This window comes from Sphaerisporangium sp. NPDC004334, assembly GCF_053602655.1.
Window position 1 is genome coordinate 57672 of the sequence record NZ_JBSGDZ010000023.1, and the last position, 56342, is coordinate 114013.

At 72.1% G+C, this 56342-nt stretch carries 48 protein-coding genes and 1 riboswitch (1 of these 49 only partly in view); of the genes, 19 read left to right on the forward strand and 29 right to left on the reverse strand.

Annotation, left to right across the window (positions count from 1 at the left end; genetic code table 11):
* A protein-coding gene (locus ACWEN6_RS28260; RefSeq protein WP_452574369.1) for a M12 family metallopeptidase crosses the window boundary here: on the reverse strand, positions 1-159 show its 5' end (the start). 1038 nt of this gene lie to the left of the window's left edge; 159 of the gene's 1197 nt are visible here — the first part of the coding sequence; the start codon lies at positions 157-159; its stop codon lies beyond the left edge, outside the window.
* Between the two features lie 401 nt (positions 160-560).
* Between ACWEN6_RS28260 and ACWEN6_RS28265 the strand changes: the two genes are divergently transcribed.
* Positions 561-1925 (forward strand): S1C family serine protease, encoded by a 1365-nt coding sequence (locus ACWEN6_RS28265; RefSeq protein ID WP_452574371.1) that lies wholly within the window; start codon positions 561-563, stop codon positions 1923-1925.
* Positions 1926-2093: 168 nt separating this feature from the next.
* Here the strand turns inward: ACWEN6_RS28265 and ACWEN6_RS28270 are convergent, their stop codons facing one another.
* From ACWEN6_RS28270 to ACWEN6_RS28310, 9 genes are all read right to left on the reverse strand, one after another.
* Entirely contained in the window at positions 2094-2831 is a 738-nt protein-coding gene (locus ACWEN6_RS28270; protein ID WP_354836192.1) for an ABC transporter permease, read from the reverse strand.
* Between the two features lie 41 nt (positions 2832-2872).
* Positions 2873-3763, reverse strand: coding sequence for an ABC transporter ATP-binding protein (locus ACWEN6_RS28275; RefSeq protein ID WP_452574373.1), 891 nt, complete (start codon positions 3761-3763; stop codon positions 2873-2875).
* A complete protein-coding gene (locus ACWEN6_RS28280; protein ID WP_452574375.1) occupies positions 3760-4179 on the reverse strand; it encodes a winged helix-turn-helix domain-containing protein in 420 nt (139 codons plus the stop codon). Before ACWEN6_RS28280 ends, ACWEN6_RS28275 begins: the two co-directional genes overlap by 4 nt.
* The gene (locus ACWEN6_RS28285) at positions 4176-4838 is read right to left on the reverse strand and encodes a hypothetical protein (RefSeq protein ID WP_452574377.1); all 663 of its coding nucleotides are present in this window, start codon (positions 4836-4838) and stop codon (positions 4176-4178) included. Before ACWEN6_RS28285 ends, ACWEN6_RS28280 begins: the two co-directional genes overlap by 4 nt.
* A gap of 353 nt (positions 4839-5191) precedes the next feature.
* On the reverse strand, positions 5192-5671 hold the full coding sequence (locus tag ACWEN6_RS28290) for a hypothetical protein (RefSeq protein WP_452574379.1): 480 nt from the start codon (positions 5669-5671) through the stop codon (positions 5192-5194).
* A 447-nt stretch (positions 5672-6118) separates the two neighbouring features.
* The gene (gene cydC, locus ACWEN6_RS28295; protein ID WP_452574381.1) at positions 6119-7861 is read right to left on the reverse strand and encodes a thiol reductant ABC exporter subunit CydC; all 1743 of its coding nucleotides are present in this window, start codon (positions 7859-7861) and stop codon (positions 6119-6121) included.
* Positions 7858-9597 carry a thiol reductant ABC exporter subunit CydD gene (gene cydD, locus ACWEN6_RS28300; protein ID WP_452574383.1) on the reverse strand — a complete coding sequence of 580 codons (1740 nt, stop codon included), beginning with the start codon at positions 9595-9597 and terminating at the stop codon, positions 7858-7860. Before cydD ends, cydC begins: the two co-directional genes overlap by 4 nt.
* Positions 9598-9614: 17 nt before the next feature.
* Positions 9615-10418 (reverse strand): cytochrome d ubiquinol oxidase subunit II, encoded by an 804-nt coding sequence (locus ACWEN6_RS28305; RefSeq protein ID WP_452574385.1) that lies wholly within the window; start codon positions 10416-10418, stop codon positions 9615-9617.
* 41 nt (positions 10419-10459) lie between these two features.
* Positions 10460-11644 carry a cytochrome ubiquinol oxidase subunit I gene (locus tag ACWEN6_RS28310; protein ID WP_452574387.1) on the reverse strand — a complete coding sequence of 395 codons (1185 nt, stop codon included), beginning with the start codon at positions 11642-11644 and terminating at the stop codon, positions 10460-10462.
* An 88-nt stretch (positions 11645-11732) separates the two neighbouring features.
* Here ACWEN6_RS28310 and ACWEN6_RS28315 point away from each other — a divergent pair, with 88 nt between their 5' ends.
* The gene (locus tag ACWEN6_RS28315; protein WP_452574389.1) at positions 11733-12083 is read left to right on the forward strand and encodes a PadR family transcriptional regulator; all 351 of its coding nucleotides are present in this window, start codon (positions 11733-11735) and stop codon (positions 12081-12083) included.
* Positions 12084-12183: 100 nt separating this feature from the next.
* On the opposite strand, the gene ACWEN6_RS28320 is transcribed toward ACWEN6_RS28315, so the two are convergent.
* From ACWEN6_RS28320 to ACWEN6_RS28330, 3 genes are all read right to left on the reverse strand, one after another.
* Complete coding sequence (locus ACWEN6_RS28320) at positions 12184-12909, reverse strand: permease prefix domain 1-containing protein (protein WP_452574391.1); 726 nt, start codon at positions 12907-12909, stop codon at positions 12184-12186.
* A gap of 165 nt (positions 12910-13074) precedes the next feature.
* On the reverse strand, positions 13075-14535 hold the full coding sequence (locus ACWEN6_RS28325) for a pentapeptide repeat-containing protein (RefSeq protein ID WP_452574393.1): 1461 nt from the start codon (positions 14533-14535) through the stop codon (positions 13075-13077).
* A 515-nt stretch (positions 14536-15050) separates the two neighbouring features.
* Positions 15051-15302 carry a hypothetical protein gene (locus ACWEN6_RS28330; RefSeq protein WP_452574395.1) on the reverse strand — a complete coding sequence of 84 codons (252 nt, stop codon included), beginning with the start codon at positions 15300-15302 and terminating at the stop codon, positions 15051-15053.
* 146 nt (positions 15303-15448) lie between these two features.
* Here ACWEN6_RS28330 and ACWEN6_RS28335 point away from each other — a divergent pair, with 146 nt between their 5' ends.
* From ACWEN6_RS28335 to ACWEN6_RS28345, 3 genes are all read left to right on the forward strand, one after another.
* Positions 15449-17170, forward strand: coding sequence for an ExeM/NucH family extracellular endonuclease (locus tag ACWEN6_RS28335; protein ID WP_452574397.1), 1722 nt, complete (start codon positions 15449-15451; stop codon positions 17168-17170).
* A gap of 256 nt (positions 17171-17426) precedes the next feature.
* The gene (locus tag ACWEN6_RS28340; RefSeq protein WP_452574399.1) at positions 17427-17810 is read left to right on the forward strand and encodes a hypothetical protein; all 384 of its coding nucleotides are present in this window, start codon (positions 17427-17429) and stop codon (positions 17808-17810) included.
* Between the two features lie 129 nt (positions 17811-17939).
* A complete protein-coding gene (locus tag ACWEN6_RS28345) occupies positions 17940-18461 on the forward strand; it encodes a thioredoxin family protein (protein ID WP_452574400.1) in 522 nt (173 codons plus the stop codon).
* A gap of 155 nt (positions 18462-18616) precedes the next feature.
* Here the strand turns inward: ACWEN6_RS28345 and ACWEN6_RS28350 are convergent, their stop codons facing one another.
* Positions 18617-19957, reverse strand: a complete 1341-nt coding sequence (locus ACWEN6_RS28350) for a class II 3-deoxy-7-phosphoheptulonate synthase (RefSeq protein WP_354836165.1) — start codon at positions 19955-19957, stop codon at positions 18617-18619.
* 164 nt (positions 19958-20121) lie between these two features.
* Entirely contained in the window at positions 20122-21399 is a 1278-nt protein-coding gene (locus ACWEN6_RS28355; RefSeq protein WP_452574402.1) for an FAD-dependent oxidoreductase, read from the reverse strand.
* 249 nt (positions 21400-21648) lie between these two features.
* Here ACWEN6_RS28355 and ACWEN6_RS28360 point away from each other — a divergent pair, with 249 nt between their 5' ends.
* Positions 21649-22209, forward strand: coding sequence for a hypothetical protein (locus ACWEN6_RS28360; RefSeq protein WP_452574404.1), 561 nt, complete (start codon positions 21649-21651; stop codon positions 22207-22209).
* 210 nt (positions 22210-22419) lie between these two features.
* Here ACWEN6_RS28360 and ACWEN6_RS28365 read toward each other — a convergent pair whose 3' ends face one another.
* Together ACWEN6_RS28365 and ACWEN6_RS28370 are read right to left on the reverse strand one after the other, a co-directional pair.
* On the reverse strand, positions 22420-23418 hold the full coding sequence (locus tag ACWEN6_RS28365; protein WP_452574406.1) for a phosphotransferase family protein: 999 nt from the start codon (positions 23416-23418) through the stop codon (positions 22420-22422).
* Positions 23419-23528: 110 nt separating this feature from the next.
* On the reverse strand, positions 23529-24425 hold the full coding sequence (locus tag ACWEN6_RS28370; protein ID WP_452574408.1) for an aldose 1-epimerase family protein: 897 nt from the start codon (positions 24423-24425) through the stop codon (positions 23529-23531).
* A 489-nt stretch (positions 24426-24914) separates the two neighbouring features.
* Here ACWEN6_RS28370 and ACWEN6_RS28375 point away from each other — a divergent pair, with 489 nt between their 5' ends.
* From ACWEN6_RS28375 to ACWEN6_RS28385, 3 genes are all read left to right on the forward strand, one after another.
* Positions 24915-25331 carry a signal peptidase I gene (locus ACWEN6_RS28375; RefSeq protein WP_452574512.1) on the forward strand — a complete coding sequence of 139 codons (417 nt, stop codon included), beginning with the start codon at positions 24915-24917 and terminating at the stop codon, positions 25329-25331.
* Positions 25332-25504: 173 nt separating this feature from the next.
* Complete coding sequence (locus tag ACWEN6_RS28380) at positions 25505-26740, forward strand: acyl-CoA dehydrogenase family protein (RefSeq protein ID WP_452574410.1); 1236 nt, start codon at positions 25505-25507, stop codon at positions 26738-26740.
* The gene (locus tag ACWEN6_RS28385; protein ID WP_452574412.1) at positions 26737-27564 is read left to right on the forward strand and encodes an SDR family oxidoreductase; all 828 of its coding nucleotides are present in this window, start codon (positions 26737-26739) and stop codon (positions 27562-27564) included. The genes ACWEN6_RS28380 and ACWEN6_RS28385 overlap by 4 nt, the downstream gene beginning before the upstream one ends.
* 39 nt (positions 27565-27603) lie before the next feature.
* On the opposite strand, the gene ACWEN6_RS28390 is transcribed toward ACWEN6_RS28385, so the two are convergent.
* The 7 genes from ACWEN6_RS28390 to ACWEN6_RS28420 form a co-directional block, all read right to left on the reverse strand.
* On the reverse strand, positions 27604-28923 hold the full coding sequence (locus ACWEN6_RS28390) for a GH1 family beta-glucosidase (RefSeq protein ID WP_452574414.1): 1320 nt from the start codon (positions 28921-28923) through the stop codon (positions 27604-27606).
* A gap of 81 nt (positions 28924-29004) precedes the next feature.
* Positions 29005-30024, reverse strand: coding sequence for a LacI family DNA-binding transcriptional regulator (locus ACWEN6_RS28395; RefSeq protein ID WP_452574416.1), 1020 nt, complete (start codon positions 30022-30024; stop codon positions 29005-29007).
* A 30-nt stretch (positions 30025-30054) separates the two neighbouring features.
* Positions 30055-31488, reverse strand: a complete 1434-nt coding sequence (locus ACWEN6_RS28400) for a GH1 family beta-glucosidase (protein WP_354836147.1) — start codon at positions 31486-31488, stop codon at positions 30055-30057.
* A complete protein-coding gene (locus ACWEN6_RS28405) occupies positions 31485-32369 on the reverse strand; it encodes a carbohydrate ABC transporter permease (RefSeq protein ID WP_380826662.1) in 885 nt (294 codons plus the stop codon). The genes ACWEN6_RS28400 and ACWEN6_RS28405 overlap by 4 nt, the downstream gene beginning before the upstream one ends.
* The gene (locus tag ACWEN6_RS28410) at positions 32366-33346 is read right to left on the reverse strand and encodes a carbohydrate ABC transporter permease (protein ID WP_354836145.1); all 981 of its coding nucleotides are present in this window, start codon (positions 33344-33346) and stop codon (positions 32366-32368) included. Before ACWEN6_RS28410 ends, ACWEN6_RS28405 begins: the two co-directional genes overlap by 4 nt.
* A 247-nt stretch (positions 33347-33593) precedes the next feature.
* On the reverse strand, positions 33594-34895 hold the full coding sequence (locus ACWEN6_RS28415; protein ID WP_354836143.1) for an ABC transporter substrate-binding protein: 1302 nt from the start codon (positions 34893-34895) through the stop codon (positions 33594-33596).
* A gap of 564 nt (positions 34896-35459) precedes the next feature.
* Positions 35460-36167: a CHAP domain-containing protein gene (locus tag ACWEN6_RS28420; RefSeq protein WP_452574514.1), complete on the reverse strand. Its 708-nt coding sequence runs from the start codon at positions 36165-36167 to the stop codon at positions 35460-35462.
* A 12-nt stretch (positions 36168-36179) separates the two neighbouring features.
* A riboswitch (cyclic di-AMP (ydaO/yuaA leader) is annotated at positions 36180-36329 on the reverse strand.
* Between the two features lie 504 nt (positions 36330-36833).
* Here ACWEN6_RS28420 and ACWEN6_RS28425 point away from each other — a divergent pair.
* From ACWEN6_RS28425 to ACWEN6_RS28435, 3 genes are all read left to right on the forward strand, one after another.
* The gene (locus ACWEN6_RS28425) at positions 36834-37820 is read left to right on the forward strand and encodes a hypothetical protein (RefSeq protein ID WP_452574418.1); all 987 of its coding nucleotides are present in this window, start codon (positions 36834-36836) and stop codon (positions 37818-37820) included.
* Positions 37821-37834: 14 nt separating this feature from the next.
* On the forward strand, positions 37835-39028 hold the full coding sequence (locus ACWEN6_RS28430) for a DUF6716 putative glycosyltransferase (protein WP_452574420.1): 1194 nt from the start codon (positions 37835-37837) through the stop codon (positions 39026-39028).
* A 168-nt stretch (positions 39029-39196) separates the two neighbouring features.
* Positions 39197-40282 (forward strand): endo-1,4-beta-xylanase, encoded by a 1086-nt coding sequence (locus ACWEN6_RS28435; protein WP_452574422.1) that lies wholly within the window; start codon positions 39197-39199, stop codon positions 40280-40282.
* On the opposite strand, the gene ACWEN6_RS28440 is transcribed toward ACWEN6_RS28435, so the two are convergent.
* From ACWEN6_RS28440 to ACWEN6_RS28455, 4 genes are all read right to left on the reverse strand, one after another.
* Positions 40279-41556, reverse strand: coding sequence for a polysialyltransferase family glycosyltransferase (locus tag ACWEN6_RS28440; RefSeq protein ID WP_452574424.1), 1278 nt, complete (start codon positions 41554-41556; stop codon positions 40279-40281). The genes ACWEN6_RS28435 and ACWEN6_RS28440 overlap by 4 nt on opposite strands.
* Complete coding sequence (locus tag ACWEN6_RS28445; RefSeq protein ID WP_452574426.1) at positions 41553-42515, reverse strand: glycosyltransferase family 2 protein; 963 nt, start codon at positions 42513-42515, stop codon at positions 41553-41555. Before ACWEN6_RS28445 ends, ACWEN6_RS28440 begins: the two co-directional genes overlap by 4 nt.
* 88 nt (positions 42516-42603) lie before the next feature.
* A complete protein-coding gene (locus tag ACWEN6_RS28450; RefSeq protein WP_452574428.1) occupies positions 42604-44664 on the reverse strand; it encodes an N-acetylneuraminate synthase family protein in 2061 nt (686 codons plus the stop codon).
* Positions 44665-44950: 286 nt separating this feature from the next.
* Positions 44951-46306, reverse strand: coding sequence for a sensor histidine kinase (locus tag ACWEN6_RS28455; protein ID WP_452574430.1), 1356 nt, complete (start codon positions 46304-46306; stop codon positions 44951-44953).
* 274 nt (positions 46307-46580) lie between these two features.
* Here ACWEN6_RS28455 and ACWEN6_RS28460 point away from each other — a divergent pair, with 274 nt between their 5' ends.
* Both ACWEN6_RS28460 and ACWEN6_RS28465 read left to right on the forward strand, forming a co-directional pair.
* Positions 46581-47891: a hypothetical protein gene (locus ACWEN6_RS28460; RefSeq protein WP_452574432.1), complete on the forward strand. Its 1311-nt coding sequence runs from the start codon at positions 46581-46583 to the stop codon at positions 47889-47891.
* 157 nt (positions 47892-48048) lie between these two features.
* Positions 48049-48660 (forward strand): amino acid-binding protein, encoded by a 612-nt coding sequence (locus tag ACWEN6_RS28465; RefSeq protein ID WP_452574434.1) that lies wholly within the window; start codon positions 48049-48051, stop codon positions 48658-48660.
* 20 nt (positions 48661-48680) lie between these two features.
* Here the strand turns inward: ACWEN6_RS28465 and ACWEN6_RS28470 are convergent, their stop codons facing one another.
* Positions 48681-49982 carry an ABC transporter ATP-binding protein gene (locus ACWEN6_RS28470; protein WP_452574436.1) on the reverse strand — a complete coding sequence of 434 codons (1302 nt, stop codon included), beginning with the start codon at positions 49980-49982 and terminating at the stop codon, positions 48681-48683.
* 415 nt (positions 49983-50397) lie between these two features.
* On the opposite strand from ACWEN6_RS28470, the gene ACWEN6_RS28475 reads away from it, so the two are divergent.
* Genes ACWEN6_RS28475 through ACWEN6_RS28495 form a run of 5 tightly spaced genes read left to right on the forward strand, consistent with a single transcriptional unit; the run spans position 50398 to position 56265 of the window.
* On the forward strand, positions 50398-51696 hold the full coding sequence (locus ACWEN6_RS28475; RefSeq protein ID WP_452574438.1) for an extracellular solute-binding protein: 1299 nt from the start codon (positions 50398-50400) through the stop codon (positions 51694-51696).
* A gap of 3 nt (positions 51697-51699) precedes the next feature.
* Positions 51700-52695, forward strand: coding sequence for a carbohydrate ABC transporter permease (locus ACWEN6_RS28480; protein ID WP_452574440.1), 996 nt, complete (start codon positions 51700-51702; stop codon positions 52693-52695).
* Positions 52689-53564, forward strand: a complete 876-nt coding sequence (locus ACWEN6_RS28485; RefSeq protein WP_452574442.1) for a sugar ABC transporter permease — start codon at positions 52689-52691, stop codon at positions 53562-53564. The genes ACWEN6_RS28480 and ACWEN6_RS28485 overlap by 7 nt, the downstream gene beginning before the upstream one ends.
* A 48-nt stretch (positions 53565-53612) precedes the next feature.
* Positions 53613-55229, forward strand: a complete 1617-nt coding sequence (locus ACWEN6_RS28490; RefSeq protein ID WP_452574444.1) for a glycoside hydrolase family 13 protein — start codon at positions 53613-53615, stop codon at positions 55227-55229.
* A gap of 10 nt (positions 55230-55239) precedes the next feature.
* A complete protein-coding gene (locus tag ACWEN6_RS28495; protein ID WP_354836113.1) occupies positions 55240-56265 on the forward strand; it encodes a LacI family DNA-binding transcriptional regulator in 1026 nt (341 codons plus the stop codon).
* The last annotated feature ends 77 nt before the right edge of the window (positions 56266-56342 follow it).

Consider the following 56342-nt stretch of genomic DNA (forward strand, 5'->3'; position numbering starts at 1 on the left):
CGGAGCGGTGACGAACTGGGACGGGTGCTCGACCTGCTGTTGCCACAGCCAGTCCAGCGCGTCGTCGTCACCGTCACCGTCCCCGTCACCGGCGAAGGCGGGCGCGGCCACCGTCAGCAGCCCGGACATCACCACGGCCAATATCAGTTTATGTCCCATATCGATACCCCCGGAAAGCGTTTCACGACGGTGTGCGAACCGTCGCGGGGGAAACCTACCCGCATGATCACCCGGCACTCGCGGGAAAAGCCGGCGCGGCGGGAGACCTCGTCGGGAGCGCGGCGCCCACGGTAATTCACCGGGTCCCTTTCTCCTTATCCCGGCCTTACATTTCCGCCGCGGTCGGGACGGCGATAATGCAGGTCAGCGCCATTTCCGCAGGTCGCTCCGCCGGTCGGCGACCGCCGTGCCGCCGCCGGTGACAACCTCCAGGCGACGTTCAGCAGACCTTCAGTCAGGGCTTAGGACGTTCTTATCGCCGGTGCGCCATCATTGATTTACCGGTCCTCAACCGGCCGCCGCCGAATAGCGGCGCATGCGGACGACCTTGGGGGAAAGAGATGAGCACCGAAGACCCGCGTGAGCAGACGACCAGCGAGACCACCCCGGTGGAGGCGCCGGGTGCGCGGGGCTGGACGCAGTTCGGCCGGACCGCGCCCCAGACGGGCGGCTTCCGGCACCATTGGAGCGCGCCGGGCGGGCCGGCCGGTGACACCCAGCAGTTGCCGCCCTTCGCGGCGGGCGCCGTGCCGGCCGGTGGCCCGGCGGGCGGGTGGTGGACCTCCGGTCGCAAGGCGGTGGCGGGCCTCGCCCTGGCCGCGGTGGCGATGGGAGGCGGGGCCGCGGGGGCCTTCGTCGCCACGGCCGCCGCCGGGACCCAGCCCGTGATCTCCAGCCCGATCGTCCGTCCGGCGTCCAACACCGCCGCCGCGACGGTCGCCGACGTGGCGCGGGCCGTGCAGCCCTCCGTGGTCTCCATCACCGTGACCAGCGGCGCCGGCCAGGCCGAGGGCTCAGGGGTGGTCCTGTCCGAGGACGGCCTGATCCTCACCAACAACCACGTGGTCGCCGGAGCCGGGCAGGACGCCAAGCTCCAGGTGAAGTTCAGCGACGGCAAGGTCGCCTCGGCCGACGTCGTCGGCACCGACCCGGCCACCGACCTCGCCGTGGTGCGGGCGAAGGACGTGTCCGGGCTGACCAAGGCCACTCTCGGCGACAGCGACAAGCTGAGGGTCGGCGACGCCGTCCTGGCCATCGGCAGCCCGCTGGGCCTGGAGGGCTCGGTGACCGCCGGCATCGTCAGCGCGCTGGACCGCACGCTGACCGTCGGCGGCGAGTCCCAGCAGCAGCGCCCGCAGCTCCCGCCCGGCTGGGGCGACGGCGGGTTCGGCCAGCAGCAACCCGGGCAGCAGCAACCCGGTCAGCCGCAGAGCTCCGGCACGACGATCGGCGGAGCCATCCAGACCGACGCCGCGATCAACCCCGGGAACTCGGGCGGCGCCCTGGTGAACGCCTCCGGCCAGGTGGTCGGCGTCAACAGCGCCATCGCGACCAACGGCGGTGAGGGCAACATCGGCGTGGGCTTCGCCATCCCGATCAACACCGCCCGCCAGGTCGCCGACCAGCTGATCAAGACCGGCAAGGTCAGCCACGCCTACCTCGGGGTCACCCTGGCCGACGCCACCGGCGACACCCCCGGCGCCGTCGTCGGGTCGGTGCAGGAGGGCAGCCCGGCCGAGCGGGCGGGGCTCAAGGCCGGCGACGTGATCACCAAGATCGGCCAGACGCAGGTGTCCGGGGCCGAGACGGTGGTCGGCGCGGTGCGCGGCTTCCAGCCCGGCACCAAGGTCGAGGTGACGTACCTGCGGGGCGGCGCCACCTCCACGGCCACCGTCACCCTCACCGAGAAGACCGTGACGAGCTGACCGTCTCCAGGACCGGACGCGCCACCGGGTACGCTGCGGGCCCGGCGGCGCGTCTGCCTTCCCCTGAGGCCCGCGACCGAGCAGGTCGCGGGCCTCAAAGGCTCTCCGGTGCCCGGGGAGTGCCGGCCTCAGGGCCTTGAGCACCGGGGGAGCAGGGGGCGTAGGAGCTCAGGAGAACCTGCGGCCCTCGTCGCGGCGGTAGGCCCAGGCGGCCAGGCCGCCCGCGACGACCGTCCACACCGCCATCATCACCAGCGCGAGGGGGTGCGGGGTGAAGTCCCCCGTCGCGGCCCACACCAGCTCCACCGCGCCGCGCGCCGGCAGGTAAGGGGCGATGGCCTCGATGAAGCCCGGAGCCCGCCCCGGGCCGGTGAGCAGCCCGCTGCCGAACGCCATCGGCAGGAACACGACCTGCGCCACGGCGATCGCCGCCTTCGACGGAAGCGCGTAACCGATCAGCAGGCCCAGCATGGTGAACGGGACGGCGGCGACGGCCAGCGCGCCGAGGCCCAGCAGCGCGCCGAGGGGCGTCACCGTCGCCTCGGTGAGCAGCGCGGCGATCAGGACCACCGGCAGCAGCGCCAGCGCCAGGAACGCCAGGCCATTGAGCAGCCGGCCGGCGAACCTCGGCCCGGCGCCGGCGGGCAGCGTGCGCAGGTAGGGGTCCCAGGGCTGCGCGCGGTCCTCGGCGACGCCCACGCCGTAGGAGAACAGGCAGGTTCCCATGACCGCGAACGTCATCATCGAGCCGGTGGCGAACGTCGCGGCGACCGGGTCGCCGCCGGCGAAGGGGACCACGAAGAACAGCATCGAGGCGGAGGGGAAGAAGGTGTTGCCGATCACCGCGATGGGGATGCGGATGGTCTCGAGGAACTGGTACTTCACGTGCGTGACGACGAGCGACACAGGACTCTCCCTCGGGGGGGCAGGGGCTGTCAGCGGGGAGCTCAGGCGGCGGCGGGAGCGTCGTCCCGGGCGGTGATCGCCAGGAACGCCTCCTCAAGCGTGGTGGCCCGGATCTCCAGGCCCGAGAAGGGCACGGCCGACCCGACCAGCTCGCGGACCAGCCGGTCGGCGTCGGCGGTGACCAGGTGCGTCCGGTCGCCGTCGGTCTCGGCGCGCAGGACGCCCGGTAGCTCGGGCAGGTGGGCGGCGGTCAGGCTGACCCGGCGGACGCCGACCATGCCGCGCACCGCCGCGAGGCTGTCGTCGGCGAGCACCCGGCCCTTGCCAAGGACGACGACGCGCTGGGCCAGCGCCTCGATCTCCTCCAGGTAGTGGCTGGTCAGCAGCACGGTGCCTCCATCGGCGTGGAAGGCGCGCACGGCGTCCCACAGCGCGCGGCGGGCCTCGACGTCCAGCCCCGTGGTGGGCTCGTCGAGCAGGACGAGCCGCGGCCGCCCGGCGAACGCCAGGGCGACCGCGATCCGCCTCTTCTGCCCGCCCGACAGGCCCCCGATCTGCCGGTCGCGCATGCCGGTGAGTCCGAAGCGCTCGAGAAGCTCGTCGCGGTCGGCCCGCGAGGGGAAGTGGGCCGCGACGAAGTCCACGCACTCGCGCACGCGCAGGGTGGGCGGGAGCCCGGTCTCCTGCGGGGTCATGCCGAGCAGGCGGCGGCGGGCCGGGTCGCCGGGCGCGCCGCCGAACAGGCTGACCGAGCCCGAGGACGGCCGCCGCAGCCCGGCCAGCAGGTTGACCAGGGTCGACTTGCCGGCTCCGTTCGGGCCGAGCAGGCCGATGAGCTCCCCCTCCCGGATCTCCAGCGATGTGGTGTCGAGCGCGGTCACCTCGCCGTACCGGCGGGTGACCTCCTCGAGGCGAGCGAGCGTCTCGGTCATGGTTCCTGCCCCGTCTCTTTCTGGTCTGTACCGGATGGCGCCGAAGGCGCCGTCTCGCCGCCGGCCGCGCCGATCTCCGGCGCGCGCGCCGGGGCGGGCTGGGCGCCGGCCATGTCGAGCAGCGCCCGGATGGCGGCGGTGTAGTCGTCGAAGGCCAGCCGCCCCCGCCGGGTGAGCGCGACGTACGTCACCGGGGTGCGCCCCCGGTGGGTCTTGCCGATCTCGACGTATCCGGCGCTTTCGAGCTTGCTGAGGTGGACCGACAGGTTGCCGGCGGTCATGCCGAGGATGTCCTTCAGGCCGGGGAAGCTGATCTGGTCTCCCTCGGCCAGGGTGGACAGCGCGGTGACGACGCGCAGGCGCGCCTGGGCGTGGATGACGGGGTCGAGCTCGGGGAGCCCCGCGGACGGGCTCATGCCCTGCCCGGCCGCAGGCGGGTGCGCAGGTGGATGCCCACGCCCATGGCGATGAAGACGCCGCCCACGCCCACGGCGGAGAACAGCGCGTGCAGCCCGGGGCCGGCGATCACGCCGGCGACGTTCACCACGGTGACCCAGACGCCCACGGCGAACATCTGGCGCACTCCCCACACGGCCCCTCCGGCCATGAACAGCAGGCCGACGACCAGCATCGAGACGCAGCACCAGAGCAGGGTGCGCTCGGCCTCGGGCAGGAGCGCGCCGAAGTGGCCGCACAGCGCCCCGACGAGCATGTAGCCGAAGAACCAGCTCAGGCCGTACATGGCGCCCCGCGCCTGCGAGGCGCCGCGCACCTGGCTGCCCTGCCGCCACCCGGCGTACCCGGTGATGACCAGGGCCAGGATCATCGTGCCGAACAGGATGGTCAGCGCCATGCCCAGCGAGAGCGGCCCCTGCGGCCGCCCCGACACCCCGTAACGCACGAACAGGGCGCCGTAGCCGATCAGCCAGACCAGCCCCCACATGATGTAGAAGGCGGGCAGCGGACCGGCGAAATGCCGGGCCGCCGCGGCCCGCTGGTCCTCGATGATGCCCAGCATCTCCTCCGGACTGAGCGCCCGCTCACCCTCGGCGTCCTCGGTCTCACCTGCCCGCATGACCCTCTCCTCACACCGCACCGCAAACTGGTTTGAACTATAAACCAAACAGGTTTGCGGTGTAAACCATCCTGTCTGGCGAACTTGCTCGCGAGGCGTGAACGTCTGGTTTGGCCTGAGCCGACCCCCGAGGAAGGTCCTCGCGACGCGACCGCGAGGCGGCGCCCGGCCCCGGGGAAGGGCGTCCTGGAGAAGTGATCAAAGGGCGACGCCCGGCCTGCGAACCCTAGGCAGGGGGAGAGTGAGAGGCGGACCGGCGTCTCATGGGCCGGCCGCGTGGCCTCGGTGATGGCGGCGTCGAGGACGGCCGTTAAGACCTGATCGCAGGAGCCGGTGTTCTTCAGCGTATGTCGCTACCCTCGGCGGTCGACACCCGTGATGTTCCCGAAGATGACCACGGTGCCTTCGGGGTTACCCGCCAGGCATCTGGCGGCGCCGGGGATGCCGAGTGCGGACGGCGGGGCCTTGCCCCAAGTGACGAACCCCCCGGCTCCGGTGACCCCGTCCCCGTCATGGATGCCGCCCAGTCCAGGGACGTCAATGCCTCGCCTGCCGCTTTCCAACACGGGCGTCGTCCCCTCCGGCCATACGGGGGTGGCCGGAGGCGCCGCCGGGTTGTGCCGGAACTGGAGGCATTTGCTCGCCGCGTCGTATGTCAGCGTGCCCGAGATCAACGCCAGCTGGTGAAAACTCGACGCGCGGACGATGATGAGGGGATCATCGCCCTGAAGCCGAAGTTTTTCCCCTCTGGAGTCGGCGCATCCAGCGCCCGGCAGCACCACGAGCACCACCGCCAGCGTTAGGTCGCCAATGCGCTTCAATCTGGCCCGCATGAACGCATTTCATCACATCAGTCGATCGCCCGGGAGGATGTCAGTGACATCGCCCGGCGGTCAGGGCCGGTGGCGCCCGGCCTTGACCGGCACCTCACAGGCGGTGGTAGGGGAGAGGTTCAGCAGGTGGGGCACGTCCAGACGTTCCAGTTGGAACCGAATCCCGTCGCGTCATTGCCCAGTGTGCAAGAGTCATCCTTTCATGGTGTCTTGGCGGGTCTCAGAACGACGCCCCGTCATATGCTAGTTCGCAGCCCGATCTTTATCTTCTGTGCAATGTATAACAAGACTTGATTTGTCATCGGACATGCCGTATCGATGCATGTCATGACCTGCTGGAAAAGAGAATCCCATGGCGGCCATCATGATGTTCGCCATGACGCTGAATACTGTTTCGGACTTGTCGGTATGGCACGGTGATGCGTTCGGGGTCGTGCGCCCGGACGGTCAGGAGGTGGTGAGGGCCTCGGAGTGCCAGAGGTCGTGGTAGTAGCCGGGGGTGGAGATCAAGTCCTCGTGGCGGCCGCGCTGGGTCACGCGGCCGGACTCCAGGACGATGATCTCGTCCACGCCCTCCAGGCCGTGCAGGCGGTGGGTGACCAGCAGCGTCGTGCGGCCGTGGGTGGCGTCGAGCAGGTCGGCCATGAGGGCGTCGGCGGTGGCGCCGTCCAGCGACTCGGCGGGCTCGTCGAGCAGCAGGACCTCCGGGTCGTGCAGCAGCGCGCGCGCCAGGGCGAGCCGCTGGAGCTGGCCGCCGGAGACCGTGCGCCCGTCCTCGCCCAGCGTCACCTCCCAGCCGGTGCGCTCGACCCAGGCGTCCAGCCGCGCCCGGCGCACCGCCTCGGCCAGCTCGTCGTCACCGGCGTCCGGACCGGCCAGCCGCAGGTTGTCGCGCAGCGTCGCACGGAAGACGTAGGGGTCCTGCGTCAGCCCGGTGATCAGGGAGCGGACGTCGTCGGTGGAGAACGCGCGGACGTCGGCGCCGTTGAGGCGGATGCTCCCCGACTCGAAACCGGTCGTGCGCATGAGCGCGGACAGCAGCGTGCTCTTGCCCGCCCCGCTCGGCCCCACCACGGCCACCCGCTTGCCGGGGGTCAGCGTGAGGCCGACGCCGTCCAGCGCGGCGGGGCGGCCGGGCGCGTGGCGGACCACCAGGCCCGCCACCTCGACGGTCAGCGGGCCTCGCGGCGCGGGGGCGGGCGCGGCCGGCTCGGGCACGGCGGCCGGGACGGCCCGGACCTCCCGCAGCCGGCGCAACGCCGCGCTCACCCCGGCGAACCGCTCGCCCGCCGCGGCCAGCGGCAGGACCGGCTCGAACGACACCAGGGCCGTCAGCGCCAGCACGGCCGTCGCCACCGTCCCAAGCTGGGCCCGGTGGGCGGTCAGCACGACGGCGGCCACCGTGAGGCCCTGGACGAGGGTGCCGGCCATCAGGGCCGCGGCGTTCGCCCGGCTCTGCCGCCGCTCCAGCGCCGCGAGCCGCTCGTCGGCCTCGGCGGCGGACGCCAGCGCCCGATCCCCGGCCCCGTAGGCGGCCAGGTCGGCGGCGCCGTGCACCAGGTCGGCGACCCGGGCCGCCAGGTCGGCCCGGGCGGGCGCCAGGCGCGCCGACCACCGGCGGGCGGCGGCGGCCGTCCCGGCGGGCAGCAGCACACCGGCGAGCAGCAGGCCCGCGAGCAGGACCAGCGCGGCGGCGGGCAGCAGGAAGGCCCCCAGCGTCACCGCGGCGAGGGCCGTCACCAGGGCGGCGAGGGCCGGCAGCAGGCAGCGGACCAGCAGGTCCTGGACGGCGTCGGTGTCGTCGACCATGCGGCTCAGCAGGTCGGCGCCCCGGTGGCCGGGCGGGCGGGCCGGGATGAGCGCCCGGTACAGCCGCTCCCGGGTCGTGGCCTGCGCGCGCAGCGCAACGTCGTGCCCGGCCAGGCGCTCGGCGTACCGGAACACGCCCCGGCTGGTCGCAAAGGCCCGCACCCCGACGATCGCCACGCTGAGGGCGGCCAGGGACGGCCGCTCGGCGGCCCGGGTGATCAGCCAGGCCGCGCAGCCGATGAGCGCCAGCGACGCCAGCTCGGCGGCGGCGCCCGCGGCGACGGCGGTCAGCGTGCGCCCGCCCATCCCGGACAGGAGGTGCCGCCTGGGGGCCGGCGCGTTCTGACCGGCGGCCGGCCCGGCCGGCGTGGCGCTGGTCATCGTCCGCCTCCCAGCGTCGTTCCGCCCTCGCCGTCCGGCCCCGGCACTGCCGACCCTACGACCGCTGCCCGCCCCGTGACCGCCAGGCGGTCAGAGACGATCTTGCCGTCGGCCACGCGGACGACGCGGTCGGCCAGTTCGATCATCGCGGGCCGGTGGGCGACGATGACCGCGGTGCGGCCCTCGGCCAGCGTCCGGGTGGCCGCCACGATGGCGGCCTCGCTCCTGCCGTCCAGGCGCGCGGTCGGCTCGTCCAGCAGCAGCACCTGGGCGTCCGGGCGGCAGAACGCGCGCGCCAGCGCCACGCGCTGCCGTTGGCCCGCCGACAGGTCGGCTCCGCGCTCGCCGACGACGGTGGCGTACCCCTCGGGGAGCGCCTGCGCGAACTCCGCCGCCCGCGCGGCCGACGCCGCGGCGCGGACCTGCTGGTCGGAGGCGTCGGAGCCGAGCCGGATGTTGTCGGCGACGGAGGCGGCGAACAGGTGGGGGCGCTGCGGCACGAACGCCAGGCGGCGGCGCCACCGGCCGGCGTCCACGGCCGAAAGGTCCACCCCGTCGACCAGCACGCGGCCCTCGGAGGGGGTGACGAAGCCGAGCAGCAGGTGGAGCAGGGTGCTCTTGCCGGCGCCGTTCTCGCCGACCAGCGCCACGCGCTCGCCGGGGGCGAGGGTCAGCGACACGCCGTCGAGCACGGCGTCCTCACGCCCCGGATAGCGGACGGTGACGTTCTCCAGCCTGATCTCCGGCACACCGGCCGCCATTGCGGCGGCCGGGGCGGGTTCGGGCGTGCCGAGGGTGCCGGAGGTGGTCCGCTCCAGGACGGCGAAGGCGTCGTCGGCCGCGGCGACCCCCTCCATGGCGGCGTGGAACCTGGTGCCCATCATGCGAAGCGGGATGTAGGCCTCGGGAGCGAGCAGCAGCACCAGCAGGGCGGTGCGCAGGTCCAGCGACCCCGACAGCAGCCGCAGGCCGACCGGGACGGCGACGAGCGCGAGGGACAGCGAGGCGACCAGCTCCAGCACCAGGGAGGACAGGAAGGCCACCCGGAGGGTGCGCATGGTGGCCGAACGGTGGGCGTCGGCGACCTGCCGGACGACCGTGGCCTGGTACTGGGCGCGCCCGAACGCGCGCAGCGTCGGCAGGCCGCGCACCACGTCGAGGAAGTGGCCGCCGAGGCGCGACAGCGCCCGCCACTGCCGCTCGGTGACCGCCTTGGTCTGCCACCCGACCAGCGCCCCGAAGACCGGGATCAGCGGCAGCGTGAGCAGGACGATGACGGCGGTGCCGAGGTCGGCCGCGAAGAGCCGCACCAGCACGGCGACCGGCACGACCCCGGCGACGGCGACGGCGGGCAGGTAGCCGGTGACGTAGGGGTCCAGCGCGTCCAGACCTCGTCCGGCCAGGGTGACCAGCTCGCCGGACCGGTGGGCGCTGAGCCCGCCCGGCCCGAGGTCGCGCAGCCGCGCCAGCAGCTCGCGCCGCAGCACCGACTTCAGTGCGGTCGCGGTGCGCCCCGCCGTGACGCCCTGCAGGCCGCCCAGCAGCGCGCGCACCACGACCACGGCCGCCAGCGGGAGCAGGGCCGCCGTGGTGAACGCGCCTGAGAGCACACCCGACAGCAGCTCAACCTGCGCCAGGACGAGCGAGCCGGCAAGGACGGCCGCCGCCAGGCACACCATCAGGTGCAGGCGGACCGCCGGCTCGGTGCGCGCCAGGCGCAGCAGATCCTTGTGCATCGGCTCCTCGAAGTCCTTTAGAAGAAGGAAGGGACGGCCGCGGCGGCTCCCGCCGGCCTGGCCGGGCCGAAGGTGCGCCATACCCATACTTGCGCCGCGACCATGATGGGGACGACGGGCAGGACGATGAGATTGAGCACATTCAGCGTCGCGGGGGAGGCGGCGTGCTCCAGCAGCACCGGGGACAGCGCCGCGAGCGGCACGGCCACCGGCAGGGCGGCGACGGCGGCCGACAGGCGCAGCCGCCGGCCGGTGCGGCGGGCCTCGGCCGGGCCCGACAGGCGCCACTCGGTGAAGGCCCGGCCGTGGAAGGCGAAGACGGCGGCCACCACGGCGCCGCCGAGCAGGCCGGCCAGGTCGAACGGCCCGTCCGGCAGCCCGCGCGCCACCGACGCCAGCGCGACGCCCCAGCTCAGGGCCAGGCCCCACGAGCCGGCGCACAGCACGGCGTCCCAGAAGCCGCGCCAGGCGGCGCCGTCCAGCCTGCGCCGGAACCACAGGCCCGCGTCGCGCAGGATCCAGGACACCAGCAGGGTCACCACGACCGGGTACAGGCCGTGGACCACCGTCCCTTCCAGGGAGGGGAACGCGCCGAACAGCGTGCCGGCCGCCGCGATCAGCCAGATCTCGTTGGCCAGGACGAACGGGGCCATCGCGGCCACCAGGCGGTCGCGGTGCCGCGCGCGCGTGCCCGGCTCGCCGGCCCGTTCGCGGGCCCGGCTGAGCACCGGGAGCAGCATGCCGACGCCGATGTCGAAGCCTTCGAGGGCGAAGTAGCCGACCAGCAGCACGGCGAGGATCGCCGACCAGATGATCTCCATGGGGGGAGCTCCTCATTCGGGGGCGGCCTTGCCGCCGGGGGTCACAGGACGAGCGAGGGGGTGGGGGAGGGGTCGGCGGGCTCGGCGACGCCGAGGTCGGCCTTGTCGGGGCCGCGCCGGACGACCCGGGCGATCAGCAGGTAGTCGGCCAGAGCCAGCAGCGCCAGCACGCCCGCGAAGGCGGCGAAGGAGAGGGTGACCATCGGCCTGGTCAGGCCGGGCGACATGGCGTCGGCCACCGTGAGCCTGCCGTACACCAGCCACGGCTGGCGGCCGACCTCACGGACGAGCCAGCCGAGGATCGCGGCGACGAACGGCAGCGGCGTCATCAGCATGAGCACCGGATGCAGCCACCGGGCGCGGGCGAGCAGGTCGCGGAACAGCAGCGGCGGCAGGACGAACAGCGCGACCAGGTGCACAAGCTGCCCGATGAGGATCATGGTGCCGAGCGCCGAACCGGGGATCACGCCCTTGAACTTGTCGGGCTGGATGTCGCGGACGAAGCCGAACTGCGCGTACCCGAAGCCGACGGCGATGTTGGTGCCGACGAGCGCCCACACCACGCCCGTGCGCAGCGACCGGCGGAAGAACTCCTGCTCGGGGGTGCGGCGGAAGAGCTGGTAGGCGCTGGCGCCGATGATCACGGAGCTGCCGGCGAACAAACCGGCGCCGATGACGTGCGGGAAGGCCATCACCAGGCTCGGGTTCGTGAGCAGCGCGCCGAAGTCGGTCAGCACCAGGTGGTCGCCGCGCTGGACGCTGCCGGCCGGGTGCTGCAGGAAGGAGTTCGCCACCATGATCCAGAAGGCGCTGGCGTAGGCGGTGAGCACGACCAGCCAGATGCAGGCCAGGTGCAGCTTCTTGGGCAGGCGGTTCCAGCCGAAGATCCACAGGCCGAGGAAGGTGGACTCCAGGAAGAACGCCACCAGCGTCTCGATCGCCAGGGGCGCGCCGAACACGTCCCCGGCGTAGTGGGTCAGCCCGCTCCAGCTCAGCCCGAACTGGAACTCCATCACCAGGCCGGTGAAGACGCCGAGCGCGTAGTTGATCAGATAGATCTGGCCCCAGAAGCGCGTCATGCGCTCGAACACCGGTCTGCCGCTGATGACGTGGCGGGTCTGCATGATCGCGACGAGCGGGGCCAGGCCCAGCGTCAGCACGACGAACAGGAAGTGCAGGGCCCCCGTCACCGCGAACTGGAGCCGCGCCAGGTCGGTCACGTCCATGGCTCCTCCTTCTCTACATTGTGCCTGCCTACATGTAGAGAGCCTACCTATAGAATGACGTCATGACGCACCTGAGTAGGCTTGAGCGGTGAATCCCGACGCGCTCCGCGGTCACATGGACGCTTTGCTGCTCTCCGTCCTGGAGGGCGGGCCGCTGCACGGTTACGCGATCATCGAGGCGTTGCAGGAGCGCAGCGGAGGCGCGCTCAACGTCCCGACCGGCACCGTCTATCCCGCCCTGCGCCGGCTGGAGCGGGTGGGCCACCTGACGAGCGAGTGGGCGACGGTGGCCGGCCGCCGGCGCCGCACCTACCGGCTGACCTCCAGCGGGTACGCCGCGCTGGCCGGTGAGCGGTCGTCGTGGCGGCAGTTCACCGACGCCATCGGCAGCGTCCTGTCCCCCCGGCCCCAGAAGTCCACGCCCCGGCCCCAGGAGTGAACGCGCCCCAGGAGCTCAGCGCCCCGCCTCAGGCGCAGACGCCCTGCGCGCCGCCTCCGGGAACGGGCGCCCCGGCACGCGCCGGCCGGGGCGGCGCCGCTCAGTTCAGCGCGCCCCGCCGCTGGGAGACCGTCGCGGCGGACGCGACCGGCAGCGGGCGCGAAACGATCACGCAGCGGGTGGCGCTCCACAGCAGCGAGCCCGACACCAGGTAGCTCACCAGGCTCGCGGCCACGCCCGGCGGGTAGGCTTCGAAGCCGCTCAGCGCCCGGCCGGCGCCCGCCGCCAGGGCGAGCCCCATCAGGCAGATGGCCGGCACGTGGATCCACAGCAGGATGCCCAGGGCGCGCGTGAGCACGCCCGGACGCAGCACGGCGCGCAGCGGACCGCCGAAGGCGAGCAGCGCCAGCGCGCCGAGGACGCCCATGCCCAACTGGAACAAGTCGAGGAAGCGCGCGAGCGGTGAGAACCACGCCGCCCTGACCTCGGTGACGGTCGAGGGGTTCTCGGGGAAGATCTTCCAGATGCCGCTCCACATCAGCGTCATGAGCGGCACGGTCACGAACAGCACCGCGGCGGTCCTGCGGCCCTGGTGGGCGGCGATCTCCTCCTGGTAACCGGGGGCGATCTCGTCGACCGGGCCGAACTCGGCGACGGCCATGCGCTCGGCCTCCACCCGGTCGAACCCCTCGGCCAGATACGCCTCGGCGGAGTCGGTGAGGCCGTCGCGCGCCTCGGTGAGCAGATCGCGCCTGACGCGCGTGGAGCCCCGCAGCATGCGGCCGAGTGTGCTCACGTAGTCGTCGATGACACTCGCGCTCGCCATGCTCTCCCCAGGTCTCCGCCCTGCGTGGGCGCCGGCCCTCATTGTCTCCTCAGGGCGGGCAGGGGGGTAATCCGGGTAATCCCTGACACATCCCTGGAGGTCGGGCCGGTTCCCCCGATATGCGGGCGAGCATCTCTGCCGCTCAGACCCCTGCCGGCCCGCGGGTCAGCCGACGCCGGTCGCGGTGGCGTGCGCGACGGGGGCGGGGGAGCGGTGGCCGACCGGGCGCCGGGCGGGATGGGCGCCGGCCGTCCAGACCAGCGCCCCGGCGGCGACGGCCGTCGCCACCACCAGCCAGCCGAGCGCCCGTCCCATGCGCAGGCCGTACCCGCAGGCCAGCCAGTAGGCCGCGAGGGCCAGCCGCACCCCGCGCCGCCGGGTCGCCAGGCGGCGCATCTCCATCGCGCCGAACGCGAAGTCGGCCGCGATCTTCTTGTCGTCCACCGCGCGCCGCAGCCGCTCGTACAGGCCGGCCAGCCGGCCCGGGTCGAGCGGCTGCTCGGGCCGCGTGGACCACCCGCGCCAGGCCCGCTCGTCGGCGAGTACCCGGCGCTCGCTCCACCACAGCACCGGCGGCCAGTTCAGGGCGACCCGCACGCCTCGCGGAGTGCCGGCGAAGACGCACGCCGACAGCCGCAGCGCCTCCGGATGCCGGACCTGGGCCAGCCGGCAGCCGCTCAGGTCGGCCCCGCGCAGCGTCAGCGCCACGGCGTCCAGCCGGTCCAGCGACAGCACCCGAAGCCCGCCGGCCGCGCCGGTCACGGTCGCCGGCCCGCCGAGCACGGCCTCGCGCAGCTCCAGGTCGACGTCCGACAGGCGCGCGGTGAGCCGGGAGGAGAGCCGGGCCCCGCGCAGGTCGACCGGGCATCCCGCGGCCTCCAGCTCCACCGGCGCCGAGGCGTGGACGCCGGAGAGCACGAGCCGGCGGCCCGCGCGCAGACCGGTGAGATAGGCGCCGCCGTGGAACCCGGCCCCCTCGAACCCGGCCGTGCCGCCGAAGGCCGCCTTGCGGAAGGACACCGCCCGGCGGAAGCGGGACCCGCGGAACAGGGCGTCGTTGTCGAAGACCGCGCCGTCGAAGGCGGCGAACCCGTGGAACTCGGCGCCGCGGAAGGAGGCGTCCCTGCCGAACCGGGCGTCGCCGAACAGCGCGTCGCTGCCGATGCGCACGCGGTCGAAGGCGCCGTGCCCGCGCAGGCGGGCGCCGTGCATGGAGAACTCGCGGGAGAAGCGCACCTCGCGGAAGGAGGCGTTGCGGGTGAAGCGGGTGCCGAAGAAGGAGGCCAGACGGTCGAAGCGGGCATGGTCGAAGCTCGCGTCCCCCGCGAAGACGACCTCGCCGAACCGGGCCGGCCCGGTGAACTGGGCGCGGTCGAACCTGGCCCTGCCGAGATGGCGCCCCGTGGCGGACAGCACGCGGTCCAGCAGCTCCTCCGCGAGGGTGGTGCCGCGCAGGTCGACCCCGCGGCCGGGCGCGAGGCGGGCCAGGACCTCCTCCAGCTCGGCGGGGGTCAGATGGGCCAGACAGCGGTCGTAGGGCCGGCACGTGATTCCCACACAGGCGGCCGACGCGTCGCAGGTCTGCCAGCCGACGTCGAGGGAGAGCGTCTTCAGTGGGGGCGTCATGTCAAAGTCATACCCAATATCGGGTAACAGGTCGCTAAATCGTGACGGGAAGCTGACAGAGTGTATCCATGGCGTCGGGTGCGCCCGGCCCGCTAGGTCCAAGCACGACAAGCCTGCGGGCGCCCCCTAGACATCAACTGTCAAGCTTCGGTTATTTCACCTTCTATCTAGTTCTAGTACGAGATAGCGGGCTGTCCCGGGCCTACGCTCCCGGTCATGCGTGCTCTATCCCGGGCGCTCGCCGCCCTCACGGCCGCCGGAATGATCGTCGCCGGTGTCGCCGCCCTCTCTTCGTCCCCGGCCTCGGCCGAGCCGGGGACCGTCGTGATCAGCCAGGTGTACGGCGGCGGTGGCAACACCGGTGCCCCGTTCACCAACGACTTCGTGGAGCTGTTCAACCGCGGCGACTCCGCCGTCACCCTCGAGGGATGGTCCCTGCAGTACGCCAGCGCCACCGGCACCGGGACCTTCGCCGCCAACAAGCTCGACCTGTCCGGCACCCTCGCGCCCGGGCGCTACCACCTGGTCCAGCTCGCCGCGGGCGCGACTCCCAGTGCCCCGCTGCCGTCCCCCGACACCACCGGCGGCCTCGCGCTGAGCGGCACGGCGGGCAAGGTCGCGCTGGTCCGCTCCGCCGAGGGCCTCGCCTGCAACGGCGGCTCGGCGCCCTGCACGGCCGACCAGCTCGCCCTGCTGGGCGACCTGGTGGGATACGGCACCGCCAACTTCTCCGAGGGAGCGGCGGCCCCGGCGCTGACCAACTCCACCGCGGCGATCCGCGGCGAGCACGGCTGCGCCGACACCGACGCCAACGCCGCCGACTTTCACCGCCGGCGCCCCGGCGCCGCGCAACTCGGCGACCCCCGCCGCCCCCTGCGGCACGACGCCGGGCGACCCCACGCCGACGCCGACGGTGACCCCGACGCCCACGGTGACGCCGACCGACACCCCGACCCCCACCCCCACTCCGACCCCCACCGAGACGCCGACGGCGAGCCCCACGCCGACCCGCACCGCCGAGCCCTGCACGCTCCCGGCGGACCACCAGATCGCGCAGGTCCAGGGCGGCGGCGCGACCAGCCCGCTGGCCGGGCAGACCGTGCGCGTCGAGGGCGTCGTCACCGCCGACTACCAGGGCACCGGATCCCTCGGCGGCTTCTACCTGCAGGACCCGACCCCCGACGCCGACCCGGCCACCTCCGACGCGGTGTTCGTCTTCACCGCCAAGCCCGCCGCCGTCGGCGACCGCGTGCTGGTCAGCGGCACCGTCACCGAGTACAACGGCCTGACCGAGCTGTCCCCGGTCACCTCCGTCGAGGTGTGCGGCACCGGCAAGGTCAAGGCCGCGAAGGTCAAGCTGCCGGTCGCCGAGGGCGCGAGCCTGGAGCCGCTGGAGGGCGTGCTGGTCACCTTCCCGCAGGCGCTCACCGTCTCGGAGGTCTACAACCTCGGCCGCTACGGCGAGATCACCCTGTCCTCCCATGGTCGGCTCTTCCAGCCGACCGACCGCGAGAAGGTCGACCCGGCGCTGGACGCCCGGCGTCGGATCCTGCTCGACGACGCCTCCAACCTCCAGAACCCGCCCGAGCTGCCCTACCACACCAACGGCGGCAACACCGTGCGCGTCGGCGACGCCACCACCGGCCTCACCGGCGTGCTGACCTACGGCTTCGGCCTCTACCGCGTGGAGCCGTCCCAGCCGGTCGTCTTCACCCCCGACAACCCGCGCCCGGCCGCGCCCCGCAAGGTGGGCGGCAACGTCCGGGTCGCGAGCCTCAACACCCTCAACTGGTTCACCACGCTCGGATCGCGCGGCGCCACCACGGCCGAGGAGCGCGACCGGCAGCTCGCCAAGCTGGTCTCCACGCTCAAGGGCCTCGACCCCGACGTCGCCGGGCTCATGGAGGTCGAGAACAACGGCGCCACCGCGCTGAACACCCTGGTCGACGCGCTCAACGCCGCCGTCGGCGCGGGCACCTACAAGGGCGTCACCTCGCCGGTCCCCGGGACCGACGCCATCCAGGTCGCCCTCATCTACAAGCCGGCGGTGGTCAAGCCGGTCGGCGCCCCCCGTTCCTCGGGCGACCCGGTCTTCCGCCGGCCGCCGCTCATCCAGGAGTTTCAGCGCGTCAAGGGCGGCGGATCCTCCTTCACGATGATCGTCAACCACTTCAAGTCCAAGGGCTGCGACGGCGCCACCGGGGCCGACCTCGACCAGGGCGACGGGCAGAGCTGCTTCAACGACGAGCGCGTCCGCCAAGCCAAGGCCGTCCTCGGCCTGATCGACACCCTGCGCCTCGGCAACCCGGTCGTGCTCGGCGACCTCAACGCCTACGGCGAGGAGGACCCGATCCACACCCTGGAGGCGGGCAAGCTGGTGAGCGTCAGCAAGAAGTTCCTCGACAAGAAGGACCGCTACAGCTACGTCTTCGACAGCCTGTCGGGCGAGCTGGACCACGTGCTGGTCGGCAGGCAGCTGCTCAAGCAGGTGACCGGCGCCACCATCTGGCACATCAACGCCGACGAGGGCAGGTTCATGGACTACAACACCGAGTTCAACCCGCCGGCCCTGTACTCGCCGGGAGCCTTCCGCTCCTCCGACCACGACCCGCTGCTGTTCGGGCTCAAGCTGTAGGACGCACGCGGCCTGGAGCGCCGAACCTGCGACCTGACCCGGTTCCCCGCGGGGCCTGCGAGCCCCGCGGGGAACCGCGGCGGGCCGCCGATGGACCATCGCACCCCCAGACGGCATGCGCCCCGACGCGTGATCGGGCGACGCGCGGGGCGCGGGCCCCGGGAACGGCCGGACCCGCGTGCAGGCGGGATGAAAGCGGCCTGTAAGGCGCCGCCACTAGCTTCTCGATCGTAAAGATCACTAGGAAAGGCGCACGATGTCCCTCACCCTCTCCCGCCACGCCCTCGCCGTCTGCGCGGCGGCGGTACTCCTCTCGCTGACGACGGGATGCGGCGGCGGCAGCACCAAGGCGGTCTGCGAGGACGCCGTGAAGGCGTTCCAGGACTACAGCACCCAGGCCGCGGCCGGCGCCGGAAACCTGGACGCCTTCAACACCGCGAACGCCGGCCTGGCGGCCAAGCTGAAGGGCCTGTCGGGCAAGGCCGACGGCCACCTGAAGGACACCCTGACGGAGCTGTCCCTCTCCTGGGGCGCCATCAAGATCGACGCGTCGAACCCGGCCGCGGCGGCGACCGAGCTGACCAAGCTCGGCACCCGGGCCACCGAGGCCACCCAGAAGCTGGCGAAGGACTGCTCCTAGCCGACGCCCGGCGAACCGCGGTGGCCCCCGTCCCACCGGTCCCCGCGGCGGCGACGAACCGCCGCCGCCCGGCGCCCCGCGGCGCCGAAGCCGCGCCGCTCCCTCCGGCCACCCCTGGGTCCCCCAGGGGTGGCCGGCTCGTTTCCACCGGGACGCGGGGCGCCCCCCCAGACGCGGTCTGGTGCGGAATTCCGGGAAAGGGTAGATGGTTATGCCGATCGCAATCGACGAGACACGAGACGAGGAAACACTGTGGCGACCATCGCGGTGACCGAGAAGAACTTCAACGACATCGCCGACGAGGGCATCGTCCTGCTCGACTTCTGGGCGGCGTGGTGCGGGCCCTGCCGCACTTTCGGGCCCATCTTCGAGAAGGCTTCGCAGAAGCACGAGGACATCACCTTCGGCAAGATCGACACCGAGGCCGAGCGAGGCCTGGCGGAAGGCTTCGAGATCACCTCCATCCCCACGGTCATGGCGATCAGGGACGGCATCGTCGTGTTCGCCCAGCCGGGGGCGCTGCCCGAGCCCGCGCTCGAGGACCTGATCAGGCAGGTGCGCGCCCTGGACATGGAGGCCATCCGCAAGGAGATCGCCTCCGACATCGACTCCGGGGTCGCCGAGGGCCCCGACGACGGCCGCCGCCCCTGAGCGAGGCCGCCGCCCCCGAGTACGGGAGCCACGCGAACGCCGGAGCCGGCCCCGCCGCCCTTTTCCACGGGCGGCGGGGCCGGCTCTCGTCGTGCGGGGGCCCGCCCGGCTCGGCTCACGGCGGCCCCGGCCGTTGTCGTGCGGGCCCGCCGGGCTCAGCTGGAGCGGTAGAGCTCGGCGAGCTGGAAGGCCAGGTCGAGCGACTGGCTGCGGTTGAGGCGCGGGTCGCAGGCCGTCTCGTAGCGCAGCGCCAGGTCCTCCTCGACGATCGGGTGGCCGCCGCCGACGCACTCGGTGACGTCGTCGCCGGTGAACTCGATGTGGATCCCGCCTGGGTGGGTGCCGAGGGCGTGGTGCACCTCGAAGAAGCCGGTGACCTCGTCCAGCACATCGCCGAGCCTGCGGGTCTTGTGGCCGCTCGGCGCCTCGAAGGTGTTGCCGTGCATCGGGTCGCAGATCCACGCGACCTGGGCGCCGCTCGCGTGGATCTTCTCCACCAGCGTGGGCAGCGCGTCGCGCACCTTGGAGGCCCCCATGCGGGTGATGAAGGTCAGCCGGCCGGGCTCGTTGGCGGGGTTGAGCTTGTCGATGAGCGCGAGGGCGTCCTCGGGCGAGGTGGTGGGCCCGAGCTTGACGCCGATGGGGTTGCGGATGCGGCTGAAGAACTCGACGTGGGCGCCGTCGAGCTGACGGGTGCGCTCGCCGATCCACACCATGTGGGCCGACACGTCGTAGGGCAGGCCGGTGCGGGAGTCGACGCGGGTGAGCGCGCGGTCGTAGTCGAGGATCAGCGCCTCGTGCGAGGAGTAGAACTCGACGGTGTGGAACTCCTCGGGATCGGCGCGGCAGGCCCGCATGAACGCCAGCGCGTGGTCGATCTCGCGGGCGAGCTGCTCGTAGCGGCGGCCGGCCGGCGACTCGGCCACGAAGTCCTGGTTCCAGGCGTGCACCTGCCGCAGGTCGGCGTAGCCGCCCTTGGTGAAGGCGCGCGCCAGGTTGAGCGTGACGGCCGAGGAGTGGTAGGCGCGCAGCAGCCGCGCGGGGTCGGGCGTGCGCGACTCGGGGGTGAAGTCGAAGCCGTTGACCATGTCGCCGCGGTAGGCGGGCAGCTCGACCCCGCCCCGGGTCTCGGTCCCACTGGAACGCGGCTTGGCGAACTGCCCGGCCAGTCGGCCGATCTTGACGACGGGGACACGGCCGGCATAGGTGAGCACGATGGCCATCTGCAGCAGCGTCTTGAGCTTGTTGCGCACGTTGTCGGCCGTCGCGCCGGCGAAGGTCTCGGCGCAGTCGCCGCCCTGCAGCACGAACGCCTCGCCGCGCACCACGGCGGCGAGCCGGTCCTTGAGCTCGTCGCACTCGCCGGCGAACACCAGCGGTGGCAGACCCTGCAGCTCGGCGACGGTGCGCTCCAGCGCCGAGTGGTCGGGCCACTCGGGCTGCTGCGCGGCGGGCAGCTCCCGCCAGGAATCCAGGTTGATCGGTTCGGCGCTCACGCTAAAAGGCTATTGCACCTTTCCCCGTGTGACAGAGTCCGTGTCCACAAGGTGAGAAATCTTTCTCCATTCGGGGGGAGATGCGAGGAGTCGTACCACGTCCGTACGCCGGCCGCCGCGAGGCCGCCTCGCCCATCCGGACCCTTTCGTGCCCCTACGTGCCGTCAGGAGGCGCCCGCCCGGGGGGCCTCAGGCGTGCGGACATGCTCGGGCAGGACGCCGAAGCCGACGAAGCGGCGGGCGAGGGCTCCGATGAGCGGCAGGCGCGCGGGATCACGCGGCCGCGACGGCGCGGCATCGGGCCGCGCCGCCCCGCCCGGCGTGGCGCGATCACGCAGGGCCGGTGCCGGCCGAGGCGCGTCGCGCAGCGCCGGGCCGATGACCAGGGCCTGCACCGCGCGCTGCGCGAGCTGGGTGACGACCGTGGGCAGGGTGCGGCGGCGCTGCACCCGGCGCAGCAGCTCCTCGGGGACGGCCCCGGCGCGCAGCGGCCCGGCGAGCAGGTTGGCGGCGGCCACCGCGTCCTGCACGGCCAGGTTGATGCCGACGCCGAACACCGGTGACATGGCGTGCGCGGCGTCCCCGAGGAGCAGCAGCCCGGGACGGTGCCAGCGGCGCAGCCGGTTGACGGCGACCCGCAGGACGCTGACCTGCTCCATGCTCGCCAGCTCCCCGGTGCGGCCGGCGAGGAAGGGCACCAGCGTGCCGATGGAGGCGCGCAGCGCCTCGATGCCCTCGGCCCTGACCTGCTCGAACCGGCCCTTCGGGATCAGATAGGCGAGCTGCCAGTAGCTCTCGCGGTTGATCGCGACCATCATCCGCCCGGCCGAGACGCGCAGGAAGGCGTCCGCGGTGTCGCCGTCCTCGCGCGGCAGCCGGAACCACAGCACGTCCATGGGCGCGCCGTGCTCCACCGGGACCAGGCCCGCGGCGCGGCGCACGGCCGAGCGCCGCCCGTCGGCGCCGATGGTGAGGGCCGCGCGCAGCTCGTGCTCCCGCCCGTCCCGGTCGCGGTAGCGCAGGCCGCGCACGGCGCCGCCCTCCCGGATGAGGCCCACCACCTCGGCCTCCATGAGCAGCCGGAAGGTGGGATAGCGCCGGGCCGCCGCGGTGACCAGGTTGAGGAAGTCCCACTGCGGGACGAACGCGATGTAGGGGAACCTGCTCTTCAGCCCGCGCAGCGAGGCGACGGTCAGGACGCGCTCGTCGGTCCACACCAGCACCTTCTCGGCCTTGCGGTGGGGCAGCGCGAGGAACTCCCCGGCGAGCCCGAGCTCGTCGAGGATCTGCAGGGTCGAGGGATGGATGGTGTCGCCGCGGAAGTCGCGCAGGAAGTCGGCGTGTTTCTCCAGCAGCGTCACCTCCACCCCGGCCCGGGCGAGCAGGAGGGCCAGGACGGCACCGGCGGGGCCGCCTCCGGCGATCGCACATGTGGTCCGCATTTTTCATCACCTGGTGAAATCATCGCACACTCCGCCTTCCGGGTGAAGTTCGGCGCGGCGGACGGCGGCGCCTTTCGCGACCATGCCGGGGCCGCCGGCCGCCGAGGGGCCCGCAGGCCGGATTCCCCGGCGCCCACGGCGAACGCGTACGTCGCGGTCGGGGCGCGGGAGGAATAACCGGAGGACTCCGGGGCAGTCGGTCTGCGCCCACGAAGGGGCGACAACGAGGCGACTTGGAGTTGAGGTCACATGGTAGTGCTGGGCCTGCTCTTGATCGTGCTCGCCGGCGCGACCCTGGTCGCGGTGGCGAACGACGAGACCGGCGGCATCGCGGCGTCGGTCACAGTGTTCGACCGGACCTTCCAGCTCAGCAAGCTGGAGCTGTTCCTGGCAGGCGCGGCCACCGCGGCCGTGTTCCTGATCGGCCTGATGATCCTGACGGCCGGCATGCGGCGCGCCGGCGCCAAGCGCAGGAAGCTGCGCGAGGCGCGGGTGGAGACGCGTGACCGCGTCGCCCGGCTGGAGGAGGAGAAGCGCCGCCTCGAGCGCCGGCTGGAGGCCGAGAACACCACTCCGGCGGCCACCGCCGCCGCGCCCACGCCGGCCGGACGGCACGCGCACCTGACCGACCGTGACGGCGACGGCGTCGACGACCGGATGGAGATCCCCGCCGCCCGTCCCGCCGACCGCGGCGCCTACCCCGGCGGCGACCACGTCGAGACCACCACCGAACCGGTGCGGGGCGGCGACACCTACGACGGCGACCGGCTGGTCGCCGGGCCCCGCGCCGGCCGGGACACGAGCGCCTGACATGCGCGGCGACACCATCGAGAACCCGGCGGCCGTCCGGGGACCCGGTCCCTGGGCGGCCCTGCCGGGGCGCCGCCGGCTGTCACGGCCGGTGGAGCACCGGTGCTCGGCCCGGCGCCCGCGCCGGCTCCGGCCGCGGCGCCAGGCACGCCCGCCTCGCCCGCACTCGCTGAGGGCGGCGGCGCTCCTGGCGTGTCCGGGGACGGCGCGTCAGCGCTGCCTGAGCAGCGCCAGGCAGTTGGTCACCCCGGCGGTCGCCGGCTCGCGGATGCGGGCGTAGTCCTCCGGCGGGTACTGCCGGGGGCCGTTCTCCACCAGCAGGATGAGGTTGAGGTACAGCCGGTACAGAGCCTCGCGGACGCGGGCCTGCGGGGTCAGGTCCAGCTTGCCGCCCGCCTGCCGGTACCCCACCAGCATCGGGTCGTCCTCACTCAGCCGCCCGAAGATCGTCGGAGTGATGAAGTCGGCCAGCGGGTCGCCCCAGAAGGCCCGCTCGTGGTCGATCAGCGCCTGGACACGCGGCGATCCCTCGCCCCGCGCGGTCACGAACACGTTGCCGGGCCAGATGTCGAAATGGACCAGTGAGGGCGCCGTCACCTCCTCCAGCACGTGGAGGTTGGCGTGGATGGCGCCCGCGATGTCCACCAGCGAGCATGGCAGCGGCGTGGCGTAGCGGACCGCGTCGTCCAGCAGCGCGCCGGTCATCACCACGAAGGCGTCGCGCCACGTCGTGCCGGTGAGACCGGCGTAGGGGTAGCCGTAGACGCCCTGGCCGGGGATCGTGTGCAGCGTCGCCAGATGACCGCCCACCTCGTGCCGCAGCGCGCGATGGTCGGCGTCGGTCAGGGAGCCCGCCTGGCTCCACGGGACGCCGTCCAGCGCCGAGAACAGCAGATAGTCGCCCCCGAGCCCGGGGTCGTCGAAGCCCGAGTGCAGCAGCCGCGGCAGCGGCAGGCCGGTGGGACCGGCCAGGTGGTACACCAGCGCCTCGGTGCGCAGCAGGTGACGCTCGTAGGTGAGCTGCCGCAGCTCGGGTGGCGGTGCGACCTTCACGACGACCTGCCGGCCGTCGTCGAGGGTGACCAGCCACACCGCGTTGGCGAAGCCGTCGGTGAGCTCCTCGGCCGACCGCACCCCCGTTCCCACTGCTCCACGGATCAGCGCGTCCAACTGGGCGGCCGACAGCCGGCGCTTGGTCCTGCTCTCCATCGGTCACATCACTTCGGCTGGTCAAGACGGTCAGGGGAAGGGAAGGAGAAGGGAAGGACGGGCGGGGCCGGCGAAGGCCGGGGCCCTCGCCGGCCGCCCGGGCGCGCGCCTCACACGGCGGAGATGGTCCAGGTGACCTCGTGCTTGCCGCCCGGCTCCAGGACGACGAGGTCGGTGCCGGTGTTGAAGGCGTCCGGCGGGCAGGTCATCGGTTCGACGGCGATGCCCCGGTGGCCGAAGCCGGTGCCCGTGCAGACCTGCACCCACGGCATCGCCGCCGCGTCCCAGACGATCTGCACCGCGCCGCGCTCTCCGCTCAGCCGCACGCGGGCGAAGCCGTCGGGACCCGCGTCCAGCCCGGTGAACGCCTCGTCGATCACGGTGGCGGCGAGCGGGCGGGGAGAGCGGAAGTCGAACGGCGTGCCGTCGACCGGCTCCAGCGTGGTGGGGATCAGGACGTCGTCGACGCGCAGCACGCGGCCGGCCGGCAGGTCGAGCTCCCAGCCCGTCTCGGGGCCGTCGTCGGCGATCAGCCACGGGTGCGGGCCGCAACCGTAGGGGGCCCGGCGCTCGCCGATGTTCTCGGCGGTGAGCGTCGTCGCCAGCCCTTCGGGGCTCACCGCGTACCGCACCTGCAGGGCGAGGCGGAACGGGTAGCCGGGGGTGGGCTCTATGGTGTGCGCGAGCCGCACGAACCCCTGGTCGCCCTCGGCGGTGGGCGGCTCGACCAGCTCCCAGTCGGCGAAGGCCACCAGGCCGTGCAGCGCGTGGCCGCGTTCGAGCTCGTTGACCGGGACCTCGAACCGCTCGCCGTCGAAACCGTAGCGGCCGCCGGCCACGCGGTTGGGCCAGGGGGCGAGCAGGGTGCCGCTGTAGTGCGGGACGGGTCCCTCGGGGGGCCAGGTGGCCACCAGGTCGCGGTCGCCGTGCCTGAGCACTCGCAGGGCCGCGCCCATCTTGGTCACCTCGGCGTGATAGCCGCCACCGTGGAGAGCGTACTGAGGCACGGGGGAAATCCTCTCATCGACGTGCGAACAACAGATTCCGGGCGGCACCAGGGCGCACGCCTCCCATCTTCCCGGTCGTCTTCCGGTGGTCGTCACCGGGTCCCGGAAAGTGGGAGCGCTCCCATAGCGCCCTAAAGGTAGGGGCTTTGGCGCAAAGAGTCAACTAATTGAGTAAATACGGTCACACTCGGTGGGGTTTCGGCGCGACCCTGATCGAATGGGCGCGACCGCAGGTCAGACCGGTTTCGGACAGCCGAGACCGATCCCCGGTGCGGCGCTGTCCCGCCCTTTCACCACAAGCCCCCGGCGTGCGAAAACTCCCGCACAGACAGTCAATGCCCGTTGTCAGCTCATTATGTGAACCACGTCAGGTTACCGGCGATTCGGTCCTGTGTGGAGACCTCCGACCATCCCAGTTGACCCCCCGCCATCCCCGCCTCCTCGCCGGGGAACGCCGGCCGCCTGCTAGCGTCACCGTCCGTGACGGACATGACCGACCCGGCAGGCCCGGCAGGCCCGGCAGGCCCGGCGGACCCGATGGACCCGATGGACGGGGTGTACGTCGGGCGCGCCGACGTGGACGCGGCCGGCGACCGGGGCTGGCTGCTCGGGCACTTCAAGCCGCCCGGCGACCCGCGCCACAGCGACGAGGTCGAGATCAAGTGGGGCGTGCACGCCCGCGGCGACGAGCGGGCCGAATGGGTGAGGGGCGAGAAGCGCACCGCGCTGCTCATCCTGGTGCGCGGCCGGTTCCGGGTCGAACTGCCGGGCCGCAGCGTGCTGCTCGCCGAGCAGGGGGACTACGTCGTCTGGGGGCGGGGAGTCGACCACTCCTGGTACGCCGAGGAGGACTCGGTCGTGATCACCGTCCGCTGGCCCTCCCTCCCGGGCTACGCGGTCCCCTGAGCGCCGGGCGGTCCATCGCGCCTGGCGAAGGGAAGGGCCGGCGGGTCGGCGTCGTTTTGGGGAGGGGCGTCTATCGTGCCGGGCGGATGGCTGAGATCCTCGGGCGAGCGTATTGGGACGTGCCACCGCGGGCGCGCCGAGGGCGGGCGACGCCTGCCGACGAGGAGGGTCCGATGGCCATCGACTTCACGCTCGCCCCCGAGCACGAGGAGATCCGCCGGCGCGTGCGGGACTTCATCCGGGGCACCGTCGTGCCCGCCGTCGAGGGCTTGGACGACGAGACGGCCGCCACCACGCGCGAGGAGTACCTGCGGGTGATCTTCGGCCTGCGTGCCCGGGCGCGTGAAGAGGGGCTGTGGCTGCCCCATATGCCCAAGGAGTGGGGCGGCATGGGTCTCGGCCACGTCGAGCTGGCCATGGTCCAGTCGGAGGCCGCCAAGACCCGCCTCGGCCCCTGGATCCTCAACTGCGCGGCCCCCGACGAGGGCAACATGCACACGCTGCTGCACTGGGGCGACGACGAGCAGAAGGAACGCTACCTGCGGCCGCTGCTCGAGGGCGCCACGATGTCGTGCTTCGCCATGACCGAGCCCGAGGTGGCGGGCTCCGACCCCACGCTCATCCGCACGCGCGCCGTCAGGGACGGTGACGAGTGGGTGATCAACGGCCACAAGTGGTTCATCTCCAACGCCCGCCGCGCGAGCTTCGCCATCCTCATCGCCCGGACCGAGACCGACGTCCCCGAGGGCTCCCGCGGCGCCAACACCGCCTTCCTGGTCGACCTGCCCCAGGAGGGCTGGAACGACGTCCGCGAGGTCGAGACGATGCACGGCTCCACCGGGCACAGCGAGATCGTCATCACCGATCTGCGGGTGCCCGACGGCGCGATATTGGGCGGCCGGGGCAACGGCCACCGCCTGGGCCAGTACCGTCTCGGCCCCGCGCGGCTCGCGCACTGCATGCGCTGGATCTCCCAGGCGGAGACCGCGCTCGACATGATGGTCGACCGGGCGCTCAACCGCTACAGCCACGGCTCGCTGCTGGCCGACAAGCAGGGCGTCCAGTGGCTCATCGCCGACTCGGCCATGGAGCTGTACCAGTGCAAGCTCATGGTGCTGCACGCCGCCTCCAGGATCGACAAGGGGGAGGACTTCCGCACCGAGGTCTCGATGGCCAAGCACTTCGTCGCCGGCAGCCTCAACCGGATCATCGACCGGGCCATCCAGGTGCACGGAGCGCTCGGCTACTCCACCGACACCCCGCTGGCCAAGATGTTCCAGCACGCCCGGTGGGCGCGCTTCGCCGACGGCGCGGACGAGATCCACCAGATGCGCATCGCCGAGCGTACGATCGCCGCGTACCGGGCCACCGGTTCCACCAGCGCCGCCACCGGAGGGTTGCCACTGTGAACGAGATCAACCTGATCAGCGGGCTCGTCCCCGCGACGGGGGAGGAGCGGCCGGCGCCCGCGCCGTCCAACGTGGTGCGCTCCGACCGGCTCGACGGCAAGGTCGCCCTCGTCACCGGGGGCGCCGGCGGCATCGGCGCCGCGGTCGCCCGCCGGCTGGCCGAGGGCGGCGCGCGCGTCGTCGTCGCCGACATCGACGACGCGGGCGCCGCGGAGGTCGCCCGCGAGATCGGCGGGACGGCCGCGCGCTGCGACGTGCGGCGGCCGGCCGACAGCGAGAAGGCCGTGGCCCTGGCGGTCGAGCGGTACGGGCGGCTCGACCTGGCCTTCCTCAACGCCGGCGTGACCACCGGCTGCGGCCTCGGCGACGACTTCGACCTCGAGCGTTACCGCCTGGCGATGAGCGTCAACCTCGACGGGGTCGTGTTCGGCGTGCGGGCCGCGACGCCCGCGCTGCGGGCGGCCGGCGGCGGCACCATCGTGGCGACCTCCAGCATGGCCGGCATCGTGGGCATCCCCGCCGACCCCATCTACGCCGCCGGCAAGCACGCCGTCGTCGGGCTGGTCCGCTCGCTCGGCCCCGCCCTCACCCCCGCAGGCATCAAGGTGCAGGCGCTGTGCCCGTCCTTCGCCGACACCCCGATCCTCGGCGGTGGCAAGGCCGTGCTCGAGGAGATGGGTTTTCCCATCCTCCCGGTCTCCGCGGTGACCGAGGCGTTCATGCGGCTGCTCGACAGCGACGGCACGGGCGAGTGCTGGTTCGTGGTGCCCGGCCGCGAGAGCGCCCCGTTCGAGTTCCGCCGCGCCCCCGGCCCGCGCGCCTGACCTTTCCCGCGCCGGTCAGGCGAGGCGGCCGGAGGAGATTCAGGCCAGGCGGCCGGAGGAGATGAGGTCGCGGTACCACAGGGCGCTGCTCTTCGGCGTCCTGCGCTGGGTGGCGTAGTCGACGTGCACGATGCCGAAGCGGGCGTCATAGCCCTCGGCCCACTCGAAGTTGTCCAGCAGCGACCAGACGTAGTACCCCTCCACCGGCACGCCCTCGGCCAGCGCGTCGTGCACGGCCGCGAGGTGGTCGCGCAGGAAGGAGACGCGCTCGCCGTCGGCGACCCCGCCGTCCGGGCCGACCTCGTCGGGCGCGGGCACCCCGTTCTCGGTGATCACGATCGGCACCGCGGGGTAGTCGTACTTCAGCCGGGTCAGGGTGTCGTACAGGCCGCGCGGGTAGATCTCCAGCCAGTCGAGCTGCGCCGTCGGGTGCTTGTGCACGCGGTTGCCCTCGGCGTCCAGGAAGTGCGGGGTGTAGTACTGCACGCCGAGCACGTCGATGGGCTCGCTGATCACCGCGAGGTCGCCGTCGAGGATGCGGTCGGGCATCGGGCTGCGCTCGGAGATCCACGCCAGCGTGTCCTCGGGGTAGGCGCCGGTGAAGATCGGGTCGAGGTAGAGCCGGTTCTCCAGCCCGTCCTGGTGCCAGACCGCCGCGTCGGCGCCGGTGAAGGGCTCGGCGGCGTAGGTCGGGTGCAGGTTGAGCGCCGGGCCGATGCGGCGGCCGGGGTGGGCCTCGTGCAGCACGCGCGAGGCGCGTCCGTGGGCGAGCAGCAGATGGTGCAGGGCCACGAACGCCCGCCCCTCGTCTTGGACCCCCGGCGCGTGGATGCCCCAGCGGTAGCCGCAGTCGACGACGGTCTTGGGCTCGTTGATGGTCAGCCAGTCGCGGACCTCCAGCGCGTCGAACATGATCGCGGCGTAGTCGGCGAACCGCTCGGCGGTGTCCCTGTTCTCCCAGCCGCCGGCCTCCTGCAGCGCCTGGGGCAGGTCCCAGTGGAACAGAGTGGCCATGGGATGGACGCCGCGCTCGCGCAGCCCGTCGACCAGGCGGCGGTAGAAGTCCAGGCCGGCCTGGTTCACCGCGCCCGCGCCGTCCGGCTGGACGCGCGGCCAGGCGATGGAGAAGCGGTAGCCGCGCAGGCCCAGCGAGGCCATCAGGTCGAGGTCCTCGCCCAGACGGTGGTAGTGGTCGGCGGCCACGGCGCCGGTGTCGCCGTTCTTGACGTTGCCGGGGACCGCCGCGAAGGTGTCCCAGATCGACCTCCCGCGCCCGTCCTCCTCCGTGGCGCCCTCGATCTGGTAGGCGGAGGTAGCCGCACCCCAGACGAACTCGTCGGGGAAACGCTGCTCAGGCACGGGGTTCTCCTTCGGGGGGTGGGGGCGCGCGACGGCCCGGGCTCCCGGCCGCACGGGCTGCCCGGGCCGCGCCTTTGGGGGTCAGGCCGAGCCGCGCTCGACCAGGTGGGTGTCCAATATCACGACGGGCTGCTCCAGCCGCTCGCCGTTGATGCGGCAGACGAGCAGCTGCGCCATCTGGCGGCCCATGTCCTCGGTCGGCTGGTGGACGCTGGTGAGCGGCGGCACGGTGTGCGCGGCCACCGCCGAGTCGTCGAAGCCGATCACCGCGACATCGTCCGGGATGATCTTGCCGTGGTCCTTGAGCACCCTCATCGCGCCGAAGGCCATCGGGTCGGAGGCGGTGAACACCGCGTCCAGCGTCGGGTGCTGCTGGAGCAGGCGCTCCATCGCCGCCACGCCGCTGGCCTCGCTGAAGTCTCCGTAGGCGACGATCTCCTGCATGCCGGTGGCCAGCAGCGCGTCGCGGTAGCCGGCCAGACGGTCGACGCCCACGCCCATGTCCTGGGAGCCGGCGATGGTCGCGATGCGCCGCCTGCCCCGGCCGAGCAGGTACTTGACCGCCTGCCGGGCGCCGGCCCTGTTGTCCATGTCGACGTAGCTGAACGGGGTGAAGCCCACCGGGCGGCCGCCGAGGACGGTCGGCACGCCCATCTCCTCCAGCCGGCCGGGCAGCGGGTCGGCGCCGTGCAGGGAGATCAGCAGCACGCCGTCCACGTGCTGCCCGGTCAGGTAGAGCTCCAGGCGCTCGTGCTCGTCGCGCGACTGCGCCATCGTCAAGATGAGCTGCAGGCCGGTCTCCGACAGCGACGAGCCGATGCCGCGGATGATGCCCGCGAAGAACGGCTCGTCGAAGATGCGCTGCTCGGACTCCGACACCACCAGCGCGATCGTGTCCGTGCGCCTGGTGACCAGGGTGCGCGCCGCCCGGTTCGGCACATAGCCGAGTTCGTCGATCGCCTGCTGCACCGCTTCGCGCGCCTTGTCGCTCACCTTCGGCGAGCCGTTGATGACGCGAGACACGGTGCCGCGGCCGACGCCCGCGCGAGCGGCGACGGCCTCGAGGGTCGGTCGCGCTCCCGAGCGGCGGTCCCCGTTCATCAAAGTAGCCCCCTCCTGACAGTTAACGCCTTATTCTGCCGGACCCAGCAACCCGCCTCTGCGGATCGTGTCGGCATACCAGAAGGCGCTTGCCTTGGGGGTCCTGCGCTGGCTCTCGTAGTCGACGTACACCAGTCCGAACCGCTTGCCGTAGCCCCAGGCCCACTCGAAATTGTCCATCAGGGACCAGGCGAAGTACCCCTTGAGCGGGATGCCCGCCTCGATGGCGGCGTGGCAGGTGCGCAGGTGCGCCTCGATGTAGGCCAGGCGCTCCTGGTCGTCGACCGACCCGTCGGCCACGACGTCGTCGAACGCGGCGCCGTTCTCGGAGATGACAAGGGGGATGCTCGGGTACTCGGTGGCGACCCGCTGGAGCACCTCGTACAGGCCGAGGTCGTCGATCTCCCAGCCCATCGAGGTGACCGGCCGGCCGCCGTTGACGAACGACACGTGCTCGTTGCCGGGCCACGGCGAGCCGGCGCCGGTCGGGGCGGCGGCGGCCGAGGCGGCGCCTCCGGGCTTGCCCGACACGGTGAACCGGCTGTAGTAGTTCACCATCAGGGTGTCGAACGGCGTGGAGATGGTCTCCATGTCGCCGTCCTGGATGAAGTCGATGTCGGTGACCGCGCTCAGGTCCGCGAGGACGTCCTCGGGGTAGGAGCCCTTCAGCAGCGCGTCCAGGAAGAAGCGGTTCTGCAGGCCGTCGATGCGCCGCGCGGCGTCCAGGTCGGCGGCGTCGTCGGTCGCCGGGCTGATCGCGTACAGGTTCACCGAGCCGCCGATGCGCGCGTCGGCGCCCTGGGCGCGCAGCGCCTGGACGGCCAGGCCGTGGGCGAGGTTGAGGTGGTGAGCGGCCCTGATCGAGGCGGCCGGCTCACGGCGTCCCGGCGCGTGCTCGCCGGAGGAGTAGCCGAGGAAGGCGGCGCACCAGGGCTCGTTGACGGTGCTCCACTGCTTGACGCGGTCGCCGAGCGCCTGGTGGACGCAGGCGGCGAAGTCGGCGAAGCGCTTCGACGTGTCGCGTGCGGGCCAGCCGCCGAGGTCTTCCAGTGCCTGGGGAAGGTCCCAGTGGTACAGGGTCAGCCAGGGCTCGATGCCGTTGGCCAGCAGCTCGTCCACCAGCCGCCGGTAGAAGTCCAGGCCGGCCTGGTTCACCGTGCCGGCGCCGTCCGGCATGATCCGCGGCCAGGACACCGAGAAGCGGTAGGCGGTCAGCCCGAGCTCGGCCATGACGGCCACGTCGTCCCGGTAGCGGCGGTAGTGGTCGATGGCCACATCGGCGTTCTCGCCGTTGAGGATGCGGCCCGGCTGCCGGACGAACGTGTCCCAGATGGAGGTCCCGCGCCCGTCCACGTCGGTGGACCCTTCGATCTGGTACGCCGAGGTGGCGGCGCCCCAGACGAAGCCGGTGGGGAACGCGAGGGCGGGGATGCCGGTCTGGGGTTGAGTCTCCTGCGTGGTCACGCTTTGACCGCACCTTCCATGAGTCCGCCGACGATCTGCCGGCCGAACGCGACGAAAACGACAATGAGCGGTAGTACGGAAAGGGCCGTTCCGGTGAAGATCAGGACGTAGTCCGTGCTGTGGGCCGCGGTGAGGAAGCTGATCGACACCTGAACCGTGGGGTTCTCCGGGCTCAGGACGATCAAGGGCCACATGAACTCGTTCCAGTTGAGCATGAAGGTCTGCAGCGCCAGCACGGCCATGCCGGGCCGGACGGCGGGCAGGATCACGTTCCACCAGATGCGCATGGTGGACGCGCCGTCCACCCGCGCCGCCTCGACCAGCTCCTCGGGCACGGCCTGATCGGTGTACTGCGTCATCATGAAGACGCCGAAGCCGTTGAGCAGGTAGGGCAGGATGACGGCCTTGAGCGTGCCCGTCCAGCCGAGGGTCACCATGAGCTGGTAGAGCGGGACGATGCCCATCTGCTGGAGCGGCACCATCATCGTGATGAGGATGGAGCCGAGCAGCAGGTTGCGGCCGCGGAAGTGGAGTCTGGCGAAGGCGAACCCCGCGAACGTCGAGATGAGCACGACGGAGAGCGTCACCGTCGAGGTGACGATCAGCGAGTTCACCAGACCCGTGATGAAGTGCGCGTCCTCGGTCTCGAGCACGCGCTGGATGTTGGCGCCGAGGTTGCCGCCAGGGAGCAGCGGCGGGGGCACCTCCACCGCGTCGGAGTTGGTCCGCGACGCGATGATGATCATCCAGTAGATCGGGAAGATCGACAGCAGGACGGTGAAGCCCAGGGCGATCTTCGTCAGGGGGGTGGCGCGGAACGGGTCCCGCTTGCTGCGCGCCTTGCCCCTCTGCGCCGGCCTGACCTGCGTGATCGCGGTCACTTGCTGCCTCCGATCCGGCGGACGAACGTGTAGTTGATCCCGACGCCGAGGAGGATCAGCAGGAACAGCAGCCAGGCGGCCGCGGCGGCGTAGCCGTAGTTGAAGTTCCGGAAGCCCTGCTCGACGATGTACATGGCGATCGTCTGGAACTGGCCGGTGGCCCCGCCGTCCATCCGGTTGCTGGCGAACATCACCGGCTCGGCGAACAGGGTGAGCCCGCCGATCGTCGAGACGAACACGGTGAAGATGATCGTCGGGCGGATCATCGGCAGGGTGATCTGCCAGAACTGGCGGCGCGGGGAGGCCCCGTCGATGGACGCCGCCTCGTACAGGTCGCGGGGGATGGTCTGCATGCCCGCGAGGTAGATGATCGCGTTGTAGCCGGTCCAGCGCCAGTCGACCATGGTGGCGATGGCGGTCCAGGACGACCACTTGGCGCTCTGCCAGTCGATGTGCTGGTCGACGCCCACGAAGCCGAGCAGCCAGTTGAACAGGCCGAAGTCGCGGCCGTAGAGCTGGGTGAACACGATGGCGACGGCGACGACCGAGGTCACCAGCGGCACCAGGACGCCCAGCCGGAAGAACAGCCGGCCGCGAAGGCGCTTGTTGAGCGCGTTGGCGAGCATGAGCGCGAGGACGAGCTGCGGCACCGTGGCGAGGACGAAGATGCCGACGGTGTTGATCACCGCGTTCCAGAAGTCCTCGTCCGCCAGGAGCTTGGTGTAGTTCGCCAGGCCGGTGAAGGAGGCGTCTCCGCCGGCCAGTCCGTAGTCCTGGAGCGACACCCACAGGGTGAACACCAGAGGGAACAGGCCGAAGATCGCGAAGAGCAGGAAGTACGGGGAGATCAGGAAGTACGGGGTCGCCTTGATGTCGAACTGCGACCAGATACTGCGGCGGGAGCGCGCCTGGTGGCGTCCCGGCCGGGGCGGCGGAGGCGCCGGATCCGCCCGCTGCGTGTGGAGGTTGACGCTCATCGGATTTCCGGGGCGTTCCCTGGCCGGCGGCCACGGGGAGGTGCCCCATTCTCCTTCTTCTCGTCGGTAACGGTCGATCGTGTGCCCGCTACCAAGCGATAACCAAGCTCGGCATCGGTACGACTGGACGAGGGCCTCGCGGGGCGTGGGCGGTGGTGGGTTCCACCACCGCCACGCCGCTCACTACGGCAGGTCACCGGTTCGCCGGGGCGGTGAGCCCCGGCGAACCGGTGAGGACGGGGGAGGATCAGCCCGCCGCCTTCTGGCCCGCCTCGACGAACTTCTGCCAGGCCTGGGCCACGGGCACCGAGCCCTGCTCCATGCCGTTGAGGACCTGCTCCACCTCGCGCTTGACCTGCGCGTGCTTCTCACCGAGGAAGATCGGCTGAAGCGACTTGATGGACGGCCCGAAGATCTTGCCGATGGGCGCGTTGTTGAAGTACTCGTTGTTCACGCTCTGGAGCTCGGGGTTGTCCTGCGCCGGGATGGTGCTGGGCAGGTTGCCGCCCTCCTTGAACGCCATGAGCTGGGCGTCGGGGCTGGTCAGGTAGCTGGCCAGCTCGGCGGCCTCCTTCGGGTGCTTGGACTGCTTGGGCACCGCGAGCCAGGAGCCGCCCCAGTTGCCGCCGCCGCCGGGCACGGTCGCGACGTCCCACTTGCCCTTGAACTTGTCACCGGCGTTGCCCGAGACCACGCCGAGCATCCAGCCGGGGCAGCCCAGGGTCGCGAACTGCGACTTGACGAAGCCGGTGTTCCAGCCGTCGGTGAAGTTCTGCAGCTTGGCGGTCAGGCCGTCCTGGCTGATCTTCGTGGCGAGGTCGAACGCGGACTTGACGGCCGGGTTCTTGTCCACGATGAGCTGCTGGTTCTTGTCGAAGTAGGTGACGTTGCCGTTCTTGGCGGCCTCCTGCGCCAGCACCACGTTGTAGATGGTGTTGATGCTGTCGACGAACTTGGCGTCCTTGACCTTGGACTGGAACTGCTGGCCGGCCTTGATGAAGTCCTCCCAGCCGCCGCTCCACAGCTTGCCGACCTCGTCGCGGTCGGTGGGAAGCCCGGCCTGCTTGAACAGGTCGGAGCGGTAGCAGATGCTCATGCCGCCGACGTCGGTGCCGAGGGCGAACAGCTTGCCCTCGGTGTTGATGCCGTTCTCCCACTTCCAGGCGGGGAAGTCGGCCTGGCGGCTCTGCAGGCCGTACTGGCCGAGGTCGGTGAAGAACTGGGGACGGGCCTTGGCCAGACCCATGCCGCCCTCGTCGATGCCGACCACGTCGCCGGCGCCGGTGCCCGACTGCAGCCACTGCAGCATCTGCGGCCAGTAGACGTTCTCAAAGCTGTCGGTGAGGTTGTTGTACTTCACCTGAACGTTGGGGTGATCGCTGTTCCACTTGGCGACCGCGGCCTTGTAGCCGAAGTTGGTCCCGCCGCCGAAGGTCTGCAGCGTAAGGGTGATCTTCTCGGCCGCGGCCGAGGACGAGCCACCGGTGCTGGTGTTCCCGCCGTCCCCGCCGGAGCTGCACGCGGCGGTGATGCCGAGTGCGACCGTCATCACCGATGCGACCGCGAGTGTTTTCCCGCGGCGCATATTGTTCATCATTCCGGACCCCTCTCAGGTGGTTGCCCGATCTTTGGGAGGTGCATCGAGGGCCGGCCCCGACAGTCGGGCCCACGATGTGCTGGATCCCTCAGTCGTGATCTCGCGGGGGTGAGCCTGCGAGCGATATTTGGGAGCGCTCCCACGAAGGGTCCCCGACGGGCAATGCTGGCGTCAATATGCCGAAACCTAACTGTTACTCCTGGGGCGGTTAGCGCTGAGAAAACCGTAGAGTAGCCCCCATAAAGCCCTTTCGCAGCATTGGGAGCGCTCCCACCGCTTGCGGCACAGTCGGGCGCAAATCATCCATGCGCCACGGCGCACGGGCTTCGCCGGGCTCCTGGGTCACGGCGCGCGGGCTGCGCGGCGCTCCGGCCGGCTCGCCGGAGCGATGGGAACGAACGCTGGCGCCGCGCGGCCGGGGGAGTGGGCCGGCCGTGCGGCGCCGGGAGGCGTCCTTCGCGGGGAGGCGGACGGGACGCCGCGGGAACGTGGAACGAGGGCGGCGGGCCGTCGAGGTCAGGCGGCGTAGCCGGGGTAGCCGTATCCGACGATCTGGGAGGCCGGCCTGGTGCGGATCTCGACCTTGCCGCCGTCGGTGTTGCCCTCGACGGTGCGGATGGTGCCGTCGCCGTTGTCCTTGATGACGAAGCCGACGTGCTCGATGCCGTCGATGCTCTTGTCGCCGTTGAAGGAGAAGAACACGACCGCGCCGGGCTTGGGCGTGGTGCCCCAGCGGTCCCGCGCGGCGAACCACTTGGCGTGGGCGACGGTGTAGGCGTCGGCGCCGACGGTGTCCTGCAGGCCCATCTGCGCGCCCACCCAGGAGACGAACATGTCGCACCAGGCGGCGTCGGCGTAGTCGGCGATCGTGCCGCTGTCGCGCGCCACGGTCTCCCTGGCGCGCGGGGAGCTCATGTACCAGGCGTGGAACTTGGTGCCGCCGCCGCTGCCGTTCTCGCTGATGCCGACCTGCTTCTCGGCCAGTGCCAGCAACTGCTCGGCGGAGACCTGCCGGGACGGCAGCCCCGCCTTCGCCGCCTCCTGCCGCGCGACGGCGACGATGCCGCTCTTGGGAGAGGCGGCGTCGGCCTGGGGAGAGGAGTCGGCGTTCGCCGCCAGGGCGGTGCCGGTGACAACCTGGGCGAGCACGAGCCCGCCGAACGCGACGGCCTTCAACTGGTTCTTCGGGGCATCCAGAAGCCGATGTACGGTCGTGACGAACATGGACAAGCTGAGACTCCTTCTTCCTGCCGCCTACCGGGTTAGCTGACGGGTTCGGACGTGAAGGTTCGTCCTACGGGCGCGTCCGTGGGCGGGCGCGCCTGATTCACCCCAAGAAGGTGGGTCCCCGGCTCCGCGTGGGCGCGGACTCGACGGAGGCGCGTGACGGCGGGAGAGGGATCTCTCCGCAGAGGACCGGCCGCGCCGGGCGATATCGACGGCACAGGCGGATCGCCCAGAGAAGCGGCCTCCCGTGCCGGGATTCCTCCGAGAGTAATACATCGGACAAACTGCATGCAAGTGGGACAAAGCTCTCGTCTGCTCCGGCCTCCTCATGGCAAAGCCAGGCACGCGGCCCGGCGAGAATGCGCGTCGGCGCGGTTGACCTGCCGCGACACGGGTAAGGCGCCGCCGATCCGGGCCCTGCGGGCGCGGACACGCCTCCGGGGTCGTCCGGGCCCAGTGATACTCGGAGCCTCCGACGCCTTCTGAGTCAAGTGAGGCCGGCGATGCCCGTGTGACGCTTGGGAGCCGCTTTCATCCGACAACGGCCGGGCCGCCGTCGGCTGCCGTTCATCGTCTGTTCCCTATTACGTAGGGTCGCGGGGCTAGGTTGCATGCGTCGTGAACGTGTCAATGCCCGGCGTGGAGAGGAACGGTCGAAGCCGCGTGCGGGAGCAGGGGTCGGCCGTCGCCTGGGTGGAGTCTCCGCTCCAGTTGCTGTGCGCGGTCGAGGCGCGGCACGCGGGGGTGATCGGGCCGGATACCCGCGTGGTGACCCGCGGCAGGCTGCCCGGCCTGCGCGTCACCCGCGCCGAGCTGGACGCGCTGGAGCTGCCGGCCGGGCTGAGCATCCAGGCCGCCGACCAGGGCATGCCCCGTCCCGGCCGCCGCGACGCCTGGGTCCTCGGGGACGCCTTCTCCGGCAGGATGCAGCTCACCTCGCTCACGGCCTTCCCCACCCGCATGGTCATCGTCGACGACGGCCTGGCCACCATCCGCCTGCTGGAGCTGCTGACCGCGGGCCTGGCCACCCCTCTGCTGCGCGCCCGCGCCGCGGCCAAGCCGTCCCGCCTGGCCCTGGGCGTCGCCGCGGGGATCCGCCTGCGCGCCGCGGCGAGGGCCGGACGGCTCACCGTCTTCACCGCCCTGCCCGTCCCCGTCGCCCTGGCCGACGCCGTGCGCGGGCTCGGGGCCGAGCTGGTCACCCACGACTTCGCCTGGCTGCGCTCCCAGCCGGTGGTCGCCCACCCCCGGCCCCGCGAGAACACGGTGGTCCTCGGCACCTCGCTGGTGCGCAACGGGCTGATCCACCGCGACCGCTACCTGTCCTGGCTGTTCGCCCTCGAGGGGCCGCTGGCGTACTACCCGCACCGCAGGGAGGACCCCGGCGACCTGGCCGCGGTCCGCGACCACCCCGGGGTCACCGTGTACGACGCCGGGGCGCCGGTCGAGATGACCCTGCGCGACCTGCGCCCCGGCCAGCGCGTTCTCAGCCTGCCGTCCACGGCCGTCACCTCGCTGCGCGTGCTGCTCGCCGCCCGCGGGGTGCCCGTCCAGACCGTGGAGGTGCCCGACGACTGGTGGACTCCCTCCGCGTCGGTCTCCCTCCGATCGCATCTCCAGATGTTCGCGCACGAAAGGGCTTCTCCTTGAGCCGGGTTCTCGCTGTGGCCGATTCGGACTCGTATCTGAAATGGGCGGCGGGTCTTCTCGACCAGCTACCGGCCGGTTGGACATCGACGCTGGCCGTCGTGCGCACGCCGATCGTGCCGTCCCCGGCCCAGATCACCGCCGCCGTCAGCGGCACCCGCTCCGGCGCGGCCGAGCCGCCCGCCGTGGTGTCGGCGCGGGCGCTGCGCCGCATCGCCGAGCGCGACCGGCCCGACGCCATCCTGCTGGCCTGCACAGGGCCGGTGGTGGACGTGCTGGCCGGCGACGTGCTCGGCGGGCTCTCGCCGCGGCCGGTGCTGGTGTCGGGGCTGCCGGGGATCTCCATCCCCGCCACCGAGAAGGCCTGGCTGTACCGCGGGGCCTGCGACCTGTTCGTCGTGCACAGCGGCAGGGAGGTGGAGGAGTTCGGCCGCATTGGCAGGGAACTGGGCGCCACCGGGTCGATGGCCCTGGCCCGCCTGCCCTACCTGGACCATCGGACGGCCGGCGGCGGGACGGGCGACCGCCTGGTGTTCGCCACCCAGGCCAAGGTGCCCAAGCGGCGCGAGGACCGCGAGAGCATCCTGCTGGCTCTCGCCCGGCTGGCCGAGGCGCGTCCGGGCCTGGACGTCGTGGTCAAGCTGCGCGCCCTTGAGAACGAACGCCAGACCCACAACGAGCGCCACCACTACGAGCGCCTGTGGCGGTCGCTGGCCGAGTCCGGCGCGGTGCGTCCCGGCTCGGTGCGCTTCGCCGCCGGCGCCATGCACGAGCACCTGGCCGCCGCGGCGGGATTCGTGACGGTCAGCTCCACCGCGGCCCTGGAGGCGATCGCCGGCCGCGTCCCGCTGCTGGTCCTTTCGGACTTCGGGGTCAGCGCCGAGATGATCAACCTGGTGTTCGAGGACAGCGGGTGCCTGGGCACCCTGGAAGACCTGGCGCGCGGCGACCTGCGGCACCCGACGGCCGCCTGGTGCGACGCCAATTACTTCCACGACCCGGCCACCAGCGACTGGGTGGCCAGGCTCGGCGCCCTGATCGCCGAGGCGCGCGCGGGGCGGCTCGCCCCGGTGCGGCCGCTGCTCACCGGACCCGAGCACGCGGCCGCCCGGCGGCGGGCCCGCCTGCGGGTGGAGGTGCCGCCGAACGTGCTGCGCGCCGGTTACCGCGCGAGCCGCCGCGTGCGCCGCTACCTCAAGGCGCTGGGCTGACCTCCGGGCGGGATGGCGTGAAACTTTCGCGCCGCCCCGTCCGCATCAGTGGTGGCATGGGCGCTGCGGCCCCCGTCAGCCCTGCGGAACATGACGCGCCACGTTGACAACTCCCGACGTCCGGTCACAATCGGTGACGTCAACGCCCCTGGTGACGGGAGGACGGTCATGGCGGGAAATCGCGGGTCGGAGGTCGCCGCGCGCCGTACCGTCGCGCGCACGGCACTCGCCGCCTTCGCGGTCCTCGGCGCGGTGGTCTCCCCGCCACTGGCCGCCCCGGCAGGGGCCGCGGCCACCACGCTGGGAGGGGCGGCCGCGGCCACCGGCCGCTACTTCGGCGCCGCCGTCGGCGCCTCCCATCTCGGCGAGGCGCCCTACGCGGCCGTGCTCGACCGGGAGTTCACCTCCGTGACCCCCGAGAACGAGATGCACTGGGACGCGGTGGAACCGGTGCGCGGCCAGTTCAACTTCACTCCGGCCGACGCCATCGTCGCCCACGCCCAGAGCAAGGGCATGCGGGTGCGCGGGCACAGCCTGGTCGACTCCCCGCACACGGCCTGGACGGGCAACCTGCTGACCGCCCAGGACACCTACCAGGCGCTCACCGCCCACATCGCTGCGGTGGCCGGCCACTTCCGAGGGAAGATCCACAGCTGGGACGTGGTGAACGAGGCGTTCGCCGACTCGGGCGGCGTGCGCCCCGGCCTGTTCCAGCGGCGCCTCGGCGACTCCTACATCGAGACGGCCTTCCGGGCCGCCCGCGCCGCCGACCCGGCCGCCCGATTGTGCCTCAACGACTACGGCATCGAGGATCCGGCGGCCGCCAAGACCCGCGGCGTGCTGGCCCTGGTCAAGGACTTCAAGGCGCGCGGCGTGCCCATCGACTGCGTCGGGCTGGAGTCGCACTTCACCGCGACGACGCCGGTGCCGGCCGGGTACGCCCAGACCATCGCCCAGTTCGCCGCGCTCGGCGTGGAGGTCCAGATCACCGAGCTGGACATCGAGGGCTCGGGCGCCGCCCAGGCCCAGGCCTACGGCAGGGCGGTCACCGCCTGCGTGACGGTGCCGCGCTGCACCGGCATCACCGTGTGGGGCGTGACCGACAGGTACTCCTGGCGCAGTGGCGGCACGCCCCTGCCCTTCGACCGCGACTACAACAAGAAGCAGGCCTACTACGCCGCGCTGTCCGCGTTCGCCATATGCGGGGGCCGGGCCGCCGGCGCGGGCGCGGCGGCGCGGGCCGCCGCCTGCTAGCGGGACAGAGCGCGGCGCAGGCGCGCGAGGGGGCGGGACTTGGCCGGTTCGGGCGCGGGAAGCAGGCCGACCGAGGCCAGCCGCCGGTTCTTGAAGTAGCGGGCCTGCGGGCCGTTGGCCTCGATGTAGCGGGCCGCGGCCTCGCGCAGCGCCGGGTAGTGCTCGCTCTGCATGCAGAAGCCCACCGCCTCCACCAGCGCGCGCAGGTCGCTCCGATCGCCGGTCGGCGGCTCGGTGATCGAGCCGTCCGGCGCCAGGCGCGGCACGGTGGCGTCGACGATCGTCACCGGGATTCGGTTGCTGTTCTCGTAGGGCGCCAGCCGCTCCAGCACCAGCTCGCAGCCCATGGTCGCGATCGGCAGGCCGAACAGCCGGCGCGCGGTCATCAGAGCGGTGGAGAAGCATCCGACCACCAGTCGCGGGCGCAACGCCAGGAAGCACACCTCGGCCGGCACGGTGTCGCCGGCCACGCACAGGTCGACCCCGAGCTCCCGCGCGACCGCGCGCAGCAGGCGGGCGTGGTGGCCGCCCGCCGCCGGGTGCGGCTTGAACAGCACGCTGCGGTGGCCGCGCGCGGCGAGGGCGCGCAGCATCCCCGCGTGCAGCTCGGCCTCCTCCTCGGCGGTGACGATGTCCAGCGCCGACAGGTACTGGCCCAGGATGATCGCCTCGCCGTACAGCCCCTCGACGGCGGGCATCTCCTCCAGCACCCGCAGGAACGCCGCGTCCGGCAGCGGCTCGGGCGCGACCCCGACCTCGCGCAGCAGCAGCGGCGTGAGCTCGGGCACCAGGTCCAGGTGGAGCAGCCGGGTGATCCGGCCGGAGATCTCCAGCGGCAGCGGGTCGCGGGTCGGCCCGTAGCTCATCAGGCCGTCGGAGTACACCGTGATCGGGCAGTCGCGGACCAGCGCCGCCACCGTCCTGGCCGGCGGCACCGCCACCGACTCCAGCACCAGCTCAGCGGCCCCCTCGCCCAGTGAGAGGTGGCCGCGCACCAGGCGCTCCAGCATGGGCACCTCGATGACGCGCGCCTTCCAGTCGGAGGGGTGCAGCGGGGCGATGATGTCGTTCCACGACCAGACCTCGTCGAACCGGGGCCGCAGCGCCGCGAACCCCGGGGCCTCGTCCAGGGACGGGGTCACCTCGGGGATCGCGGCGTTGTTGGACACCAGCAGCACCCGGCGGCCGTCGTGCGGGCCGAACCTGCCCGCGTCCATGGCCGCCGCCAGCGTCATCGTCCCGAACAGGGTGGAGCTGTAGAAGACCTGCGTCATGGCGAACGCTCCTCGGGCAGTCTGAGAGGTCGGGGGAGCAGCGGCCCGAGCAGGGCCTGCCGCTCCTCGTCCAGCCCCGTCTGCCCGATCAGGTCCGCCGGGAGGCCGGCCAGGACGTCCCGCGCCCTGTCCTCGAAGCGGGCACGCAGCGCGGGGGAGAACCGGTCGCCGAGCTCCAGGTGGTGGGCCAGCAGCGCGCAGAAGGTGCGCACCGCCTTGGGCTGCAGGTGCGGCTCGCCCTCGATCTGCTTGAACACCAGGTCGAAGGCGTCGAAGAAGTGCAGCTGCCGTTCGTCGCCGACCTGGGTGAGGGAGGTGGACACCAGCCGCCGGTAGAACACCCCGGCGATGGAGGCCACCGCGAACGACCGCGCCTCGCGGTGCAGCCGCCAGATCCACGGCCGGTCCTCGGCGGTGTGCAGGTGCCCCGGGAAGGCGAGCAGGTCGCCCAGCGAGCGCCGGTACACCCCCGCCCACGCGTAGGGGTAGTCCACCATCGTCCGCGCGCCGGCCGGCAGGATGCGGTCGCGCGGGTCGAGCACCACGCCCCGCCTGGCCTCCGGCGCGCGGTGCACGATGCGCTTGCGCCCCTCCACCTGCACGTGGTCCACCCGGACGAAGTCGCAGCCCAGGCCCTCGATCGCCTCGACGAGCAGGGAGAGGTACCCCCGGCCCACCCAGTCGTCGCCGTCCAGGAAGGTGAGATACCGGCCCGAGGCGAGGGACAGGCCGGCGTTGCGGGCGTCGGCCAGCCCCACAGGAGAGCTGTTGCGCAGCACGGTCAACCCCGGCAGGTCGTCGCGGAAGTCGTCGATGACCTGCGGGGTCGCGTCCACCGAGCCGTCGTCGACGACGATGAACTCGAAGTCGGGCCGCGCGTTGCGCCGCAGTGAGGCCAGCGTGTCGCCGATGAACGGCGCCGCGTCCCGCACCGGCACCACGACCGACAGCGTGATCACCGGCGTCCTCCGGTGCGCGTCGCCGCGCCGCCTCCTGCCGCGCGCCGCACGGGGCGGCGCGCGTCCATGTCGATGATCATCTCGTGGGTCAGACGGTGACGCGGCGCAGGCGGGACTTGGGGGCCTCCTCGCCCGGGAAGACGCGCTTGACGCCGTCGCCGAGGGCCTGCTCGATGATCCTGATGTCGCGCACCAGGTGCTCCAGGCCGCTCGGCTCCAGCGAAGCCGCGTGGTCGGAGCCCCACATCGTGCGGTCCAGGGTGATGTGGCGCTCCACGGTCACCGCGCCCAGCGTCACCGCGGCCAGGGAGATCTGCAGGCCGCGCTCGTGGCCGGAGTAGCCGACCGGGACGCCGTACCGGTCCTGCAGGGTGATGATCGTGCGGAGGTTGGCCTCCTCAGGCGGCAGCGGGTAGGTGGAGGTGGCGTGCATGATCACCAGCTTGGACGTGCCGAGGATCTCCACGGCCGCGTCGATCTCCGGAAGCGTCGACATGCCGGTCGACAGGATGATCGGCTTGCCGGTGGCGGCGAGCCGGCGCAGCAGCTCGTGGTCGGTCACGCTGGCCGAGGCGACCTTGTGCGTGACGACGTTCATCTCCTCCAGGAAGTCCACCGACGGCACGTCCCACGGGGAGGCGAACCAGTCCAGGCCTCGCTCGGCGCAGTACTTGGCGATCTGGGTGTACTCGTCCTGGCCGAACTCCACCCGGTACTTGTACTCCAGGTAGGTCATCTCGCCCCAGGGCGTCTGGCGCATCTGGTCGCGCTGGTGGGCCGGCACGGCGATCTCCGGCGTGCGCTTCTGGAACTTCACCGCCTGGCAGCCGGCGTCGGCGGCCACGTCGATGAGGCGGCGGGCGATGTCCAGGTCACCGTTGTGGTTGATGCCGATCTCGCCGATGACGTACACCGGCTGCCCGGGGCCGACCAGCGACTCGCCGATCTGGACCGGGGCGCCCTTGACGCGCAGCGTCGCGCGCGGGCCGGCGGCGGCCGGCTCGGCGTCCACCGGGCGGGCGGCGAGCACGCGGTCGCACAGCTCGCGCACGGCGCCGGCGCCGCCCCCGTGACCGAGCACGATGCGGGCGGCGGCGCGCACGCGGGGGTGGGCGTCGGGCACGGTCACCGGCCAGCCGACCAGCTCCATGCAGCCGAGGTCGTTGAGGTCGTTGCCGACGTAGGCGACCCGCGCCGGGTCCAGGCCCTCGATGCTGAGCCAGTCGCGCAGGGCGGTCTGCTTGGAGGCCAGGCCCTGCAGGACCGGGACGCCGAGCTTGCGGGCGCGGGCGGTGACGACCGGGTTCCGCTCGGTGGACAGCACCAGGATCTTGACGCCGGACCGCTTGAGCAGGGCGATGCCGAGGCCGTCGGAGCGGCTCACCGCGACGGTCTCGCGGCCGTCCTGGTCGACGTAGACCAGGTCGTCGGTGTGCACGCCGTCGAAGTCGGTGACCACCGCGTCCACGTCGAGCGGGCCGGGACGGTCCACGAACGGGGCCAGCGCCCGCACCATCTCCAGGTCCTCGGGGGAGTCCACCTCGACGGCGTGGCGGCTCGGCACCGGCTGGACGGCGACGGTGCCGAAGAAGCGGTGCCCGTGCTCGCGCAGCCCGGCGGCGCGGATGGCGTAGAAGGCGCCGGTCTCGCGGTACTCCGGCTCGCGGTCCTGGCGGCGCGGGCGGTGGGCCGGGTCGTGGTTGATCCCGCGCACCCCGTCCTCGCCGCGCGCCCACACGAACTCGTGGGTGGGCAGCCCGGAGAACACCACGTCGGCGGCGCCGTCGAGCACCTTGGACACGGCGGCGTCCAGGTCGGCGGGGTCGATGAAGGCGCTGGTGCACTGGACGAGCACGACGACCTCGGGGTCGGTGCCGACCTGGTCGAGGGCGTGCAGCAGGGCCGACTCGCTGGAGGCGGTGGCGCCGCTCAGCTCGGCGGGGCGCTGGACCACCTCGGCGCCCGCCGCGCGGGCCGCGGCGGCGATGGCGTCGTGGTCGGTGCTGACGACCACCCGGTCGATGAGCTCGGCTTCCGTGCAGGAGGCGACCGCGCGGGCGACCAGGGGCGTGCCGCCCACCTTGGCCAGGTTCTTCAGCGGGACGCCCGCAGAACCTCCACGGGCGGGGACGACGGCCAGGACTCGCAAGGTTGACTCCCTGATATGCGGCGTGCGAGCGGGCCGTCCTTCGGCCACGCTCGCGAGGTGTCACGCACGCTAACCACCGGCACCATCCCGTTAGGAGATTGCGAGCTGAACGCCCAGCGTCACTCCTGTTAACACTTGGGAGAGCCGGGAAGCCGGGGCCGCCGCCGCCGCGCTCCGTCCGGCCGGACGGCGGGCGGGGGCGGGCTCATCCGGCGAGGGGCGGGTCAGCGGAGGCGGGCTCATCCGGCGAGGGAGCGGGGGCTGGTTCAGCGGGCGGGCGAGGGGCTCACTCGGCGAGCGGCAGCCGCAGCACGAAGCGGGTGCCCTCAGGGACGTTCTCGACGTGCAGCGTTCCGCCGTGGGCGATGGCGACGTCCCGGGCGATGGCCAGGCCGAGGCCGGTGCCTCCCTTGTTCCTGCTGCGGGCGGCGTCCAGCCGGGCGAAGCGGTGGAAGACGCGCTCGTGGTCCTCCTCGGCGATGCGGTCGCCGTCGTTGGTGACGGCGAGCACGGCCGACCCGTGGTCGCGGTGCACCTCGATCTTGACCATGTCGGCGGCGTGCCGCTGGGCGTTGTCCAGCAGGTTGTCGATCACCCGGTACAGGTGCGTGCGCACGCCCATCACGGTGACGTGCTCCTCGACGCCGGCGATGACCGGCACGCGGCCGGGCCGGGCGGCGATCTCGCCGGTGGCGAGCTGGCCGAGGTCGACGGGCTCCTGCGCGGCCGGGCCGCCCGAGCCGAGCCTGGCCATGAACAGCAGGTCGGTGACGATCGTCTCCAGCCGGTCGGTGTCGCGCAGCGCCCCCCGCACCAGCGTGCCGAGGTCGGTCTCCTCGGGGTGCAGCAGTGACTCCTCAAGCTGGGCGCGCAGCCCGGCGATGGGCGTGCGCAGCTCGTGCGAGGCGTCCGCGGCGAACCTGCGCTGCTGCTCCACCGAGTGCTCCAGCCGGGCCAGGGTGCTGTTGACGGTGCGGGCCAGATGGGAGATCTCGTCCTCGCCGGGAGGCTCCCGCACCCGCAGGGACAGATCGCTCGCGGTGATGTGGGCGAGCTGGGCCTGGATGTGGTCGATGGTGCCAAGGCCACGGTCGGCGGTCTTGTAGGCGATCCAGCCGACCAGGCCGGCCACGGCGGCGATCTGCAGGCCGACGGCCACGTCGAGAATGCGGGTGGACAGCACGGCCGGGGTGGGCGCGGCCGCGTACACCACCGGCGCGCCGGGGCCGGCGCCGGTGAGCGTCGCGGTCACGTGGAAGCAGCCGACGGACAGGGGCCGGCAGGTCGTGAAGTCGAGCAGGTCGTGCGGGACCACCGGCCGCGCGTCGCTGAGCGGCGGCAGGGTCCGGCCGCGGGCGGTCGAGGCCAGGATGTGCCGCCCGGGCCCGACCACCTGGATGAGGTCGACGTCGCCCGGGCCGGGCGCGATCGGGTTGAGCAGGGACGACTCGCGGTAGGCCACCACGACCCGCGAGGCGGCCTCTCTGGTGTCGTGCCAGATGGCGTTGGCGACCGTGGCCCTGATGACCAGGTCGGCGGCGACGCCGAGGGGGATCAGGAACAGAGCGGCCAGGACGAGCGTGAGGAGGGTGACCCGCCCTCTGATCGATCGTGGCCAGATGGCGGCCCGTGGGAGGGGCATTGGCAAAGGCTATCCGCGCGGATCTCCGCCAAGATCCGCGTGCCGGGAAAGAGGTGGCCAAGGGATGGCAAACTCCCCCGGCGCGGGCCGGGGCGCCACGCCGCCGGACCCTAGCGTCCGGCGTGCCGGATCACCGATCCGGCCGCCGGAGGGTTGGGGTCTCCCCTTGGGGATCACCGACCGCTACGGTGTGCGGCAGCAACCTTTTAATACCGAGTGTGGGGTTATGGCGCCGAAAGCCTGGCGGGCCTGTCTGTCCTTACCGTTGACCTCCGTGCTGCTCGCCACCCCGGCGTCGGCCGCCTCGCTTCCCGTGGAGCGCTCGAACGCCGCCGCCGCCGCGTCGCGGGCGGCGTCCGGCATCGACGGCGCCGGCGCGGCTCTGGAACGCTCCGCCGCCGGCCGGGCCTTCTACGTGGACTCCCGCGAGGGGGACGACGACGCGCCGGGCACCTCGCCGGGCAAGGCCTGGCGGTCGCTGGAGCGGGCGGGGGAGGCCCGGCTGCGCCCGGGGGACACGCTGCTGCTGAGGCGGGGCGGCCGGTGGAAGGGCACGCTGAGGCTGGAGGCGGACGGCACCGCCCGGCGTCCCATCACCGTCGGGGCCTACGGCAAGGGCGGGCGGCCGAAGATCAGCGGGCGTGATGACGACTGCGTGGTGGTCGCCGGGTCCTATCTGCGGGTGTCGGAGGTGCGGGCGAGCGACTGCGGATGGGCGGGCTTCCGCGTGGACGGCCGCCACAACGACCTGTGGGACGTGTACGCCGACCGCAACGTCGCCGGGGTGTGGATGACCGCGCGCGGCGGGCGCAACGTCCTGCGCAACAGCCAGATGGTGGGCAACGACCGGATGAGCGTCGACGACGCCGAGCCCGACAACGACTCGGGCGCGTTCGGCGTGCTGCTCAACGGCGACGACAACCGCGTGATCGGCAACCTCATCTCCGGCAGCTACGCCAGGAGCCAGGACTACGTGACCGACGGCGCGGCGGTGGAGGTGTACGACGGCGACCGCAACCTGGTGGCGCACAACGTCGCCAGGGACAACGAGACCTTCACCGAGCTCGGCCACCGGCCCGGCGCGACCGCCGACGGGAACCTGTTCGCCAACAACGTGGTGACCTCCTCGCGTCCCCGGGGGTCGTTCCTGATCACCCGGGGGCCCGGGCACATCGTCGGCCCGGTCAGGGGCACAATCGCGGTCAACAACTCGGTGTACCTTCCCGCGCGCCGGACCATCGGCTTCTCCTGTGCCGACGGCTGCGGCAAGAAGATCCTCAGGTTGCGCAACAACGCGATCAAGGTGGGGGGTCTCGTCGGGTTCGAGGACGCCTCGGGGATCGACGACGCCGGCGGGGTCTACGACGGCAGGATCAAGGACTTCAAGCCCGGCCACCGCTCCATCCACGCGGACCCGCGCTTCGCCGGCCGTCGTGACCTGCGGCTTCGTCCAGGGTCACCCGCCATCGGGCAGGGTGTGCCGCTCGGGGCATCCTGGTACGGCGGGGCCTCCATGGCCCACGACGCGGCGGGACGGACGATCCGGCGATCGAAGAACCCGGACGCGGGCGCCTATCAATACTGAATTGGACTTATTTCCTACATATCTCCGGAACATCGGTGAAACCTACATCCGACACCCTGTGTGGCGAGGGGCCGCGGATGAAACAAAACAGGAGGTCGGCACGCATGCGTGGCCCGGCTGGACATGAGAGGTGGTGGTGAAGGTGCTGAGAGTTCGGGTGTCGCTCCCTGACCGCCCGGGGGTCCTCGGACAGGTCGCCCGGGCGTTTGGAGTGCTCGGCGCGGACATCCTGCAGGTCACGGTTCTGGAGCGCGAGGCGGGCCGTGCGGTCGACGACTTCACCCTGTCCTGGCCGGGCGGATTCGCCGCCGACGAGCTGCGCGACCGCCTGTCCGTCGTGCCGGGGGTGCGCATCGAGGGCGTGTGGCCGACCAGGGAGGTGCCCGGCGCGAGCCCCGACTACGACCTGCTCGGACACGTCGTCACCGACGCCGAGCGGGCTTTCGTCACGCTCGTCGACGCGGTGCCCGACCTGGTCAGCGCCGAGTGGGCCGTCGCGGTCGACTCCGACACCGGCACCGTCGTGCACGGCAGCTGGCAGGCTCCGGGCGTGGAGGAGATGCCCGACCTGACGCCGCTGCGGCCGACGGCGTTCAGCGAGGGGCCGCTGCACCTGCTCAGCCTCCCGGTCAAGGCGGCGGGCCTGCACCTGGTCGTGGCACGTTCCGAAGGGCCGGCCTTCCACCAGGTCGAGCTGGACAAGGTGGTCAGAGTGGTCGAGATCATCGCCCTGCTCGCCGGCGCGGCGGAGCCCCGCACGCTCGCCTGAGGCGCGCGGGGCGGGGGCTCCTACCGGCGGGGCGGGTCGATGCGGTTGCCCTGCACCGTGAACAGCATCAGCCTGCTGAGGTCGACCGCGACGCGGCCGATCTCCCCCGCGCGCCACACCGGGCGGGCGCCGAGGCGGACGATGATGTCGGCGCGGCGGTGGTGGCCGCTGCCCGGCGTGGGCGTGTTCTCCTCGGCGTGCGGGGGCCCCTCGCCGCCCGAGATGAAGCGCCGCATCATCGTGCGCACCCGGCCCGGGCCGTGCGCCGCGTGCCCGTTGCCGTTGCCGTTGGCGTGGCCGTTGACCATCGCGGGGCGGGGCTCGGGCGCGGCCACGGCCGGGATGCCCACCTCCAGGTAGGCCAGCCACTCGTGGCCGTGGTACTCCAGCGCCCGCACCCTGCCGGTGAAGTGCGGCCCGTCGGCGCCCTCGGGGATCGGCGTGAGCCCGTCCGGCCGGATGCCCACGATGATCTGGCTGCCGGTGTGCTGGGAGACGGCGTACGCGCGGGGGTCGGTCCACGGCATCGTGATGTTGTGCAGGCCGAAGTCGAGCGAGATGTACTGGTTCTGCGGGGTCCGCACCGTCGCCGACAGCAGGTTCAGCTGCTGTGAGCTGAGAAAGGCCGCCACGAAGGCGGTGGCGGGGTCGTTGTAGATCTGCCCGGGGGTGCCCACGTCCTGCAGGACGCCGCGGTTCATGATGGCGATGCGGTCGGCCAGCGTGAGCGCCTCGACCTGGTCGTGCGTGACGTAGATCGTCGTGACGCCGAGCGCCCGCACCAGCGAGGAGATCTCCATGCGCAGTTCGGTGCGCATCCCGGCGTCGAGGTTGGACAGCGGCTCGTCCATCAGGAACAGCGAGGGCTGCCGGACGATGGCCCTGCCCATCGCCACCCGCTGGCGCTGCCCGCCGGAGAGCGTTCCAGGCCGGCGGTCCAGCGTCTCGTCGATGTGCAGGGCGCGGGAGAGCTCGATCACCCGCTCCCTGACCATGTTCGGATCGGCCTTGGCGATCTCCAGGGGGAAGGAGATGTTGCCCCGGACGGTGCGGTGAGGGTACAGAGCGCCGTTCTGGAAGACCATCGCCACATCGCGGTCGCGCGGGGCGAGGTCGTTGGCGTGCTTCCCGTCGAGATAGAGATCGCCGGCGGTGATCTCCTCCAGCCCGGCGATCATGCGCAACAGCGTGGACTTCCCGCATCCGGACGGCCCGAGCAGGACGAGCAACTCGCCCTCTTCCGCGCGCAGGCTCATGCGATCGACCGCGAGATGCCCCCCCGGGTACACCTTCGTCACGCTGTCGAGAACGACGGTACTCATCGTCACTCGTTCCTCCCGGGCATCAGAACCCGGATCCCAGCCGTCATTGTGATTGATGAGGTAGTACATCGCGTCCTGGGCCGCCGTGTCCATACGTGTCGTAATAAATCGCTCATGCGCTGGTTACTTGACCGTTGCCTCGCGGCCGACGTCAGGACGTGTGCAAACACCCGCTGGGAAAGGCGTCCGTGAGGCCTCCTTCGGCCGCTGGCGACGCGTGTTACTCGTCCGCCCGTTCTCTGGTAATGCCGATGCAATGACGGACGTGTCACAATTTGCAGCAACTTTCCGAAAGGTCTTTCATGTCAGTTCACACGCCTGTTACGTTCCGCGTACCCGGTGGACGCCGCCACCGCTCGGGGGGTGGCGGGCGTCCCGGTCCTATGGCAATGGAGCTGAGCAAGGAGTGCACACAATGCGGCGAGGCATCTCGGCAGCGGCGGCAGCCGCGGCGCTCGCGCTGGCGGTTTCCGCCTGCGGCGGCCAGGACACCCCCACCCCGTCGGCCGCCCCGGCCAAGAGCGCCGACGCCTCGGCCGTCTCCGGAGAGGTGACGTGGTGGGACACCTCTGACGCCACCAACGAGGGGCCCGTCTTCCAGGACCTGATCAAGGACTTCCAGGCCAAGTACCCCAAGATCAAGGTCAACTACGTCAACGTGCCGTTCGCCGACGCGCAGAACAAGTTCAAGACCGCGGCGCAGAGCGGCTCGGGCGCGCCCGACGTGCTGCGCGCCGAGGTCGGCTGGGTCGCCGAGTTCGCCTCCCTGGGCTACCTGGCCCCGCTGGAGGGCACCCCCGCGCTCGACAAGCCGGAGGACTTCCTCGCCAGCCCCGCGAGCAGCGGCGAGTACAACGGCAAGACCTACGCCGTGCCACAGGTCACCGACACCCTCGGCCTGCTCTACAACAAGGAGCTGCTGAAGAAGGCCGGCCACGACGCGCCGCCGAAGACCTTCCAGGAGCTCAAGCAGGTCGCGCTGGACGTCAAGTCCAAGGCGGGCGCCGACGGCCTGGCCCTCAACGTGGACGCCTACTTCCTGCTGCCGTTCATCTACGGCGAGGGCGGCGACCTGCTCGACGTCGCGAGCAAGAAGATCACCGTCGCCTCGCCGCAGTCCACCGCGGGCGTGAAGATCGTCGAAGACCTGATCACGTCCGGCGCCGCGGCCAAGCCGGCCATCCAGGACAGCTACACCAACGCCGAGACCGCCTTCAAGGAAGGCAAGGTCGCGATGATCTTCAACGGGCCGTGGTCGAACACCGACAACCTCGGCGGCAAGGTCTTCAAGGACAAGCCCGACAACTTCGGCATCGCCCCGGTGCCGTCCGGCTCGGCCAAGGCCGGCTCCCCGACCGGCGGCCACGACTACGCGGTGTACGCCGGCTCCAAGAACCTGGACGCCTCCTACCTGTTCGTCCAGTTCATGGACTCCGCCGAGAGCCAGGCCAAGGTCGCGGGCAAGCTCGGCCTGCTGCCCGCCCGCCAGTCCGCCTACGCCATGCCCGACGCCCAGGCCAACGACATGATCGCCAAGTGGAAGGAGCCCATGGCCTCCGCGGTCGAGCGTCCCTGGATCCCCGAGGGCGGCCAGCTGTTCCAGCCGCTGCTGGAGGGCTACCAGAAGATCGCCGCCGGCCAGAAGGGCACCGACGCGGCGCTGCAGGACGTCGCCAAGGCCTACCAGGGCATCCTCAAGGGCTGGAGCCTGTGACCCATGACGACGCAGGTCGTTGACGGCACGGCCGCGGGCGCACCGTCCCGCGGCCGCGCCCGCCGTCCCCGGCGCGAGGGCGGCGCGGGGCGGTTCCTCGCGCGCCACTGGTACGCGTGGGCGATGTGCGCCCCGGTGGTCATCGTCACCCTCGTGCTGATCGGCTACCCGCTGGTGCGCGGCCTCTACCTGTCGCTCACCGACGCGACCGAGGCCAACATGGGCCGCACGATCGGCATGAACGTCATCCCCTCGACCTACGAGTTCGTCGGCCTGTCCAACTACGCCGACATCGTCACCTCCAGCGAGTTCCTGTCCCGGCTCGGCTGGACGGTCACCTGGACCGTCGTCTGCGTCGCGCTGCACTACGGCATCGGCCTCGGCCTCGCCCTGCTGCTCAACCGGCCGATGCGGCTGCGCTCGCTCTACCGCATGTTGCTGGTGCTGCCGTGGGCCGTGCCGGCGTTCGTGTCGGCCTTCATCTGGCGCTACCTGCTCAACGGCGAGTTCGGCGTCGTCAACGCGATGCTCCGGGCGGCCGGCCTCGCCAGGGTCGACTGGCTGGACGACCCGCTGTGGGCCAAGGCCTCGGTCATCGCCGTCAACGTCTGGCTCGGCGTGCCGTTCATGATGCTGGCCCTGCTCGGCGGGCTCCAGGCCATCCCGCGCGAGCTGTACGAGGCGGCCGAGGTGGACGGCGCGACGCCCTGGCAGCGCTTCCGGCACATCACCCTGCCGGGCCTCCGGCCGGTGTCCAGCACGGTCGTGCTGCTCGGCACCATCTGGACCTTCAACCAGTTCCCCGTCATCTTCCTGGTCACCAGGGGCGGCCCCGGCGGGTCCAGCGAGATCCTCGTCACCTATGCCTATCGGCAGGCGTTCGAGGGCATCCGCAACTATTCGGGTTCGGCGGCGTGGGGCGTGCTCATCCTGGTCCTGCTCATCGTCCTGGCCGTCGTCTACCGCCGGGCGCTGCGCCGGCAGGGGGAGGCATGGTGAGCGCGCTCACCCCGGCGGGCGGCACGCGCCCGCGCGGCCGCGAGAGCCGCGGCCCCGGCAGGTCACTGGCCCTGCACGCCACGCTGATCGCCGCGAGCGTCATCGCGGTCTTCCCGGTCCTGTGGCTGGTGCTGACCTCGATCAAGCCCAGGGACGCCTGGCAGTCCTCCACGGTGGAGCTGTTCAACAGCCCGAGCCTGTCCAACTACGCCCAGGTGCTCGGCCAGACCGCCTTCCCGCGCTGGCTGTTCAACTCGCTGCTGGTCGCGGCGATGACCACCGTCCTCGGGGTGGTGCTCGCGGCCACCACCGGCTACGCGGTCAGCCGCTTCCGCTTCCCCGGCTACCGGTCGATCATGTGGATGCTGCTGGTCACGCAGATGTTCCCCGTCGCGATCCTGATCGTGCCCATCTACAACCTGCTCGCCGGCCTGGGACTGATCAACCAGTTCCCCGGCCTGGTCATCGCCTACCTGACCTCGACCGTGCCGTTCTGCGCCTGGATGATGAAGGGCTACTTCGACACCGTCCCGGCCGAGATCGACGAGGCGGGACGGGTGGACGGGCTGACGCCCTTCGGCACGTTCTGGCGGCTGATCCTCCCGCTGTCCAGGCCGGGCCTGGCCGTCGCGGCCTTCTACTCCTTCATCACCGCCTGGGCGGAGGTCGCCTACGCGACCGCGTTCATGACCGGCGACGACAAGTACACGCTGGCGGTCGGGCTCGGGCAGTTCGTCGGCCAGCACAAGGCCGAGTGGGGCCTGCTCACCGCGTCCTCGGTGCTGATCGCCGTGCCGGCCGCGGTGGTCTTCCTGCTCGTCCAGCGCCACCTGCTCACCGGCCTCACCGCCGGGGCGACGAAGTCCTGACCCTCATGGTGGTATCGGTCCTGAAATTTCGGAGAATCGGGGATCCCAATGACCGACGTCGTCCGTGAAGCCCGCCCCGTCAAGGCGGCCACCCGGTGGTGGCGGGACGCGGTGATCTACCAGGTCTACGTGCGCAGCTTCGCCGACGGCAACGGCGACGGCGTCGGCGACCTGCTCGGCGTGCGCAGCCGGCTGGACTACCTGGCCGAGCTCGGCGTGGACGCCCTGTGGCTCACCCCCTTCTACACCTCTCCCATGGCCGACTTCGGCTACGACGTCGCCGACTACCGCGACGTCGACCCGGTCTTCGGCACGCTCGCCGACGCCGAGGCCCTCATCCAGGACGCCCACCGGCACGGGATGCGGGTCATCATCGACGTGGTGCCCAACCACACCTCCGACCGCCACGCCTGGTTCCTCGAGGCGGTCCAGGCGGGCCCCGGCGCTCCCGCCCGCGACCGCTACATCTTCCGTCCCGGCAGGGGCGAGGCCGGCGAGCTGCCCCCCAACGACTGGGAGTCGGTGTTCGGCGGCCCGGCGTGGACGCGGCTGCCCGACGGCGAGTGGTACCTGCACCTGTTCGCCCCCGAGCAGCCCGACCTCAACTGGGACGCCCCCGAGGTCCACGCCGAGTTCGAGGCCATCCTGCGCTTCTGGCTGGACCTCGGCGTCGACGGCTTCCGCATCGACGTCGCCCACGGCATGGTCAAGGCCGCCGGGCTGCCCGACATCGGGTCGGCCGGGCAGATCGAGCTGCTCGGCACCGCCGTCCTGCCGTACTTCGACCAGGACGGCGTCCACGAGATCCACCGCACCTGGCGCCGGGTGCTGGACTCCTACGACGGCGAGCGCATCGGCGTCGCCGAGGCGTGGGCGCCCTCGCAGGAGCGCCTGGCCCGCTACGTGCGTCCCGACGAGCTGCACCAGGCGTTCAACTTCCACTTCCTGAAGACGCCCTGGGACGCCGGCCCACTGCGCACGGTCATCGACGAGTCGCTGGCCACCGTCGGCCCCGTCGGCGCCCCGCCCACCTGGGTGCTGTCCAACCACGACGTCAAACGGCACCTCACCCGCTACGGCGGCGGCGAGACCGGCCTGCGCCGCGCCCGCGCGGCGGCCCTGCTGATGCTCGCCCTGCCCGGATCCGCCTACGTCTACCAGGGCGAGGAGCTCGGACTGCCCGAAGTGCTCGACCTGCCGGACGAGGTCTGCCAGGACCCGCAGCGGCTGCGCCACCCCGACGACGGCCGCGACGGCTGCCGCGTCCCCATTCCCTGGGCCCACTCCGAGCCGCCGTTCGGGTTCAGCCCGCCCGGCATCCAGGACACCTGGCTGCCCGTCCCGGCGTCCTGGGGCCCGCTCAGCGTGGAGGCCCAGCTCGGCGACCCCGCCTCGACGCTGCGGCTGTACCGGGAGGCGCTGCGGCTGCGGCGCGATCGCCCCGAGCTCGGCGACGGCGGCCTCACCTGGCACGAGTCACCCGCGGGGACGCTGACCTTCACCCGGGACGGCACCTTCGCCTGCACGGTCAACGCCACCGGCGAGCCCGTGGAGCTGCCCAGGCCCGGCGCCCTGCTGCTGGCGAGCGGCACGGTGACCGTGGAGGGCGGCGTCGCGCTGATGGCGCCGGACTGCGCGGCGTGGTGGGCCCTCGGCGATGCGTAAAGTAACGTCCATGAACGGCACTGCGCGGCTCGCCGACATCGCGGCCCAGGCGGGGGTCAGCGAGGCCACGGTCAGCCGCGTCCTCAACGGCAAGTCGGGGGTGTCGGCGAGCACCCGCCAGCTCGTGCTCACGGCGCTGGACCTCATGGGGTACGAACGCCCGCAGCGGCTGCGCCAGCGCAGCAACGGCCTCATCGGGCTGGTCACCCCCGAGCTCGACAACCCGATCTTCCCTGCGTTCGCCCAGGCCATCGAGAAGTCGCTCACCCAGCACGGGTACACCCCCGTGCTGTGCACCCAGAGCCCGGGCGGCGCCCCCGAGGACGAGTTCACCGAGCTGCTGCTCGAACGCGACGTCAGCGGCATCATCTTCGTCTCGGGCCTGCACGCCGACACCACCTCGCGGATGGACCGCTACACCCGGCTCACCGACCGCGGGCTGCCCATCGTCCTGGTCGACGGCTACAGCGAGCACATCGCGGCGCCGTTCATCTCGCCCGACGACCGCATGGCCGCCCGCCTGGCCGTGCAGCACCTGGTCGACCTCGGCCACGAGCGCATCGGCCTGGCGCTCGGCCAGCGGCGGTTCGTCCCGGTCATCCGCAAGATCGAGGGCTTCGCGCAGGCCATGTCGCAACTGCTCGGCGTGTCCGACTGCGAGGACCTGATCCAGCACTCGTTGTTCTCGGTCGAAGGCGGTCAGGCCGCCGCGTCGGCGCTCATCGGCCGCGGCTGCACCGGCATCGTCTGCGCCAGCGACCTCATGGCCCTGGGCGCCATCCGCGCCGCCCGCGAGCGCGGCCTGTCGGTGCCTGGCGAGGTCTCGGTCGTCGGGTTCGACGACTCGCCGCTCATCGCCTTCACCGACCCGCCGCTCACCACCGTCCGCAAGCCGATCGGCCCGATGGCCTCGGCCGCCGTCCAGACCCTGCTGGAGGAGATCGGCGGCGCCCCGCCCAAGAACATCGAACTGGTCTTCCAGCCCGAACTGGTCGTCCGCGGCTCCACCGGCTCCGGCCCCCTGGTCAACCGCTGACGATCCCCGTGAGCACGCGGGTACCTGGGGGTGGACCGCGCGAGCCCGGAGCGCGCGCGGGAGATCGCGGCGCGCGT

Excerpts from the sequence above, each read along its gene's own strand:
- ACWEN6_RS28265 (WP_452574371.1), top strand. The coding sequence starts at position 561 with ATGAGCACCGAAGACCCGCGTGAGCAGACGACCAGCGAGACCACCCCG.
- ACWEN6_RS28275 (WP_452574373.1), bottom strand. The coding sequence starts at position 3,763 with ATGACCGAGACGCTCGCTCGCCTCGAGGAGGTCACCCGCCGGTACGGC.
- ACWEN6_RS28280 (WP_452574375.1), bottom strand. The coding sequence starts at position 4,179 with ATGAGCCCGTCCGCGGGGCTCCCCGAGCTCGACCCCGTCATCCACGCC.
- ACWEN6_RS28285 (WP_452574377.1), bottom strand. The coding sequence starts at position 4,838 with ATGCGGGCAGGTGAGACCGAGGACGCCGAGGGTGAGCGGGCGCTCAGT.
- ACWEN6_RS28290 (WP_452574379.1), bottom strand. The coding sequence starts at position 5,671 with ATGCGGGCCAGATTGAAGCGCATTGGCGACCTAACGCTGGCGGTGGTG.
- cydC (WP_452574381.1), bottom strand. The coding sequence starts at position 7,861 with ATGACCAGCGCCACGCCGGCCGGGCCGGCCGCCGGTCAGAACGCGCCG.
- cydD (WP_452574383.1), bottom strand. The coding sequence starts at position 9,597 with ATGCACAAGGATCTGCTGCGCCTGGCGCGCACCGAGCCGGCGGTCCGC.
- ACWEN6_RS28305 (WP_452574385.1), bottom strand. The coding sequence starts at position 10,418 with ATGGAGATCATCTGGTCGGCGATCCTCGCCGTGCTGCTGGTCGGCTAC.
- ACWEN6_RS28310 (WP_452574387.1), bottom strand. The coding sequence starts at position 11,644 with ATGGACGTGACCGACCTGGCGCGGCTCCAGTTCGCGGTGACGGGGGCC.
- ACWEN6_RS28320 (WP_452574391.1), bottom strand. The coding sequence starts at position 12,909 with ATGGCGAGCGCGAGTGTCATCGACGACTACGTGAGCACACTCGGCCGC.
- ACWEN6_RS28325 (WP_452574393.1), bottom strand. The coding sequence starts at position 14,535 with ATGACGCCCCCACTGAAGACGCTCTCCCTCGACGTCGGCTGGCAGACC.
- ACWEN6_RS28340 (WP_452574399.1), top strand. The coding sequence starts at position 17,427 with ATGTCCCTCACCCTCTCCCGCCACGCCCTCGCCGTCTGCGCGGCGGCG.
- ACWEN6_RS28355 (WP_452574402.1), bottom strand. The coding sequence starts at position 21,399 with ATGCGGACCACATGTGCGATCGCCGGAGGCGGCCCCGCCGGTGCCGTC.
- ACWEN6_RS28360 (WP_452574404.1), top strand. The coding sequence starts at position 21,649 with ATGGTAGTGCTGGGCCTGCTCTTGATCGTGCTCGCCGGCGCGACCCTG.
- ACWEN6_RS28365 (WP_452574406.1), bottom strand. The coding sequence starts at position 23,418 with ATGGAGAGCAGGACCAAGCGCCGGCTGTCGGCCGCCCAGTTGGACGCG.
- ACWEN6_RS28375 (WP_452574512.1), top strand. The coding sequence starts at position 24,915 with ATGACCGACCCGGCAGGCCCGGCAGGCCCGGCAGGCCCGGCGGACCCG.
- ACWEN6_RS28380 (WP_452574410.1), top strand. The coding sequence starts at position 25,505 with ATGGCCATCGACTTCACGCTCGCCCCCGAGCACGAGGAGATCCGCCGG.
- ACWEN6_RS28395 (WP_452574416.1), bottom strand. The coding sequence starts at position 30,024 with ATGAACGGGGACCGCCGCTCGGGAGCGCGACCGACCCTCGAGGCCGTC.
- ACWEN6_RS28410 (WP_354836145.1), bottom strand. The coding sequence starts at position 33,346 with ATGAGCGTCAACCTCCACACGCAGCGGGCGGATCCGGCGCCTCCGCCG.
- ACWEN6_RS28415 (WP_354836143.1), bottom strand. The coding sequence starts at position 34,895 with ATGACGGTCGCACTCGGCATCACCGCCGCGTGCAGCTCCGGCGGGGAC.
- ACWEN6_RS28420 (WP_452574514.1), bottom strand. The coding sequence starts at position 36,167 with ATGTTCGTCACGACCGTACATCGGCTTCTGGATGCCCCGAAGAACCAG.
- ACWEN6_RS28435 (WP_452574422.1), top strand. The coding sequence starts at position 39,197 with ATGGCGGGAAATCGCGGGTCGGAGGTCGCCGCGCGCCGTACCGTCGCG.
- ACWEN6_RS28440 (WP_452574424.1), bottom strand. The coding sequence starts at position 41,556 with ATGACGCAGGTCTTCTACAGCTCCACCCTGTTCGGGACGATGACGCTG.
- ACWEN6_RS28455 (WP_452574430.1), bottom strand. The coding sequence starts at position 46,306 with ATGCCCCTCCCACGGGCCGCCATCTGGCCACGATCGATCAGAGGGCGG.
- ACWEN6_RS28470 (WP_452574436.1), bottom strand. The coding sequence starts at position 49,982 with ATGAGTACCGTCGTTCTCGACAGCGTGACGAAGGTGTACCCGGGGGGG.
- ACWEN6_RS28475 (WP_452574438.1), top strand. The coding sequence starts at position 50,398 with ATGCGGCGAGGCATCTCGGCAGCGGCGGCAGCCGCGGCGCTCGCGCTG.
- ACWEN6_RS28480 (WP_452574440.1), top strand. The coding sequence starts at position 51,700 with ATGACGACGCAGGTCGTTGACGGCACGGCCGCGGGCGCACCGTCCCGC.
- ACWEN6_RS28485 (WP_452574442.1), top strand. The coding sequence starts at position 52,689 with ATGGTGAGCGCGCTCACCCCGGCGGGCGGCACGCGCCCGCGCGGCCGC.
- ACWEN6_RS28490 (WP_452574444.1), top strand. The coding sequence starts at position 53,613 with ATGACCGACGTCGTCCGTGAAGCCCGCCCCGTCAAGGCGGCCACCCGG.
- ACWEN6_RS28495 (WP_354836113.1), top strand. The coding sequence starts at position 55,240 with ATGAACGGCACTGCGCGGCTCGCCGACATCGCGGCCCAGGCGGGGGTC.